This is a genomic window from Rhodoferax sp. (assembly GCF_034520025.1).
Taxonomy (GTDB): Bacteria; Pseudomonadota; Gammaproteobacteria; order Burkholderiales; family Burkholderiaceae_C; genus Allorhodoferax.
The window spans coordinates 1,635,925-1,693,595 of sequence record NZ_JAXHNZ010000001.1; the positions used below are offsets into that span (position 1 = coordinate 1,635,925).

46 protein-coding genes, 1 other RNA gene, 1 pseudogene and 1 riboswitch (2 of these 49 only partly in view) are annotated in these 57,671 nt (G+C 59.9%); of the genes and pseudogenes, 23 read left to right on the plus strand and 25 right to left on the minus strand.

Going from position 1 to position 57,671, the window contains the following annotated elements:
* Positions 1–1,275: the 5' portion of a M48 family metallopeptidase gene (locus tag U5L73_RS07915; protein WP_322561825.1), read on the minus strand. The gene continues 39 nt to the left of window position 1, outside the view; only the first 1,275 of its 1,314 coding nucleotides appear in the window; the start codon lies at positions 1,273–1,275; its stop codon lies beyond the left edge, outside the window.
* Between the two features lie 36 nt (positions 1,276–1,311).
* On the opposite strand from U5L73_RS07915, the gene orn reads away from it, so the two are divergent.
* Together orn and U5L73_RS07925 are read left to right on the plus strand one after the other, a co-directional pair.
* Positions 1,312–1,893: an oligoribonuclease gene (orn, locus tag U5L73_RS07920; RefSeq protein ID WP_322561826.1), complete on the plus strand. Its 582-nt coding sequence runs from the start codon at positions 1,312–1,314 to the stop codon at positions 1,891–1,893.
* A 233-nt stretch (positions 1,894–2,126) separates the two neighbouring features.
* Entirely contained in the window at positions 2,127–4,028 is a 1,902-nt protein-coding gene (locus U5L73_RS07925; protein ID WP_322561827.1) for a DEAD/DEAH box helicase, read from the plus strand.
* A 99-nt stretch (positions 4,029–4,127) separates the two neighbouring features.
* Here the strand turns inward: U5L73_RS07925 and U5L73_RS07930 are convergent, their stop codons facing one another.
* Together U5L73_RS07930 and U5L73_RS07935 are read right to left on the minus strand one after the other, a co-directional pair.
* Entirely contained in the window at positions 4,128–4,997 is an 870-nt protein-coding gene (locus U5L73_RS07930) for an NAD(P)-dependent oxidoreductase (protein WP_322561828.1), read from the minus strand.
* 106 nt (positions 4,998–5,103) lie between these two features.
* Positions 5,104–6,081, minus strand: a complete 978-nt coding sequence (locus U5L73_RS07935) for a GMP reductase (RefSeq protein WP_087496927.1) — start codon at positions 6,079–6,081, stop codon at positions 5,104–5,106.
* Between the two features lie 219 nt (positions 6,082–6,300).
* On the opposite strand from U5L73_RS07935, the gene U5L73_RS07940 reads away from it, so the two are divergent.
* Both U5L73_RS07940 and U5L73_RS07945 read left to right on the plus strand, forming a co-directional pair.
* Positions 6,301–8,748 carry a UvrD-helicase domain-containing protein gene (locus tag U5L73_RS07940; protein WP_322561829.1) on the plus strand — a complete coding sequence of 816 codons (2,448 nt, stop codon included), beginning with the start codon at positions 6,301–6,303 and terminating at the stop codon, positions 8,746–8,748.
* 16 nt (positions 8,749–8,764) lie between these two features.
* Complete coding sequence (locus U5L73_RS07945; protein WP_322561830.1) at positions 8,765–9,085, plus strand: antibiotic biosynthesis monooxygenase; 321 nt, start codon at positions 8,765–8,767, stop codon at positions 9,083–9,085.
* Between the two features lie 132 nt (positions 9,086–9,217).
* Here U5L73_RS07945 and U5L73_RS07950 read toward each other — a convergent pair whose 3' ends face one another.
* The gene (locus tag U5L73_RS07950) at positions 9,218–11,434 is read right to left on the minus strand and encodes a PhoX family phosphatase (protein WP_322561831.1); all 2,217 of its coding nucleotides are present in this window, start codon (positions 11,432–11,434) and stop codon (positions 9,218–9,220) included.
* Positions 11,435–11,563: 129 nt separating this feature from the next.
* On the opposite strand from U5L73_RS07950, the gene U5L73_RS07955 reads away from it, so the two are divergent.
* The gene (locus U5L73_RS07955; protein ID WP_322561832.1) at positions 11,564–12,019 is read left to right on the plus strand and encodes a hypothetical protein; all 456 of its coding nucleotides are present in this window, start codon (positions 11,564–11,566) and stop codon (positions 12,017–12,019) included.
* A 77-nt stretch (positions 12,020–12,096) separates the two neighbouring features.
* Here U5L73_RS07955 and U5L73_RS07960 read toward each other — a convergent pair whose 3' ends face one another.
* Together U5L73_RS07960 and U5L73_RS07965 are read right to left on the minus strand one after the other, a co-directional pair.
* Positions 12,097–12,888: a BPSS1780 family membrane protein gene (locus U5L73_RS07960; protein ID WP_322561833.1), complete on the minus strand. Its 792-nt coding sequence runs from the start codon at positions 12,886–12,888 to the stop codon at positions 12,097–12,099.
* The gene (locus tag U5L73_RS07965) at positions 12,885–13,880 is read right to left on the minus strand and encodes a homoserine kinase (RefSeq protein ID WP_322561834.1); all 996 of its coding nucleotides are present in this window, start codon (positions 13,878–13,880) and stop codon (positions 12,885–12,887) included. Before U5L73_RS07965 ends, U5L73_RS07960 begins: the two co-directional genes overlap by 4 nt.
* 72 nt (positions 13,881–13,952) lie before the next feature.
* Here U5L73_RS07965 and polA point away from each other — a divergent pair, with 72 nt between their 5' ends.
* From polA to U5L73_RS08015, 10 genes are all read left to right on the plus strand, one after another.
* The gene (polA, locus tag U5L73_RS07970) at positions 13,953–16,748 is read left to right on the plus strand and encodes a DNA polymerase I (protein ID WP_322561835.1); all 2,796 of its coding nucleotides are present in this window, start codon (positions 13,953–13,955) and stop codon (positions 16,746–16,748) included.
* Positions 16,749–16,858: 110 nt separating this feature from the next.
* Positions 16,859–18,649 (plus strand): methyl-accepting chemotaxis protein, encoded by a 1,791-nt coding sequence (locus U5L73_RS07975; RefSeq protein WP_322561836.1) that lies wholly within the window; start codon positions 16,859–16,861, stop codon positions 18,647–18,649.
* A gap of 99 nt (positions 18,650–18,748) precedes the next feature.
* On the plus strand, positions 18,749–19,657 hold the full coding sequence (locus U5L73_RS07980; protein WP_322561837.1) for a dienelactone hydrolase family protein: 909 nt from the start codon (positions 18,749–18,751) through the stop codon (positions 19,655–19,657).
* Positions 19,654–20,478, plus strand: coding sequence for a ZIP family metal transporter (locus U5L73_RS07985; RefSeq protein WP_322561838.1), 825 nt, complete (start codon positions 19,654–19,656; stop codon positions 20,476–20,478). Before U5L73_RS07980 ends, U5L73_RS07985 begins: the two co-directional genes overlap by 4 nt.
* 14 nt (positions 20,479–20,492) lie before the next feature.
* Positions 20,493–20,891, plus strand: coding sequence for a hypothetical protein (locus tag U5L73_RS07990; protein WP_322561839.1), 399 nt, complete (start codon positions 20,493–20,495; stop codon positions 20,889–20,891).
* A gap of 67 nt (positions 20,892–20,958) precedes the next feature.
* Positions 20,959–21,684 carry a CerR family C-terminal domain-containing protein gene (locus tag U5L73_RS07995; RefSeq protein ID WP_322561840.1) on the plus strand — a complete coding sequence of 242 codons (726 nt, stop codon included), beginning with the start codon at positions 20,959–20,961 and terminating at the stop codon, positions 21,682–21,684.
* Entirely contained in the window at positions 21,681–23,132 is a 1,452-nt protein-coding gene (locus U5L73_RS08000) for an efflux transporter outer membrane subunit (RefSeq protein WP_322561841.1), read from the plus strand. Before U5L73_RS07995 ends, U5L73_RS08000 begins: the two co-directional genes overlap by 4 nt.
* Before the next feature lie 51 nt (positions 23,133–23,183).
* On the plus strand, positions 23,184–24,377 hold the full coding sequence (locus tag U5L73_RS08005) for an efflux RND transporter periplasmic adaptor subunit (RefSeq protein ID WP_322561842.1): 1,194 nt from the start codon (positions 23,184–23,186) through the stop codon (positions 24,375–24,377).
* A 12-nt stretch (positions 24,378–24,389) separates the two neighbouring features.
* The gene (locus U5L73_RS08010; RefSeq protein WP_322561843.1) at positions 24,390–27,512 is read left to right on the plus strand and encodes an efflux RND transporter permease subunit; all 3,123 of its coding nucleotides are present in this window, start codon (positions 24,390–24,392) and stop codon (positions 27,510–27,512) included.
* 1 nt (position 27,513) lies between these two features.
* Positions 27,514–27,685, plus strand: a riboswitch (yybP-ykoY riboswitch).
* 7 nt (positions 27,686–27,692) lie between these two features.
* Positions 27,693–28,271, plus strand: coding sequence for a TMEM165/GDT1 family protein (locus U5L73_RS08015; RefSeq protein WP_322561844.1), 579 nt, complete (start codon positions 27,693–27,695; stop codon positions 28,269–28,271).
* 17 nt (positions 28,272–28,288) lie between these two features.
* Here U5L73_RS08015 and U5L73_RS08020 read toward each other — a convergent pair whose 3' ends face one another.
* From U5L73_RS08020 to U5L73_RS08035, 4 genes are all read right to left on the minus strand, one after another.
* The gene (locus tag U5L73_RS08020; protein ID WP_322561845.1) at positions 28,289–30,460 is read right to left on the minus strand and encodes an ATP-binding protein; all 2,172 of its coding nucleotides are present in this window, start codon (positions 30,458–30,460) and stop codon (positions 28,289–28,291) included.
* Between the two features lie 23 nt (positions 30,461–30,483).
* Complete coding sequence (locus U5L73_RS08025) at positions 30,484–31,353, minus strand: sulfurtransferase (protein WP_322561846.1); 870 nt, start codon at positions 31,351–31,353, stop codon at positions 30,484–30,486.
* Position 31,354: 1 nt separating this feature from the next.
* Positions 31,355–32,242 (minus strand): DMT family transporter, encoded by an 888-nt coding sequence (locus U5L73_RS08030; protein ID WP_322561847.1) that lies wholly within the window; start codon positions 32,240–32,242, stop codon positions 31,355–31,357.
* 83 nt (positions 32,243–32,325) lie between these two features.
* On the minus strand, positions 32,326–33,498 hold the full coding sequence (locus U5L73_RS08035) for an aromatic ring-hydroxylating dioxygenase subunit alpha (protein ID WP_322561848.1): 1,173 nt from the start codon (positions 33,496–33,498) through the stop codon (positions 32,326–32,328).
* Positions 33,499–33,696: 198 nt separating this feature from the next.
* Here U5L73_RS08035 and xseB point away from each other — a divergent pair, with 198 nt between their 5' ends.
* The 4 genes from xseB to U5L73_RS08055 all read left to right on the plus strand — a co-directional run bounded on the left by xseB (position 33,697) and on the right by U5L73_RS08055 (position 38,135).
* Positions 33,697–33,948, plus strand: a complete 252-nt coding sequence (gene xseB / locus U5L73_RS08040; protein ID WP_313876249.1) for an exodeoxyribonuclease VII small subunit — start codon at positions 33,697–33,699, stop codon at positions 33,946–33,948.
* Positions 33,945–34,892 (plus strand): farnesyl diphosphate synthase, encoded by a 948-nt coding sequence (locus tag U5L73_RS08045; protein WP_322561849.1) that lies wholly within the window; start codon positions 33,945–33,947, stop codon positions 34,890–34,892. Before xseB ends, U5L73_RS08045 begins: the two co-directional genes overlap by 4 nt.
* A gap of 63 nt (positions 34,893–34,955) precedes the next feature.
* Complete coding sequence (gene dxs, locus U5L73_RS08050; protein WP_322561850.1) at positions 34,956–36,851, plus strand: 1-deoxy-D-xylulose-5-phosphate synthase; 1,896 nt, start codon at positions 34,956–34,958, stop codon at positions 36,849–36,851.
* Positions 36,852–37,055: 204 nt separating this feature from the next.
* On the plus strand, positions 37,056–38,135 hold the full coding sequence (locus U5L73_RS08055; RefSeq protein WP_322561851.1) for a TRAP transporter substrate-binding protein: 1,080 nt from the start codon (positions 37,056–37,058) through the stop codon (positions 38,133–38,135).
* Between the two features lie 274 nt (positions 38,136–38,409).
* Here U5L73_RS08055 and U5L73_RS08060 read toward each other — a convergent pair whose 3' ends face one another.
* From U5L73_RS08060 to gyrA, 15 genes and pseudogenes are all read right to left on the minus strand, one after another.
* Entirely contained in the window at positions 38,410–40,230 is a 1,821-nt protein-coding gene (locus tag U5L73_RS08060) for a TRAP transporter large permease (protein WP_322561852.1), read from the minus strand.
* Positions 40,231–40,833 (minus strand): TRAP transporter small permease subunit, encoded by a 603-nt coding sequence (locus U5L73_RS08065; protein WP_322561853.1) that lies wholly within the window; start codon positions 40,831–40,833, stop codon positions 40,231–40,233.
* Between the two features lie 230 nt (positions 40,834–41,063).
* A complete protein-coding gene (gene crcB, locus U5L73_RS08070; protein ID WP_322561854.1) occupies positions 41,064–41,459 on the minus strand; it encodes a fluoride efflux transporter CrcB in 396 nt (131 codons plus the stop codon).
* Positions 41,459–41,767, minus strand: coding sequence for a ComEA family DNA-binding protein (locus U5L73_RS08075; RefSeq protein WP_322561855.1), 309 nt, complete (start codon positions 41,765–41,767; stop codon positions 41,459–41,461). Before U5L73_RS08075 ends, crcB begins: the two co-directional genes overlap by 1 nt.
* 20 nt (positions 41,768–41,787) lie before the next feature.
* Positions 41,788–42,810 (minus strand): ADP-glyceromanno-heptose 6-epimerase, encoded by a 1,023-nt coding sequence (rfaD, locus tag U5L73_RS08080; RefSeq protein WP_322561856.1) that lies wholly within the window; start codon positions 42,808–42,810, stop codon positions 41,788–41,790.
* Positions 42,807–43,730 carry a D-glycero-beta-D-manno-heptose-7-phosphate kinase gene (gene rfaE1 / locus U5L73_RS08085; protein ID WP_416221283.1) on the minus strand — a complete coding sequence of 308 codons (924 nt, stop codon included), beginning with the start codon at positions 43,728–43,730 and terminating at the stop codon, positions 42,807–42,809. The genes rfaD and rfaE1 overlap by 4 nt, the downstream gene beginning before the upstream one ends.
* Before the next feature lie 10 nt (positions 43,731–43,740).
* On the minus strand, positions 43,741–44,898 hold the full coding sequence (lapB, locus tag U5L73_RS08090) for a lipopolysaccharide assembly protein LapB (RefSeq protein WP_322561858.1): 1,158 nt from the start codon (positions 44,896–44,898) through the stop codon (positions 43,741–43,743).
* A complete protein-coding gene (locus U5L73_RS08095; RefSeq protein ID WP_322561859.1) occupies positions 44,888–45,202 on the minus strand; it encodes a LapA family protein in 315 nt (104 codons plus the stop codon). The genes lapB and U5L73_RS08095 overlap by 11 nt, the downstream gene beginning before the upstream one ends.
* Before the next feature lie 28 nt (positions 45,203–45,230).
* Entirely contained in the window at positions 45,231–45,542 is a 312-nt protein-coding gene (locus U5L73_RS08100) for an integration host factor subunit beta (RefSeq protein ID WP_322561860.1), read from the minus strand.
* Positions 45,543–45,624: 82 nt separating this feature from the next.
* Positions 45,625–47,325: pseudogene (gene rpsA / locus U5L73_RS08105) on the minus strand (30S ribosomal protein S1); the annotation flags it as partial.
* Positions 47,326–47,417: 92 nt separating this feature from the next.
* The gene (locus U5L73_RS08110) at positions 47,418–49,415 is read right to left on the minus strand and encodes a bifunctional 3-phosphoshikimate 1-carboxyvinyltransferase/cytidylate kinase (protein WP_322561861.1); all 1,998 of its coding nucleotides are present in this window, start codon (positions 49,413–49,415) and stop codon (positions 47,418–47,420) included.
* On the minus strand, positions 49,415–50,290 hold the full coding sequence (locus tag U5L73_RS08115) for a prephenate dehydrogenase (protein ID WP_322561862.1): 876 nt from the start codon (positions 50,288–50,290) through the stop codon (positions 49,415–49,417). Before U5L73_RS08115 ends, U5L73_RS08110 begins: the two co-directional genes overlap by 1 nt.
* Before the next feature lie 21 nt (positions 50,291–50,311).
* On the minus strand, positions 50,312–51,394 hold the full coding sequence (gene pheA, locus U5L73_RS08120; RefSeq protein WP_322561863.1) for a prephenate dehydratase: 1,083 nt from the start codon (positions 51,392–51,394) through the stop codon (positions 50,312–50,314).
* Positions 51,395–51,401: 7 nt separating this feature from the next.
* Positions 51,402–52,526 carry a 3-phosphoserine/phosphohydroxythreonine transaminase gene (gene serC, locus U5L73_RS08125; RefSeq protein WP_322561864.1) on the minus strand — a complete coding sequence of 375 codons (1,125 nt, stop codon included), beginning with the start codon at positions 52,524–52,526 and terminating at the stop codon, positions 51,402–51,404.
* Between the two features lie 69 nt (positions 52,527–52,595).
* Entirely contained in the window at positions 52,596–55,262 is a 2,667-nt protein-coding gene (gene gyrA / locus U5L73_RS08130) for a DNA gyrase subunit A (RefSeq protein WP_322561865.1), read from the minus strand.
* Positions 55,263–55,499: 237 nt separating this feature from the next.
* Here gyrA and ompA point away from each other — a divergent pair, with 237 nt between their 5' ends.
* The 4 genes from ompA to ssrA all read left to right on the plus strand — a co-directional run.
* On the plus strand, positions 55,500–56,150 hold the full coding sequence (gene ompA / locus U5L73_RS08135) for an outer membrane protein OmpA (protein ID WP_322561866.1): 651 nt from the start codon (positions 55,500–55,502) through the stop codon (positions 56,148–56,150).
* Between the two features lie 69 nt (positions 56,151–56,219).
* Positions 56,220–56,933 (plus strand): bifunctional 2-polyprenyl-6-hydroxyphenol methylase/3-demethylubiquinol 3-O-methyltransferase UbiG, encoded by a 714-nt coding sequence (ubiG, locus tag U5L73_RS08140; protein ID WP_322561867.1) that lies wholly within the window; start codon positions 56,220–56,222, stop codon positions 56,931–56,933.
* Positions 56,930–57,610 (plus strand): phosphoglycolate phosphatase, encoded by a 681-nt coding sequence (gene gph, locus U5L73_RS08145; protein ID WP_322561868.1) that lies wholly within the window; start codon positions 56,930–56,932, stop codon positions 57,608–57,610. Before ubiG ends, gph begins: the two co-directional genes overlap by 4 nt.
* Before the next feature lie 12 nt (positions 57,611–57,622).
* Positions 57,623–57,671: a transfer-messenger RNA gene (gene ssrA / locus U5L73_RS08150) on the plus strand (it continues 327 nt past the right edge of the window).

The window sequence follows — 57,671 nt, forward strand, 5'->3', positions numbered from 1 at the left end:
GGCCAAACGCTCAGGCGCCGGTGGGTGCGAATAATAGAACTTCACGTACACAGGGTCTGGGGTGAGTGTCGACGCATTGTCCTTGTAGAGTTTGAGCAGCGCTGACGACAGTGCCGCGCCATTGGCGTGGGCTACGGCGAAAGCGTCGGCTTCAAACTCGTGCTTTCGGGATAGCTGCGCGAACAGGGGGCCGGTAAAGCTGCCCGCCAAGGGCAACACCATCATGAACAGCAACAGTGACAAAGCCTCATTGCCGCCTGCCATATTCGGGCCTACCCCGAGCCCGGTGTAGAACCAGGCCTGCTGGCTCACCCAGCCCAGCAGCGCGAAAGCGGCCAAGCTCAAGGCGAACAAGGACGCCATGCGCTTGCGGATGTGCCCGTGCTTGAAGTGCCCTAGTTCGTGTGCCAATACGGCGTCGACTTCATCTGGGCTGAGTTGGGCGAGCAGGGTGTCATAAAAAACGACCCGCTTGGAGGCCCCGAAACCGGTGAAATAGGCATTGGCGTGGGCGCTTCGCTTGCTACCGTCCATCACGTAAAACCCCTTGGAGGTAAACCCGCAGCGCGTCATCAGCGCGGCGACGCGGTCCTTGAGCGCGGCATCTTCGAGAGGCTTGAACTGGTTGAACAAAGGTGCAATCCATGTGGGGTAGACCCACATCATCAGCAGGCTGAACCCCATCCACAAGCTCCAGGTCCACAGCCACCAGAGCGTCCCGGTCGTCGCCATGACCCACAACGCGCCAGCTGCCAGCGGCAAGCCAATCAAGGCGCTGAAAGCTAGACCTTTGAGACCATCGATCAGCCACAGGCGCGGTGTCATGCGGTTAAAGCCAAAGCGCTGCTCCAAAACAAAAGTGCGGTAGAGCGAGAAGGGCAGGTCCACGACCGAGCCAATCACCGAAAAGCACACGAGCAATGCCAGTTGCTGCGGTAGGCTGCTTTCCACTGGGGCGCCAAACCACCCCAACAGGGCCTGATTCAATGCATGTAGCCCTCCGAGCAGCGTCCAGCCCAAGATCACCGCGGTGCCCCACGCCAATTCGAGCAGGCCCAATCTGGCTTGCGCCATGGTGTAGTCCGCCGCTTTTTGATGATCAGCCAGTGCAATATGGCTCGCGAATGCCAGCGGCACGGTATCCCGGTGTTGCGCAACGTGGCGCACTTGCCGCGTAGCGAGCCAGAATTTGAGCACTACGCTGGCTACTAGCGTGAGGGCAAACAGGGTCGTCATCCAAAGGGACGGTGTGAATTCAAACGCGGTGTCTTCCATGGCCGGAGAGTTTAGGTCATCGGCGACAATCTCCCCATGGACGAATCAAACACCCCCATCCCCGCCACGCTCACCAAATCCGACAAAAACCTGGTCTGGTTGGACTGTGAAATGACGGGTCTTGAGCCTGAACGCGACCGATTGTTGGAAATCGCGGTGATCGTCACGGACCCCCACCTCGGCCAGCGGGTAGAGGGGCCCGTGTTTGTGATTCATCAAGCGGACGCGCTGCTCAATGGCATGGATGCCTGGAACAAAGGTACCCACGGCAAAAGCGGCTTGATCGACAAAGTCAAGGCATCTACCGTCACCGAGGCAGAGGCAGAAGCGGCATTGATTGCTTTCTTGAGCCCTTATGTGCCTGCGGGCGCATCACCCATGTGCGGCAACTCGATCGGCCAGGACCGCCGCTTTCTAGTGAAGTACATGCCCAAACTGGAAGCGTTCTTTCACTACCGCAATGTGGACGTCAGCACACTCAAAGAACTGGCCAAACGCTGGAAGCCCGGGGTTGCCGAGTCTTTCAAAAAGCAGCAGAAGCACACCGCTTTGGCCGATGTCACTGAGTCCATCGAGGAGCTAGCACACTACCGTGAGCATTTTCTCAAACTAAATTAGGTATAAACCCGAATTCATGCCATAATCGAGGGCTTCGCAGGTAACGCCATGATGGCGGCTTGTGAGATTTGTACATCTCCCTTCATTCACCGGGCACGCTTTTCAAGCGACATACGCCCCCAGCACTGAGAAACCCCTTGGCGGGTCAGAGCAGGTTCCGTTTGATGGTTGATGTTTTTTAACCATTGACGGAGCAGCCGCACAACCTGCGGCGCTTTCGTGTGAGAAAAAATATGACTGACGCTTTTGAAGTGACAGGCGAATTCGCGCCTGCCGAAAACCTTTCCGTTTCCGCAACACCTGTGGAAACTTCCATTGAATCTGAGACTGTTGAAGCTGCGGCACCCGAGGCCCCTAACGGCTTCGTAGAGTTGGGCCTGGCCCCAGCCTTGGTGCAAGCCTGTAAAGACCTAGGCTACACCCAGCCTACGACCGTTCAGCAAAAAACCATTCCCATGGCCATGGCGGGTATCGGTAGCGAAAAGGCAGGCAAGTTCGTAGACCTGATGGTTTCCAGCCAGACCGGCTCCGGCAAAACTGCCGCATTCTTGCTGCCTGTGTTGCACACCCTGCTGACCCAGCAAGCCGAAGCGGAAGAGGCTGAGCGCGCTGAGTTTGAGAAGGCTTGTGCCGATGCGGCCGCCAAGGGCGAGCCTGCTCCCAAGCGCCCCAAGCGCAAGGATCCGACCAATGTCCGCAACTTCAAGGCCCCGACCCCCGGCGCTCTGATCGTTTGCCCTACCCGCGAACTGGCCCAGCAAGTAGCACACGACGCCATCGACCTGGTGCAGCACTGCCGTGGTCTGCGCGTTGCCAACATCGTGGGTGGCATGCCTTACCAGTTGCAAATTGCCAAGCTGCAAAACGCCAACCTGGTGGTGGCCACTCCCGGCCGTCTGTTGGATCTGCAACGTTCCATGCAAATCAAACTGGACCAAGTCCAGTTCCTGGTGGTGGACGAAGCCGACCGCATGTTGGATCTGGGCTTCTCCGATGACCTGGCTGAAATCAACCAGCTCACCATTGACCGCAAGCAGACCTTGATGTTCAGCGCGACCTTCGCGCCCCGCATTCAGCAATTGGCTGCCCGTGTGATGCGCGAACCCCAGCGCGTGACGATCGACAGCCCCCAGGAAAAGCACGCCAACATCAAGCAAGTGTTGTTCTGGGCTGACAACGCCCAGCACAAACGCAAGCTGCTGGACCATTGGCTGCGTGACACCACCATCAACCAAGCGGTGGTGTTTGCCAGCACCCAGATCGAGTGCGATGGCTTGGCCAACGACCTGCAGCAAGACGGCTTCTCCGCTGTGGCCCTGCACGGTGCCCTGAGCCAAGGCCTGCGTAACCGCCGCCTGATGGCTTTGCGCCAAGGTCAGGTGCAGATTCTGGTGGCTACCGATGTGGCTGCTCGCGGTATCGACGTGCCCACCATCACCCACGTGTTCAACTTCGGTTTGCCCATGAAGGCTGAAGACTACACCCACCGCATCGGCCGTACCGGTCGTGCAGGCCGAGACGGTATTGCCGTGACTTTTGCTGAGTTCCGCGACCGTCGCAAGATTTTTGACATCGAGGCTTACAGCCGTCAGCCCATCAAGCCAGAGACTATCCCCGGCTTGGAACCCCAGCAGCGCGCTCCCGAGTCGCGCCCCAGCTTCGGTGGCCGTGGCCGCGGTGGTGACTTCCAGCCTCGCGAACGCAAGTTCGGTGGCCCGCGTGAAGGCGGTTTCGGTGGCGGTCAGCGTGATGGTGCTCCCCGCGAAGGTGGTTTTGGCCAGCCACGTGGCTTTGGCGGACGCCCTGAAGGCGGCGGCAACCGTGGTTTCGGTGAAAACTCCCGTGACTTCGGCGGCGCTTCCCGTGAAGGCTTCAGCTACGAGCGCAAGGGCGGTTTCAACGACCGCTTCGCCGGTCAGGGCGCGCCCCGTGGCGATGCTCCCCGCGGTGATGCACGTCCTCCGCGTGGTGACTTCCAACCCCGTGGCGATTTCGGCGCACCTCGCGGTGACTTTGGTGCCCCGCGTGGCGACTTCGCAGCCCGCAAGCCTGCTGGCTTTGCCAAGCCTGGTAACGGCGGCAAAGTTTTCGTGCCCCGCGATGCCAAGAAGCGTCCCGCACGCAACTTCGACTAATCTGCCATGCGGTAGATAATAAAAAGCCCCGCGGCGCGAGCCGGCGGGGCTTTTTTACGTCTGCAGTTGTCGTCCGCGCAGACCGAAGCCTGCTTTGCGTTAGGCCATCCCGTTGCGGCTGGCCAGCTCCACAAACAGCCCGGCGTGGTCCAAGTCCGAGAGGCCGTGCTCGATGCCTTCGGCATACAGCTTTTCAAACAAGGTCGTAATTGGCGCATCAAAGCCGACCTCAGAGGCCGTGGCCAAGGCGTTGCGCAGGTCCTTGATTTGCACCGTCATGCGGGCGCGGGGCGCAAAGTCGCGGTCCACCATGCGCTGGCCGTGGACCTGCAGGATGCGGCTGTCCGCAAAGCCACCGGTGATGGCTTCCTTCACCTTGCCCATATTCGCGCCGCCGCGTTCACAGAGCAGCAGGGCTTCTGCCACGATGCCGATGGTGGCGCCCACGATCATCTGGTTGGCCAGCTTGGTGAGTTGGCCGGAGCCAATCGGCCCCACATGGGTGGGGCGTCCGAAGATTTTGAGCACCGGCATGGCCCGCTCGAAGTTGGCGGCTTTGCCACCGGCCATGATGGCCAGCGTGCCTTGCTCGGCCCCCAGTGTGCCGCCGGAGACGGGGGCATCCAGGTAGTCCACCCCGCGTTCGCTGAGGCGGGCGGCATGGTCGCGGGCTTCTACGGGTTTGATGGACGACATGTCCACCAGCAGCGTGCCCTGCGGAATAGCGTCTGCCGCGCCCAATTCAAACAGCACATGGCTGACGATACCGCCGTGGTCCAGCATGGTGATAACCATGTCTGCGTCAGACACGGCATGTGCGGCTGTGGGGTGAACGATGGCGCCGAAGACGATGAGGCGTTCCGCTTTGGCGGGGGTACGGTTCCAGACGTGGACTGTGTGGCCGGCTTCACAAAGGCGGCGCCCCATGGGGAACCCCATGAGTCCGATGCCGAGAAGTGCTATTTTCATGGTGTCAGTGTGCTCCTGCACCTGAGAATAGCGCCGCCCCGCGAGGGGGGGAGAGGGTTTGTACCGTGAAGGCTGTCGAGGTGCTGACAGCCTTCACGGCAGGGGCTTACATCAGCAGGTGTTCGCCCGCGTTGTCGCCGCCGAGGGTCACGTAGTTCACCTTGCGGATGTCCATGAGCTTCTTGCCACCGGCATAGCTGATGGAGCTTTGTACGTCCTGCTCCATTTCAATCAGCGTGTCGGCCAGCTTGCCCTTGATCGGCTCCAGGATGCGCTTGCCTTCGACGTGCTTGTATTCGCCCTTGTTGAAGTCGCTGGCGGAGCCGTAGTACTCCTTGAACATGGCGCCATCGACTTCCACCGTTTTGCCGGGCGACTCTTCGTGACCAGCAAATAGCGAACCGATCATGACCATGCTCGCGCCGAAGCGGATGCTCTTGGCAATGTCGCCATGGCTGCGGATGCCGCCGTCGGCAATGATGGGCTTCGTCGCCACACGGGCACACCACTTGAGCGCGCTGAGCTGCCATCCGCCAGTGCCAAAACCAGTCTTGAGCTTGGTGATACACACCTTGCCCGGGCCTACACCCACCTTGGTCGCATCGGCGCCCCAGTTTTCCAGGTCGATCACCGCCTCGGGTGTGGCCACGTTGCCGGCGATCACAAAGCTGCCGGGAAGGTGCTTTTTCAGATAGATGATCATGTCGCGCACGCTGTCGGCATGGCCATGGGCAATGTCGATGGTGATGTACTCGGGTGTCAGGCCCAGGGCGACCAACTGGTCCACGGTGGCGTAGTCCGGCTTCTTCACACCCAGCGAGATGGAGGCAAACAGGTCCTTGGCATGCATCTCCTGCACAAACTTGACGTTGTCCAGGTCAAAGCGGTGCATTACGTAAAAGTAGCCATTACGCGCCAGCCATTCGCAGATGGATTCGTCCACTACGGTTTTCATGTTGGCGGGTACTACCGGCAGGCGGAATTTGCGGCTGCCCAGCTCGACGCCGGCATCGCATTCAGAACGGCTCTCCACCCGGCATTTGCGAGGCAGCAAGAGGATGTTGTCGTAGTCAAAAATTTCCATGGTCCAAGCTCCTATCCAAAGTTTCAATACAAAACACTGAGCGCTTGGACTGGCACCGGCCATAAAAAACCGGGTGCCAATCGCTTGGGCCCGGTGCTTGATTGTAGAAAGGTTGCGGCCGGCCCGGTATATGAATTTGCTTATGGCGGCCAAAACGTAGTGCGCAGGGGAATCGCCGGCCGTGCAGTTGGGGAGCCGTGGTCTTTCTACAATCGGTGTATGCATTCTTTCGCCGCCGCTGGCACCACTCCCCCCCTGTTACACAACCTGAACCCTGAGCAGCTGGCCGCTGTCACGCTGCCCGCCGAGCACGCGCTCATTCTAGCGGGGGCGGGGTCCGGCAAAACGCGGGTGCTGACCACGCGCATTGCTTGGCTGTTGCAAAACGGCTATGTCTCACCCGGCGGTATCTTGGCGGTCACCTTTACCAACAAGGCGGCCAAGGAGATGAAGACACGTCTTTCCGCCATATTGCCAGTGAATGTGAGCAGCATGTGGATAGGCACCTTCCACGGCCTGTGCAACCGGTTTTTGCGCGCGCATTACAAAAACGCTGGCCTGCCGCAGGCCTTTCAGATTCTGGATACGCAAGATCAGCTCTCCGCCCTCAAGCGACTGTGCAAGCAGTACAACATCGACACCGAGCGCTTTCCGCCCAAGCAGTTGGGCTGGTTTATCGGTAACTGCAAGGAAGAAGGCCTGCGCCCCAAGGACGTGGTGGCCAGCGACCCGGACACCCGCAAGAAGATTGAGGTCTACCAGCTCTACGAAGACCAGTGTCAGCGCGAAGGCGTGGTGGACTTTGGCGAGCTGATGCTGCGCTCTTATGAGCTGCTGCGCGACAACGCGCCCATCCGGCAGCACTACCAGCGGCGCTTCCGCCACATCTTGATCGACGAGTTTCAGGACACCAACAAGCTGCAATACGCCTGGATCAAGATGATTGCCGGCGTAGGGCAGGGCGGCAGTGATGGCGGTTCGGTGCTGGCGGTGGGCGATGACGACCAGAGCATTTACGCCTTCCGCGGCGCGCGCGTAGGCAACATGACCGACTTTGTGCGCGAGTTCGCGGTGCGCCAGCAGATCAAGCTGGAGCAAAACTACCGCAGCTACAGCAACATCCTGGACAGCGCCAACGCGCTCATCAGCAACAACAGCCGCCGCCTGGGCAAAAACCTGCGCACAGAGCAGGGTGCGGGCGAGCCGGTGCGGGTGTATGAGGCCCCCAGCGACTTTGCCGAGGCGCAATGGATGGTGGACGAGATGAAGCAACTCATCCGAGACGATGTGCCGCGCTCGGAGATTGCCGTGCTCTACCGCAGCAACGCGCAAAGCCGCGTGATTGAAACCGGGCTGTTTAATGCCGGCATTCCCTACCGTGTGTATGGCGGCCTGCGCTTCTTCGAGCGGGCGGAAATCAAGCACGCGCTGGCCTACCTGCGCCTTCTGGAGAATCCCAACGACGACACCAGCTTTCTGCGGGTGGTGAACTTCCCTGCGCGTGGCATCGGTGCGCGCAGCATCGAGCAGTTGCAGGACTTGGCCCGCGCCACGGGCTGCTCGCTGCACGACGCGGTGAGCACACTCACAGGCCGCCCTGGCGCCGTGATTGCAGGCTTTGTGGCCAAGCTCGACGTCATGCGCGAGCAGACCGCCGACCTGAACCTTAAAGACATCATCAAGCTCATGCTGGAGCACAGCGGCCTGCTCGAGCACTACCGCAACGAGCGCGAAGGCGAAGACCGCGTTGAGAACTTGGACGAATTGGTCAACGCCGCCGAAAGCTTTGTCATGCAAGAAGGCTTCGGCCGCGAGGCCCCCGGTATGGCTCCGCTGGTCAGCAGCCCCGAGGCCTTGCTCAGCCAGAGCCCGGCCAGTCAGGGCCTGTCGGGCGACCTGCTGGCCGCGCCTGTGGATGCTGTTCTGGAAGACACCGGCGAGACTCTGTCTCCCCTGCAGGCTTTCTTGACTCACGCGGCGTTGGAAGCAGGCGACAACATGGCCGCGGCTGGGCAGGACGCCATCCAGCTCATGACCGTGCACTCCAGCAAAGGTCTTGAGTTTGACTGCGTGTTCATCACCGGCATGGAGGAGGGCTTGTTCCCCCACGAAAACTCCATGAGCGACCACGACGGTCTGGAGGAAGAGCGCCGCCTTGCCTACGTGGCCATCACTCGTGCGCGCAAGCGCCTGTACCTTAGCCATTCGCAAACCCGCATGCTGCACGGGCAGACGCGCTTCAACCTCAAGAGCCGCTTTTTTGACGAGTTGCCCGAGGAATGCCTGAAGTACCTCACGCCCAAGCAGCAGGCCATGCCAGCAGGTGGGGGCATGGGCGGCGGCTTCGGCGGGGGTGGCTATGGCGGTGGTTCCGGCAACAACTGGGGTGGCGGAGGCTATGCTACAAATTCAGGAGCTGCTCACGCGTACTCCACGGGCGCTGGAAGCACATTTGGCTCGTATTCAGCCCCGCAAAAAGAGGTGGTGCGCAAAGAGGAGCCCACCGGTCTGCGCAAGGGGCAAAAAGTGTTTCATGCCAAGTTCGGCGAGGGCACGGTGCTCACGCTGGAGGGAGCGGGCGACGATGCGCGAGCGCAAATCAACTTCCCCCGCCACGGTACCAAATGGCTGGCGCTGAGTGTGGCCAAACTCACGCCGGTACCTTGACTTTCTGGAAAACTCGATGAGCCTGGACATTGCGGACACCCCACCAGCGCCGTACTACGCCGTCATCTTCACCAGCCTGCGCACCGCTGTCGATGAGGGCTATGGCGACATGGCTGAGAAGATGGTGGTGCTCGCCGCTCAACAGCCCGGTTTTCTGGGCATGGAGTCTGCGCGTGACGGGCTAGGCATCACTGTGTCGTACTGGAAGGATCTAGAGTCGATCCGCGCCTGGAAGGCACATGCCGAGCACCAAGTGGCCCAGCAACTGGGCCACGAAAAGTGGTACGCAGCCTTCGAGACTCGCATTGCCAAGGTCGAGCGAGATTACGCTCTCTAATTTGTACCAAATAGGGCTATAGCCCCTCGCTCTTATTGCGCTAGTAGCTATCAAAAAAATAGCGACCTGCATTGCTGCAGGCCGCTATGTAGTGTTCGTGCGGCTTTATGCCGCACGGGACGCCGGTGCTGCTTAGGTACCGATCACGCCGCCATCTTTCTTGGTGATCACGATAGTGGCAGAGCGGGGGCGCTTGCCTGCCCCGTAGCCGGCGTTGGCAGGCCACTGGCTGGTGTACTTAGCAGGGTTGTTCACATCGGCCATCTTCGAGCTTTCGCCCGGGTGCTGAATGTTGATGAACATGGCCTTGCCGTCTGGTGTTTCACACAAGCCTGTGATTTCGCAGTCCACCGGGCCGACCAAAAAGCGCTTGAGGATGTCGGGCGACTGGGACTTGCCCATGTAGGTGTCCACACGTTTTTCGCTACCGTCCGCACGCTTGTAGCTGAGCGACTTTTTGCTGCCATCGCCCAATTTGCCGGGAATGGCGGCGAGCATCATGCAGTTGGTCTTGTCGGTGTAGGCACCGTCATCGGTCTGGATCCAGCACAGGCCGGTTACATCGCTAAACACCAGGCCGTCCGGGGCCGACATGTCGTTCTCGTCGGTCAGGTTGGACAGGTTCACCTTGGACTTGTCGGCATCAGCTTCGGAGGCAAACAGGTAGATGTCCCACTTGAACGCGGTGTCGGCCGGGTTGGCCTGCGCCACACGGATGATGTGGCCGTGCACATTGCCCTTGTTCTCTTTGCTGCCTTTCATGTCGCTGTAAACGCGGGGGTTGGCCGCATCGGCACCCATGTCGCCGTCTACCGTGCGGTTGCTGTTGTTGGTCAGCGTCATGTAAAACTCGCCGGTGCGTGGGTTGATGCCACCCCACTCAGGGCGGTCCATCTTGGTTGCGCTAACAGCATCGGCAGCCAGGCGGGTGAAGATAGCCACGTCAGCGTCGGACTTGAATTCGAAGTCGGGGTTGGCGGCAACGATAGGATTGTTCATCGACAACTCAATCCAGGTTCCAGTGCCATCGTCCTTGAAGCTTGCGACAAACAAAGTGCCCTTGTCGAGGTATTTGTCGCCTACAGCGATGCGATTGCTGGCGTTAGCGTCAGCGGCGTCCCACTTGGCTGCGGACACAAACTTGTACATGTATTCGCCGCGGGAATCGTCACCCATGTAGGCCACGATAGGTTGGCCAGCCACAGCCCTGGCAAAGCTCACACTCTCGTGGGCAAAACGGCCCAGACCGGTACGCTTGCGCACGGGTTGGCTGCCATCGTAGGCGTCCATTTCCACCACAAAACCGAATGTGTTCATTTCGTTGCGGTAGTCGGCGCGAGCGTTGGTGGCCAATGCACCGTTGTTCCAGCGCACGTACTGTTCTGCGCTGCCTGCACTTTCCCAGCCGTGGCGGCTGGCAGCGCCCGCCTTGCGGCCATAACGCACCAAGCCTGCCACTTGTTTGTCCTTCTTGCCACGACGGTCATCGTCTTTGGCATCGCGGTGGAAGTAACCGAACCAGTTTTCTTCACCGGACACAAACGTACCCCATGGGGTCTTGCCGGTACCGCAGTTGTTCAGCGTCCCGCGGGCACGGGTGGCGTCGGGGCTGAATTTGGTGACCAGGTGCTCGCTGCCTTTGGCTGGGCCGCTAATCAGCACCTCGGTCATGGCAGTCACACGGCGGTTGTAGTTGGACGCCGCTTTGTAAGCCCATTGGCCGTTTTGCGCGGCCACTTCCACGACAGACAGCCCGTGGATCGCAAGTTCTTTGTCCACTTCAGAGGCAGGGCGGGGCAGGGTAGCCGTGCCACCGTTGGCATGGATGAAGAAAGAAGTGAGTTTTTCGTCCGTGGTGGCTTCGTGGTTGACGGCCAACAGGCCGCGGCTGATGCCGTTGGCAGATGGTTTGCCGTTGGCATCCAAGCCAAAGTACTCCATGCCGTCGTGGTGGTCACCGGCGCGGTTGTCCCAGTCGGTGTCGGTGCCGTCGTTCTTGAAAGCTGCAGTGCTGCCCTTGAGCGGGTCACCCAAGGCGTAAATCACTTGCACGTTGTACCCAGCAGGTACCACCACTTTGTCTGCCAGGCTCTTCGCTACAGCAGTGAAGCCCAGCGTGTTCAGGGGGGCAGACATGGCGGCGGCTGCGCCTGCACCGGTCGATGCTGTGGCGCAGCCGGTCAGCGCGCCAGCGCCGAAAAGCGAGGTGGCTGCTACGCCCATGCCGCCCAGCAGCAGGCCGCGGCGGTTCAGGCGGGCCGACATGATCTGGTCGATATGCGGGTTCGCGGTGGTGTTGGAGTCTTCGTTGTTGAAAATGTCGCTGGAGGAGCGGGTGTTGTCGGTCATGCTAGGTGCCTCAAGTTAAATTAGCTCCGTTAATGTGCGACGTTGATGTTTCAGCTTTGTGACACATCCACCTGTGCTCGGGTATTCCAAAATGGCTACATTGAAACTCCCCTTTCTGTTGGAGCACTCATGAAAAAGTTGTTGTTGGCAATGCTGTTGGTTAGCGGCTTCGCACAAGCCGCAGACACCCCTGTGATGAACGTACCCACAGTCAATCAGCGCATGAAAGCGGCGCGGGATGCTATTGCCAAATCGGATTGGCGGACCGCCAAGTTCGAAACCCAAAACGTGGTGTCAGAAGAGCCCGGTAACGCGGATGCTCATAACTTGCTGGCGTTTTCGTACCGCAAGCAGGACAAGCCATACCTTGCCAAGGCCTTTGAGCACTACAAGATCGCGCTCAAGCTCAATCCCCAGCACAAGGGCGCCCATGAGTACATCGGAGAGGCCTACTTGATGGACCGCAAACCCGCGCAGGCTGCGCAGCATTTGGCCGATCTTGAAAAGATCTGTGGCAATCGCTCATGCGAGGAGTACCAAGACTTGGAGAAAGCCATCGCGGCTTATCGCAAGGCCAACCCTTGAGCCTTAGGTCCGGCCGGGAGGCCTGGCCCCCTTGCCGTGTTGCCCCCTTGTGGGTGAGAGGGCGCTACAAATACGACTCAGGCCCCGGGTTCCGGCTCAGTCGTAGCGGGCGCCTCAAAGCAATCCCGGAACGTGAAGTAAAACGAAGTGAAAAACATGGTCGCCAAGGCGAGGCCAGCCGGGAACATGATTGCGTTGATAAGGGCGGGGCTACCTAGCAAACTCACCAAAATCGCCACGCCCATGGCGACCCCAAGAAACGCGGCCATCCAAACCAAGCCGAAGACCGTAAAAGCCCAGAAGTTTCGCAAGCAAGCAACGGCGCTGAAAAACAGGCTCTTCATGGGGGTGATGCCATGCCAATGCACCAACGCCGGCGCATGCCAAAACAGCAGGGACAAGGGCAGATACAGCACCATCGCCACCAAGGCGGCAGACTGAAAATCGCCTTGGAGCACAACCTCGGGAGACAGCTCACCGCCCAGCAGATACACGCGGGCAAATTGCCCGCCGTCCACCGTGGCAGAAATGCCCATGACCAATATAAAACCCACGGCATAGAGCACGCCCAGCACCACCATCGAGCGCAGCCGGTCTTTGCCGGAGCGAAAGCCAGCGATCAGCACTTGGGGCATCGGGAATTGCCCTTGCTCCGCGATCTGCGTAGCTGCCATGAGCCCCAGGGTAGCTGCCGGTAACAGGGCCAGCGCCAAAGGTGTTCCGATCACCGGCAACAGGCTCAAGAGCGATACCGCCGCCATGAACATAAAAAACAGGCCGGTGAACGCCAGTGGCTGGCGCAAAAAGGTGCGCGCCCCTTGCTTGAACCACAGGATACCTTGGCGGGGAGGGACGATCTGGAGTTTCATGCGGTGTGCGGCTCTGGATTCATTAAAGTGGACAGCGTGAGGGGTGCCGCAATACGTTGCTTCAGCACCCGCTCAAAGTGGGTCGGGTCGTGGGGTTTGAGCATCGAGGCCTCGCGCGGCAGGTACCAATCCCACAGGCGCGAGAGCCAGAAGCGCAGTGCGCCGGCCCGCAACATTGCGGGGAACAGTTCGCGCTCTTGGGGTGTCAAGGGGCGCACGCTTTCGTAGGCTTGGACAAAAGCGCGGCTGCGCTCCAGATCGGCGACTCCGGTGGGCAGGTCTATGCACCAGTCGTTGAGGCACACCGCCAAATCGAACAGCCAGGCATCGGTGCCGGCAAAGTAAAAGTCAAAGAAACCGCTGAGGCGGGGTTCGCCATTCACCTTGTCAAACATCACGTTGTCGCGGAACAAGTCTGCGTGGATAGCGCCACGCGGCAGGGCGGTGTAGGCGCTCTGTGCGGCTACATGGTTCTGGTAAGCCAGCTCACTCTGGATCAGCGCAGCTAGGGGCGCTTCAAGGTGTGGCAGCACCACTGGTACCGTCTCATTCCACCAGGCAAGCGCCCGCAGATTGGGCTGTTGCATGCCAAAGTCGCGGCCCGCGAGGTGCATGCGTGCGAGCATGGCGCCCACTTGCTGGCAGTGGTCAACACCCGGGGCAAGTTCACTTTTGCCTTTAAGGCGGTTCACCACGGCGGCAGGTTTGCCGTTCAGGCTGTGCAACACATCGCCATCGCGGTTGGCTGCAGGGTCCGGCACGGGGATGCCATGAAACGCCAGGTGCTTCATCAGCCGCAGATAAAACGGCAACTGCTGCGCCGTCAGCCGCTCGAACAGGGTCAGCACATAGGGCGCCTGGTCGGTGGTGACGAAATAGTTGGTGTTCTCAATGCCACCGGAGCAGCCCTCCATGGTTTGGAGAGTGCCCAATTGCAGGGAGGAAAGGAAAGTGCTGGCCTCGGCTAGCGAGACCTCTGTGTAAACCGCCATGGCGCAATTGTAGGGTGGCGGGGCACTCCGGCATGGGGGAGACCTTGCCCGGCGCGGGGCACAATAGCCTTCATGACAGAACCCAAGAAAACCCTGCTGCTGGTGGATGGCTCCAGCTATTTGTATCGCGCCTTTTTTGCCGGCGGGGACAACATGAGCGTGACCTTGCCGGACGGCACCGTCCAGAAGACCGGTGCGGTGCGCATCATGATCAACATGATGAATAGCCTGCGCAAGGAATACCCGGCCGACTATGTGGCCTGCGTTTTCGATGCCAAAGGCCCGACCTTCCGCGACGAGATTTACCCCGAGTACAAAGCCCACCGCGACCCGATGCCCGACGATCTGCGCAGCCAGATCGCGCCCATCCACGAAATCGTGCGCCTGCTGGGCTGGAAGGTGCTGGATGTGCCTGGCGTAGAAGCGGATGACGTGATCGGTACGCTGGCGGCCACCGCCGCCTCGCAAGGCATTGAAGTGATTGTGAGCAGCGGCGACAAAGACCTGGCGCAGCTGGTGAACGAGCACATCACCATCATCGACACCATGAACGGCAAGCGCCGCGACTTGGCCGGGGTGGAAGCCGAATTCGGCGTGCCTGCCCGCCTGATGTTGGACTACCAGACCCTGGTGGGCGACACCGTGGACAACGTGCCCGGCGTGGCCAAGGTCGGCCCCAAAACGGCGGTGAAATGGCTGCAGCAATACGGATCGCTGCAAGGCGTGGTGGACAACGCCACCCACATCGGCGGTGTGGTGGGCGAGAACCTGCGCAAGGCGCTGGACTGGTTGCCCACAGGCCGCACGCTGCTGACCATCAAGACCGACTGCGACCTCACGGGTTGGGTGGATGGTTTGCCTGCTATGGATTCCATAGCTGCTGGCGCACAGGATACGGGCGCTTTGCGTGCTTTTTATGAGAAATACGGCTTCAAGGGACTGGCGAAGTCGGTCGGCGGCGCTGAAGCTTCGGCTGCCGCTCCTGCGCCCTCTGTGCGCACATCAGAGCCGGGCTTGTTTGACGAGCCTGCCGGTGAAGCTGCTGCGCCTGCATCGCGCGTGAGCACGGTGGAATACGAAACCATCTTTTCCTATGAGGCTCTAGACGCCCTCATTGCCCGCATTCACGCGGCCCCGCTGACGGCCTTGGATACCGAGACCACCTCGCTGGATGAAATGCGCGCCGAGATCGTGGGTATCAGTTTCAGTACCGAGCCGGGCAAAGGCGCGTATGTACCTGTAGCCCACCGTTACCCCGGCGCGCCCGAGCAGTTGGACCGCGACACCGTGCTGGCCAAGCTCAAGCCCTGGCTGGAGAATCCGCAGGCCTTGAAGCTGGGCCAGCATGTCAAATATGACCGCCATGTGTTTGCCAACCACGGCATCGAAGTGCAGGGCTACGCCCACGACACCATGCTGCAGAGCTATGTCCTCGAAGCCGACAAGCCCCACGGCTTGGCGAGCCTCGCCGAACGCCACCTGGGGCGCAGCGGCATCAGCTTTGAAGACCTGTGCGGCAAGGGCGCAAACCAAATCAGCTTTGACCAGGTCGACATTGTCAAAGCTGCCGAATACGCCTGTGAAGACTCCGACCAGACGCTGGATGTGCACCTGGCGCTCTGGCCGCAGATCGAGGCCAACGACAAGCTGAAGTTCATTTACGAGCTGGAGATTGCCAGCAGCGAATCGCTCTACCGCATTGAGCGAAACGGCGTTCTGATTGACGCGCCCACGCTGGCGGCCCAAAGCCACGAGCTGGGCCAGCGCATCCTGCAGCTGGAAACCGAGGCTTACGAGATTGCCGGCCAACCGTTCAACCTGAGCAGCCCCAAGCAGCTAGGTGAAATCTTTTTCGACAAGCTGGGCATGCCGGTCGTGAAGAAAACCGCCACCGGTGCACGCAGTACCGACGAAGAGGTGCTGGAAAAACTGGCGGAGGACTACCCGCTCCCCGCCAAACTGCTGGAGCACCGCAGTCTCGCCAAGCTCAAAGGCACTTACACCGACAAGCTGGCCCAGCTGGCACTGCCCCGCACCGGGCGTGTGCACACCCACTACGCCCAAGCGGTGGCAGTGACCGGGCGATTGAGCAGCAACGACCCTAACCTGCAGAATATTCCCATCCGCACAGCGGAAGGACGCCGTGTGCGCGAAGCCTTTGTAGCAGCGCCCGGTTGTGTGATTGCCAGTGCCGATTACAGCCAGATTGAGTTGCGCATCATGGCGCACATCAGCGACGACCCGGCGCTCTTGCGCGCCTTCCATGACGGTCTGGATGTGCACCGCGCCACCGCCGCCGAAGTCTTTGGCGTCCCTGTGGATCAGGTGAGCAGCGAGCAGCGGCGCTACGCCAAGGTCATTAATTTCGGGCTGATCTACGGCATGAGCGCCTTCGGTTTGGCGCGTAACCTGGGCATCGACAACACCGCTGCCAAAAACTACATCCAGCGTTACTTTGAGCGCTACCCTGGGGTGAAAACCTATATGGAGTCCACCCGCGAATTGGCCAAGCGCCAAGGCCACGTTGAAACCGTCTTCGGCCGTCGCCTGCAGCTTGCCGGGATCAAAAACGCCAAAGGCGCGCAACTGGCGGGGCTGGAGCGTGCGGCTATCAACGCACCGATGCAGGGCACGGCGGCAGATTTGATCAAGTTGAGCATGGTCAAAGTGCAGCAGGTGTTGGACGCGCACAATAAAGCGACCCGGATCATCATGCAGGTGCATGATGAATTGGTATTCGAGGTGCCCGAAGCAGAGGTGGAATGGGTCCGCACTGAAATCCCCGCGCTCATGGCCGGGGTGGCGGCACTCAAAGTGCCTTTGTTGGCGGAAGTAGGGGTTGGTCCCAATTGGGACAAGGCGCATTAATGCCGAGGATACTAACAACGGGTATTCACTAATTTATTGTTGCAAATGTTAAATTTGCCGCGATAATTGAATTGTTTAATAAAATGGGGCGTCGTATGGGACGCAGTGGAATGAAAATTGCAACCAAGTTGTGGTCATTTATCGTGTTGATCATTGTGGCCATTTGCATGGTGGCGGTGATCGGTTTAATGCGCAGCAACTCCATCTTGAGTGACGGGCGGCAAAAGCAAGCGCTCGCTCAGGATTTGGTGCAACTTGCCACTGAGTGGAATGGGCTGACCAGTACCAATTCCGCGCGCAATACCGCCATTTTGATCAGTAGCGGCACGGCGGTCGCAGACACGTTCAAAGACGTGGTGACATCGACATTGGCCGAAATCACCGAGCTGCAGAAAAAAATTGAAAGCATGGCCCAGACCGACGAGGACAAGGCCCAGCTTAAAAAAGTAGCCGATGCCCGCAACATGGTTCTCTCCACACGCAATAAAGCACGTGACCTCAAAAAAGCCGGCCAAGACGCGGAGGCCTTGCAGGTGATGACCGGTGAGTACGAGCCTGCGCTGAAGGTATATCTTGCCGAGCAACGCAGCTTTGTCGAGTTGCAGAAGCAGGAAATGGCGATGCATCAAGCCGAGATCGTGGCTAAGCGGGCAACGAACACCACCGGTATCCTGGTGAGTTTGGCTGTGATTGTGGCGATCATTTTTGCGGGCACCACGTGGTTGGTGCGCTCCATTCGCGAACCCCTGACCATGGCCAACGATTTGGCAGCCCGTATTGCGCAGGGTGATCTGACGCACTCGGTCCATTCCGAGCGGACCGATGAGTTTGGTCAGTTGCTGCACTCGCTGGAAGCCATGAATGTGTCCCTAGGGCGCATGGTGTCCGAGATTCGCGGTGGCACCGACAGCATTGCGATTGCGAGTGCCGAAATCGCGACCGGTAACAACGACCTCGCCCAGCGCACCGAGCACACCTCCAGTAACTTGCAGGCTACGGCCTCCAGCATGGACGGTTTGACCCAAATCGTGCAGCAAAGCACCGACAACGCCCGCCAAGCCAGTGCGCTGGCAGCCAGTGCATCCACCGTGGCGCAGCGCGGCAGCGAAGTGGTGACCCAAGTGGTCAGCACCATGCAGGAAATTGATGCCAGCAGCAAGAAGATCGCCGACATCATCAGCGTGATTGATGGCATTGCCTTCCAGACCAACATTCTGGCGCTGAATGCAGCGGTAGAAGCCGCCCGCGCCGGTGAGCAGGGTCGCGGCTTTGCGGTGGTGGCGTCCGAAGTTCGTTCGCTGGCAGGCCGCAGTGCAGAGGCTGCGAAAGAGATCAAGGCCTTGATCGGAACCTCGGTGGACAAAGTCGAGTCGGGCACCCAATTGGTGACCGATGCAGGCGCCACTATGGAGGAAATCATGCAATCAGTGCGCCGGGTGGCGGATGTGATTGGTGAGATTACCTCGGCCGCCAATGAGCAAAGCACAGGCATTGCAGGCGTCAACTCTGCCATCGGCAATCTCGATCAAATGACGCAGCAAAACGCGGCATTGGTCGAGGAGAGCGCGGCCGCCGCCGAAAGCCTGCGCGAGCAAGCAGACCGCATGAAACAGGCCGTGGCCGTGTTCAAGGTGACAGGCAGCATGTCGGGCCCTTCGTTGGCACCGGTACCTGTGCGCTCCGGTAAACCCAGCACCGCTTTCAAAGGGCCAGAGCGTCGCACCGGCGATGCTGCCGGCCCCCAAGCCCGCACCACTGCATCGGCAAATGCCAGCCCGCGCAAGCCCGCACCTGCACCGAAACCCGCTGCTGCCCCGATGCCAAGCTTGCAAAAACCTGTCGTGACTGCCTCAAACCGCTCCACACCCGCAGGTGGAGACGACGATTGGGAAACGTTCTAATAGTGGGCTGCCCTGATTTCCTGTAGTCTGATTGGTGTGTCGCAAGGGTAGGTAATTGCCTACACTTGCGCTTGCGCTTCAAAAACTATGGAGACACCCATGCTGGAAAATTTAAAGAACGAATTGGACTCTTTGCGCCCCGGTCGCACCGCCGAAGCAGGCGCCACACGCCGCACCGCCATCATGGCGGCTCTCGGTGTCGGTTACGCGGCCACGGCGATGCCCATCATGGCGCAAACCGCAATCAGCACACCCGCTGACGGACTGGTCACCGGTTCCGAGATTTACGACGTGGCGGGAGAGAGCGTTCCCTTCTACTACGCCGCACCCGCCGACAAGACAGACTTGCCCATCGTGTTGGTGGTGCAAGAAATCTTTGGTGTGCATGAATACATTGCCGATACTTGCCGCCGTTTTGCCAAAGCTGGCTTCTTGGCTATCGCGCCAGACTTGTATGCCCGACAAGGCGATGCGTCGCAGTACACCGACATCGGCAAATTGCTGGCCGAAGTAGTTTCCAAAGTGCCGGACGAGCAAGTCATGGCTGATTTGGATGGCGCGCTGGCATGGGCCGCTGACAACGGTGGCAATACCAAAAAAGTGGCGGTTACCGGCTTCTGCTGGGGCGGTCGCATCACCTGGTTGTACGCAGCGCACAACAAGGACGTCAAGGCCGGTGTGGCCTGGTACGGTCGCTTGGTCGGTACCCCCTCTGAGTTGACTCCCAAGAATCCAATTGATCTGGCCGAGAGCCTGAACGCACCTGTTTTGGGCCTGTATGGCGCCAAAGACACGGGCATTCCTGTCACGACAGTCAATGACATGAAAAAGGCTTTGGCTGCTGCGGGCAAAAAGGGCAACAAAGCTGCCAAGGGTTCGCAGTTTGTGGTGTACCCCGAAGCCGGGCACGCCTTCCACGCGGACTACCGTCCGAGCTACCGTGCCAAAGAAGCTGCTGATGGCTTCAAGCGCACATTGGCTTGGTTCAAGGCAAAGGGCGTTGTTTGATTCTTCTGGCAATTGTGGCCGGCACACTGGTGGCCGGCATAGGGAGTGTGTGGTTGGCAGCGGCACTGAGCTTCGGTGCACTTGCTCGTTATACCCAGCATATGTTGAGTCTGGCGGCAGGGGCCTTGTTGGCCACTGCCTTCATGCATCTGCTCCCTGAAGCGTTCGAAAGCCAGGCTGGTGCCCATGACCTGTTCATGGTGCTGCTCATCGGTCTGGTTTTTTTCTTTCTCCTGGATAAAGCAGAGCTCTGGCACCACGGCCACGAGCATCACCATGGTCCTGCGGCGCATAGCCAAGAGGCTCATCACGACCACGATCATGGTCACCATGCACACCACCACGGCCACAGCCATGGGGCGGACAAACCGGTCGGCAGTTGGGCCATTCTTACCGGCGACAGCGTGCATTGTTTTGGGGATGGGGTGCTGATCGCGTCTGCCTTTGTGGCGGATTTGCGTTTGGGTGCCATCGCTGCCTTGGCGGTGCTTGCCCATGAGGTGCCCCACCATATGGGGGACCTGATGGTGCTGCGCAATGGCTCTACCAACAAGCAGGCTGCGCTGATCAAGGTGACGTTGGCGGGTGCGGTGACCGCGTTGGGCGGCATCGTCGGCTATTGGTTGGTCGACCAGCTGCAGGACTATTTGCCTTACTTTTTGGCGGTGGCGTCCAGCAGCTTCATTTATGTGGCGTTGGCGGACCTGATTCCCCAGCTGCAAAAGCGTTTGAGCGCACGCGAAACGGCTGCTCAAATTGCCTGGCTGGGTGTGGGTATCGGTCTGGTGGCCTTGGTCAGCAGTTTGGGCCACGGGCACTGAGCGGGTCGGCCTGCATGGAGCCGCAAACCACCTTCGAGATGGAGTTTGCGGACTCCGAAATCCGCCAAGCCATCTGGCATGGTAACGATCTGCTAATTGTGTTTTCTGCCGTGGCAGCGACCCGTCATACACCCGGTGACGCTTCGATCAGCGGCTTTTTGCAGGGCGTGGAGTTGGTGTTGCGCCAATGCACGCCTGTGCCCACCACCGCCTTGTTCGGTCGTATCCGAGGTGGGGCGTTGCGCCTGAAAGGGCAGCCCTCCATTCTCAGAATTTCCCTGCCATCCACGTGGGATCAGTCACTCGCTTTGGAGCTGGAGCCCGCACAGAATGGCTTTCTGGCACTACAGGCGCAAGGTATGGAGTGCCGCTTACAGGCGGGTGGCATCTTCCATGAGTCCTTGTTTTGCTGAGTCTGAAACCCTCTCTGTCACCATAGTTTAATCAAACGTTTGATTTATGTGCTTAGAATCGGCACCTATGTCGATTCCTTTGCCTGAGACTATTTCCCCTAAGCCGACTCGCAGTGATGGGGTAGAAGCGCGCAACCGCCTGCTGGATGCTGCGTTGCAATTATTTGCGGAGCAGGGTTTTGCCAAAACTTCCATTCGCGAGATTGCCCAGGCTGCGCAGACCAATGTGGCGTCCATCAGCTATTACTTTGGTGACAAGGCGGGTCTGTATCGCGCCGTGTTTTCTGACCCGCGCACCAATCCGCCTGTGCCTCCTGAGGCGCTAGAGGGTGCCAATGTCACGCTGGAGGAGGCGATACGCGGCTTGTTGTCCAGCTTTCTGGAGCCGCTCAAGCAGGGCCACATCGCGCAGCAGCGGTACATGAAACTCTGCTTTCGCGAAATGCTGGAGCCCACCGGCGCCTGGCAGCACGAAATTGACGCCAACATCGCGCCCGCCCACATGGCCCTGACCCGCGGGCTCTGCCGCCATGTCGGACTCGCTGAAGCCGATGACGATATCCACCGGCTCGCTTTCACCATTAGTGGTTTGGGCGTCATGCTCCATGTGGGCAATGACCTGTACACCCAGATCCGCCCTGGCCTAGTCAACACGCCGCAGGCGCTGGATGTGTATCTGCACCGTCTCGTCTCTTACGCCCTGGTGCTGGTCGACGCCGAAGCCCTTCGGCGCGGAGCCAAAGCTCCAGCTCCCGCCCATTCCCCTGACTCCACCTCACTTCAAGCCCCATGAACTCCATGCACTTAAGAAACCCCAAGCCTGCCTATGTGGCACTGGCGCTCACACTGATGTTGAGTGGATGTGCCATCGTCATGCCACCCGCCAAAGTGGACGCTACGCCCGCTTTGCAGTGGCAAGCCCCACTGCCGCACCAGGGCGCCGTCGGCTCGCTAGCCCGATGGTGGCAAAAGCAAGGCGACCCGCTGTTGGTAGAGCTGATCGGGGCGGCTCAAACCGTTAGCTCCAACGTGGCCCAGGCACTCGCGCGGGTGGAGTCTGCCCGCGCGCAGCGCACCACCGCCAACGCCGCCTTGTTGCCCAAGCTGGATGCGAGTGTGAGCGCCAACCGTGGGGTGAGCCAGCCCGATGTGCCGGTGGCCACCACCCAATCGGTGGGCCTGCAAGCGAGCTGGGAGCTGGACTTGGTGGGCGCCAACCGCGCGGTGAGCAATGCGGCCGACGCCCAGTTCCAGGGCACGCAGGCCCAGTGGCACGACGCCCGCGTGTCGGTGGCGGCCGAAGTGGCCACTACCTATTACAGCTACGCCACTTGCACCCAGTTGCTGGGTGTGGCGCGCAAAGACGCAGCCTCCCGCCAGGAGACCGCACGCCTGACCGAGCTCAATGCCAAAGCCGGTTTTGCCGCGCCCTCTGTGGCTGCCTTGGCTCGTGCCAGCGCTGCTGATGGCAGCAGCCGGGTGACGCAACAACAAACGGCATGCGACCTGGACGTGAAAGCACTGGTCGCCCTGACGGGCATGCCCGAGCAGGATCTTCGGAAAAAACTGGCTGCAGCGCCCGTGGAACTTGCGCAAGTAGCTCCTGTTTCCATAGCAAGCGTACCTGCCCAAACCCTGACCCAACGCCCCGATGTGTTTGCGGCTGAGCGCGATGTGATCGTCGCCAGCGCCCAGGTGGGCAGTGCCAAAGCCCAGCGCTACCCGCGCCTGACCCTGAGCGGTTCGGTGGGTGCCCTGCGCTACAGCAGCATGGGGCGCGAGACGAATCTGGACACCTGGTCCTTTGGCCCCTTGGCGGTCACGCTGCCTTTGTTTGACGGCGGCCAGCGCAAGGCCAATGTGGTGTCTGCCGAAGCGGCTTACGCGCAAAGCGTGTCGGTCTACCGTGGCAAGGTGCGCCAGGCTGTGCGCGAAGTAGAAGAAGCACTGGTCAACCTGCAAAGCACCGATGCCCGCAAGCTAGATGCCGCTGTGGCCACCGCCGGCTACGCCGAGTCGCTCGCAGCCACCCAGGCCCGCTACGGCCAGGGCTTGGCCAGTTTGGTGGAGCTGGAAGACGCACGCCGCAATGCGCTGGCAGCGGAATCGGCCCAGCTCTCGCTGGGACTGGAGCGCAACCGCGCCTGGGTGTCGCTCTATCGCGCTCTGGGTGGCGGCTTTGAGCCAGACCAGTTAAACGCGGATGCCGCCTCAAGCTCCGCCTATCAGCCACGTCCTTAACTTCCGCACAACGTCCCGACTTTTTGTTGTCACCTCTTTGAGAGCAAAGCCATGAACCAATTCAAATTTAAACCCCTGACCCTGGGCCTCGTGACCGCCAGCGTGCTGACCGTGGCCGGCCTTGGCCTGTTTGCCAGCCGCACCCAAGCAGCCGATGCCCCTAAGGCCGCTGCAGCGCCCAAAGCTGCGCTTACCGTGGCCACCGTGCAGGCCAAAAGCAGCCAGCTGCCTGTCAAGCTGTCCGCCAACGGCGGTGTCGCAGCCTGGCAGGAAGCCAGTGTGGGCTCGGAGGCCAGCGGTTTGCGGGTGGCCGAGCTGCATGCGGGTGTGGGCGATAGCGTGAAGCGCGGCCAGGTGCTCGCCACCTTTGCGTCTGAAAGCGTACAAGCCGATGTGGCCTTGGCCCGTGCCAGCCTGAATGAGGCGCAGGCTAATGCGGCCGAAGCGCTGGCCAACGGCGACCGCGCGCGCGCCGTGCAGGGCACTGGCGCTATTAGCGCCCAGCAGATCAACCAATACCTCACGCAAGAGGCCACCGCCAAAGCGCGCGTGGCATCCGCCCAAGCCCAGCTGGATGCCCAGCTGCTGCGCCTGAAGCAAACCCAATTGCTTGCGCCCGACAGCGGCATCATCTCCGCCCGCAGCGCCAGTGTGGGTGCGGTGGTGGGTGCGGGCACCGAAATGTTCAAGCTCATCCGCCAGGGGCGGCTGGAATGGCGCGGGGAGGTAACCTCGGCAGAGTTCGCCCGCATCAAGCCCGGCATGGCGGTGCTGGTCACCTCGCCTGGCGGTGTGCAGGCCAAGGGCAAGGTGCGCATGCTGGCGCCCACCGTAGATGCCTCGACCCGCAATGGCTTGGTCTATGTAGATTTGTTGGCTGCGTCGACTGCCGGCCAGTCGCTGGCTGGCGCTTTCAAACCCGGCATGTATGCCCGTGGCGAATTCGAGCTGGGCAGTACCGGCGCATTGACCGTGCCGCAAACTGCAGTCGTCGTGCGCGACGGCTTCAGCTACGTCTACCGCCTGGGCGCGGACAACCGGGTCAGCCAACTCAAGGTGCAGACCGGCCGGGTGGTGGGCGATCAGATCGAAATCCAAAGCGGTGTAAAGCCGGAGGACAAGCTGGTGGCGAGCGGTGGCAGCTTCCTGAGTGAAGGCGACACCGTGAAGGTGGTGGATGCCTCAGATTACAAGCCAAAAGCGGCTGCAGCGCCCGTAGCACCTGCGCAAGCAGCTACGAAATAAGGAGCAAAACCGATGAATGTCTCCTCGTGGTCGATCAAAAACCCCATACCGGCGGTCATGCTCTTTGTGATGCTGACCTTCGCCGGCATGCTGGCGTTCAACAGCATGAAGGTGCAGCAGTCCCCTGACCTGGAGCTGCCCAACATCACCATCGCGGCCAGCCTGCCGGGTGCGGCGCCGGCCCAGCTGGAAACCGAAGTGGCCCGCAAACTGGAGAACGCGATTGCGTCTATCCAGGGCCTGAAGAACATCTACACCAAGGTGCAGGATGGAGGTGTGACGATCACCGCCGAGTTCCGCCTCGAGAAGCCCACGCAAGAGGCGCTGGACGAAGTGCGCAGCGCCGTGCAAGGCGTGCGCAGCGAGCTGCCCAGCGATGTGCGCGATCCGGTAGTCAACAAGATCAATCTGTCGGGCGCGCCCATCATGGCGCTCACCATCCGTTCCGACAAAATGGACGACGAAGCCCTGAGTTGGTTTGTGGACAACACGGTCGCGCGTCGCTTGTTAGGCGTGAAAGGGGTGGGCTCGGTGTCCCGCGTAGGCAGCGTGACCCGTGAGGTGCAAGTCGCTTTGGACCCGATGAAGCTCCAAGCGCTGGGCGCAACGGCAGCCGACATTTCGCGCCAGCTCAAACAGGTGCAAACCGAAAGCGCAGGCGGCCGCGCCGACCTGGGCGGCAGCGAGCAGCCCATGCGTACGCTGGCCACCGTCAAGACGGCCGAAGAGCTGGCCAATCTGGAGCTGACGCTGTCCAACGGCCAGCGCGTGCGTCTCGATCAGGTTGCGACCGTCAAAGACACGATTGCCGAGCCCCGCGCTGCCGCGCTGCTCAATGGTGTGCCGGTGGTGGGGTTTGAAATTACCCGCAGCAAGGGTGCCAGCGAGGTGGAGGTCGGCGCTGCAGTGAATGCCGCGCTGGACGAACTCAAAGCCCAGCACCCCGATATTGAACTCACCCAGGCGTTTGACTTCGTAAAGCCCGTGGCCGAAGAGTTTGATGCCTCCATGACCATGCTGTACGAGGGCGCAGTGCTGGCTGTGATTGTGGTCTGGCTGTTTCTGCGCAACTGGCGCGCGACCTTCGTGTCCGCCGTGGCCTTGCCACTGTCGGTGATCCCGGCATTCATCGGTATGGCGTATCTGGGTTTTTCCATCAACACCGTGACATTGCTCGCACTTTCCTTGGTCATCGGGGTGCTGGTGGACGATGCGATTGTGGAAGTTGAAAACATCGAACGTCACCTCGACATGGGGAAAACGCCGTACCAAGCCGCGATGGAAGCGGCCGACGAAATCGGCCTAGCCGTGGTGGCGACCACCTTCACGCTGATTGCGGTGTTTTTGCCCACCGCGTTCATGAGCGGTATTCCCGGCAAGTTTTTCAAGCAGTTTGGATGGACAGCGGCGCTTGCCGTGTTTGCTTCGCTGGTGGTGGCCCGGGTGCTCACCCCCATGATGGCGGCCTACATCATGAAGCGTAGCCCGCGTCCGCACAAAGACCCGTTCTGGATGGGCGCCTACATGCGCGCCAGCCGTTGGGCGCTGAATCACCGTTGGATCACCATGGGCGCAGCGGCCGCGTTTTTTGTGGGCTCCATCATGTTGATTCCCTTGTTGCCCACCGGCTTCATTCCGCCGGACGACAACTCGCAAACGCAGGTTTACATCGAACTGCCGCCAGGCTCCACCTTGAAGCAAACGCGCGATGCGGCGGAGCACGCGCGCCAGTTGCTGGGCAAGGTCGATCACATCCAAAGTATTTACACCACCATTGGTGGCGGTGCGGCAGGCTCTGACCCGTTTGCGCCTGCGGGCACCACCGAAGTTCGCAAGGCCACGCTGACCGTGCTGTTGACTGAGCGCGGCAAGCGCCCGCGCAAGCAGGGTATTGAAAACGCAATCCGCGCAGCCATGGCCGAAGTGCCTGGCGTCCGCAGCAAAGTGGGCTTGGGCGGCAGTGGCGAGAAGTACCAGTTGGTACTGACCGGTGAAGACCCCCTTGCCTTGGCCGGTGCCGCTGCTGCGGTGGAGCGCGATTTACGCACTATTCCCGGTTTGGGCAGCATCACTTCCAGCGCGAGCTTGATTCGCTCCGAAATTGCAGTGCGTCCCGACTTTGCGAAGGCCGCTGACTTGGGCGTGACCAGTGCGTCTATTGGCGAAACTCTGCGCATTGCCACCGTGGGGGACTACGACACCTCGCTCGCCAAGCTCAACCTCAGCCAGCGGCAAGTGCCGATCGTGGTGAAGCTGGATGACTCCGCGCGCCAGGACCTGGAGCTGCTGGGCCGCCTCGCGGTGCCCGGCGTCAAAGGTCCTGTCATGTTGAGCCAGGTGGCGACGCTTGAAGTGGCCGGTGGCCCTGCGGTGATCGACCGCCTGAACCGCTCGCGCAACATCACCTTTGAAGTCGAGCTCTCCGGCGCACCACTGGGTGATGTGACCGAGGCGGTGCAAAAGCTGCCCTCCATCACCAATCTGCCCCCGGGCGTGAAGCAACTCGCCTTGGGCGATGCCGAGGTGATGGGCGAGCTGTTTGCCAGCTTCGGCCTGGCCATGCTGACCGGGGTGCTGTGCATCTACATCGTGCTCGTGCTCTTGTTCAAGGACTTTTTGCAGCCCTTCACCATCCTGGCGGCCTTGCCCCTGTCTTTGGGTGGCGCGTTCGTGGGCCTGTTGGCGGTCAACCAGAGCTTCTCCATGCCCTCACTCATCGGGCTCATCATGCTCATGGGTATTGCGACCAAGAACTCCATTCTTTTGGTGGAGTACGCCATCCTGGCGCGCCGGGGTAGCGACGGCAGCGACGGACACCCCGTAGCAGCGCCCATGAGCCGGTTTGATGCTCTCATTGATGCCTGCCACAAGCGTGCCCGGCCGATCGTGATGACCACCATTGCCATGGGCGCCGGCATGGTGCCGCTGGCGGTGGGTTGGGGCGCTGCAGACAGCAGCTTCCGCAGCCCGATGGCGGTGGCGGTGATTGGCGGCTTGATTACCTCCACGGTGCTGAGCTTGCTGGTGATTCCTTCGGTGTTCACCGTGGTGGACGACCTAGAGCATCTGCTGGGCCGAGTCAAGCGCTGGGTGTTGCGCGAGAAACCGGCGGTGGCGACAAAGCCGGTACAATAGACCCCCCGTCATTGGGGAGTAGCCTCTCCTGCATCGCAAGAGGCTTGCGTCAACACACTGGGTCCGCAGACCCTGGCGCCGGCAGTTCATTCTTGGCAAGACCTTTGACCACCGCACATCCGCCTTGGCCGGTGATGTGCCGTGGTCATTTGTCTTTTACCGGCCTTGGAACTCGCTCTCATGGAATCCCTTCTCGTTTCTACCGGTGTGGTCGCTCTGGCCGAAATCGGCGACAAAACCCAGCTTCTCGCCTTCATCTTTGCGGCCCGCTTCAAAAAGCCACTGCCTATCGTGCTGGGCATTCTGGCCGCCACCATCGTGAACCACGGCCTGGCCGGTGCTTTGGGCGCATGGATCACCTCCGCCATCAGCCCCGAGGTGTTGCGCTGGGTACTAGGCGCGTCTTTCCTGGGGATGGCGATCTGGACGCTGATTCCCGACAAAATTGAAGACGAAGAAACACAAATTGCCAGCCGTTTCGGCGTATTCGGCGCCACGCTGATCACCTTCTTTCTGGCAGAGATGGGCGATAAAACCCAGATCGCCACAGTCGCCATGGCGGCTCACTACGCGGCTCCGGTCATGGTGGTGATCGGCACCACCCTGGGCATGTTGATTGCCGATGTGCCGGCGGTGTTTGTAGGCGACAAGCTGGCCAACAAGATCCCGATGAAGTTGGTGCACTCGATTGCGGCAGCAATCTTTGCCGTGCTGGGCGTGGCGACTTTATTGGGCGCCGGTTCCAGCTTCGGGTTTTAAAACCCGGGTGCGCAGGGTTATCCGGCGTCTTCTTCAGGGGCAGGTTGGGGTGCGGTCAGGGGCAAGGTGATGGTGACGGTCGTACCTTGCCCGACCGTCGACTGCACCTCCAAGCTACCGCCCAAGGTGGCTTTCACCAGGTTTTCAACGATCGACATCCCCAAGCCCGTGCCCCCTTGGCCGATGCGGGTGCTGAAAAAAGGTTGGAACATTTTTTCCAGCGTCTCCGGCGGAATGCCGCGACCGTTGTCGCTGATTTGCAGGGTCACTGTGGTGGTGCCCGGCGTTGCCTTGATGTGTACTTCGCCATGTTGCATGCCATCAAAGGCGTGCAAATAGGCGTTGTTGATCAGATTGATGATGACCTGCCCGATGGGGCCAGGGTAGCTCTCCATCTCGATGCCGTCCGGGGCATCCAGATGCACCCTTTGGCTATGGCGCTTCAGGCTGGGTGCCAGGGTAGCCAGCACTTCTTGCAGGCCCATTCGCAAATCGAAGCTGCGGCGTTGTTCGCTGGCTTGGTCGGCGGCCACTTGGCGGAAGTTTTTCAGCAAGGCCACGGCGCGCTCCAGGTTGCGCATCAGCAGCGTGTTGCCGTCTTTGACGCCCGCCACGAAGGCGGTGAGCTCCGAGCGCCGCAAATTGCCGGCGGCCAGTTGTGCATCGAACTGCACCGCTTGCGCCATGAGCGTGCTGGCCGTCATCATGCTGTTGCCCATGGGCGTGGCCATTTCGTGCGACACGCTGGCGATCAAGGTGCCCAATGTTGCACGCGCTTCGCTGCGGGCTACTGCCTCTTGCATTTGAGCCTCCAAAGAAGCGTTCAGGGCGTGAATCCTGAGTTCGGCTTCTTTTTGCTGGGTGACCTCCAGGTTGATGCCCGCTATCTTGGTGACCACGCCACCGCTGTTGCGCTCCACAATATGGGCCAACGAATGAACCCACATCCATAGCCCATTTTTCTGCCGCATGCGGTAGCCGTAGTCAAAGCGGTCGTTTTGCAGCGCATTCAAGGTGGCAAAGGTGCTGGAAATCAGCGGCATGTCCTCCGGGTGCACCAGCGAATACCATGCCTCCAGCACGTTGTCGCCCAACTCTTCCCGGGTATAGCCGCTCACCATATGCCAGCGCTCGCTCACACTCAAGTATCGGCGTTCCAGGTCGTATTCCCAAATAGCGACGCCTGTGCTCTCGACTACTTCTTTGAGCCGTGACTGTTCGGCCAGGAGTTCGTCGCGCAACAGTTTCTCTTGCTCTGTTGCAGCTTCTGTTTCGCGGCGGCTCTGTTGGTTGCGGGCCAGCAAAAAGGTCAGTAAAGCCGTCAGTACCAAGCCGATCGTAAGGGCTACGTTTTCGCGGTGGAGAGTGGGTAGTTGGCCTGCGGTGTTCGGGTGGATCAACACCTGCCAGTTGCGGCCACCGAAAGTAATCTCCAGAAGGTGATCCGCTTTTTCGACCTGCGGCCCCTCTTGGTCATGCCCCATTTGGTGGTCAGGGTCACTGAGGTTGGAGTACAGCACCAACGGCGGTGCGTTTGCGGAAATGTCGCTGATCCGCAGTTCAGTGCCAGCAGACTGCGCAAGGAAGCGGGCGTGACGGCTGAGTTCGGCGGTGTCGATGAGCGCATTGATGAAGCCGATTTGGCGGTTGGTACCCGCTACTCCCGGCACCCGCTCGTACACTGGTGCCGTGAGTATCACGTTCGTGCGCGCCGTTTCTGATAGAGCGAAGGGTGCCGTTGCAATAGGAGAGCCGGCCACCCGTGCCTCCTTTTGAGCTTCCCCCAGTTGCACCGACGCATAGCCTGTCCACGAGGTGCGCTCCGGTGGGAAAGTGAAGCCGGCACGGTTGCCAAAATGTTCCCATTGCAGCGAAACCATCGACGAGTGAATGCCCTGTAATCTGCGAGAGTGGGCCTCAAATTCCAGGCGAGTCATGTCGGGCACCACCTCTGTGAGCAGTGCGGCGCCTCGCACCGCTTCGAGGGTTGCCGTCCCATCACGGTCCAGTGCGGCTACCACTGTTTCGGCAAGTGCATTGCGCCGCTCAAAATTTCGCAGCACGTCCGCTTCGCGAAGGTAGTCATACACCGTGGCTGTCATGAGCAGGCCCGCGCCTGCCAGTGCCACGCATAAGACCACGTCTTTGGTGATGCGTTTGGCAGACTGACTCAGTGGGCGCATGCTCATGGGCAATCAGTGTATGCGGGAGTTCAGCCTTGCGCTACAGGGAAATCCGGCCGGTTGCACCATTCGCTCCAGCTGCCGGCAAACAAGGCACTGCCCGGCAGGCCGGCAATTTCCATGGCGAGGATGTTGGGCACTGCACTCACACCGCTACCGCAATGGTGCACCACATGTTCCGGCTGGCGCTGGCCCAGCAAAGCTTCGAACTCGGCGCGCAACATAGCGGCTGGTTTGAAGAAGCCATCGGCACCTAAGTTATTGCTGAACACCCGATTCAAGGCGCCCGGAATGTGGCCGGCCACCGGATCAATCGGCTCTGTTTCACCCAGGAAGCGGGGCGCTCCACGCGCATCCAGCACATGCTGGGTGGGCTTGCCGAGGTGGGCCCATACGTGGTCGCTGCTGCGAAGAGTCACCAGCGGGTCGGTAACGGCAAAGGTAGACGGTGCGCGCGCCGGCTCTTCGCCGCTTGCCACGGCACTGCCTGCGGCTTGCCACGCCTGAAAGCCGCCGTCTAGCACTGCCACGTTCGCGTGGCCCAGCCATTTGAGCATCCACCAAAGACGGCCGCAGTAATTGGCGCCTTGGCGGTCATACACCACCACCTGGTCGGTATTTTGCAGGCCCACGCTACCCAACCATTGAGCGAACTGTTCGCGCGATGGGAGCGGGTGGCGTCCGCCCGACTGCGCACCGGTAACGGCCGGGCCGCCCTTGGCGCTCAAGTTGTTGTCCAGATGGGCGTAGAGGGCTCCTGCAATGTGGCTCTCGGCATATTGAGCGGGCCCCTTTTCGGGCTGCATCAGGTCGCAGCTGCAATCAAAAACGACCGCAGGCGTCGCGCTGGCTTGCAGGGCTTGGAGTTGGGCGACGGAGATCAGGGTGGTGTAGGCCATGTCAATGCTCTTCGGCTGGGGTGTGGGGCAACAAACGGGTTCTGAGGATGGTAGCCAAAATGCCGCTGGAGACGATGACCGCAATACCCAGCCAGCCTAGTGGGGGAATCTGGTCGCCGAACAAGACCAGACTGAAAAACACCCCAAACACGATGCCTGAGTACTGCATGCTGGCCACCACCAGCGTGGCGCCTTTGCGGTAGGCGCGGGTCATGCACCACTGTCCCAGAGAGGCCAAAATGCCTATCGGGATCACCCATGCAGCGTCTTGCCAAGCGACTTTGCTCCAAGGGGTGATTCCGGTCAAACCCATGCCGGCCGCACCCACTACGGCACTGCCAACCGAGAAATAGAACACGGTGCGCGCCTCGGGCTCTCCGGCCTTGCCCAGCGCGGTGACCTGCATATAAGCCAGGGCGGCGCCCAAACCGGACAACAGCCCGACGATGCCGGCAAACAACTGGTTCTGGTCGATGGTGGGGCGCAAGGTCAGCACCACGCCCACAAATCCCAAAAGTACAGTGCCAAGTAACGCGCCCTGCGGTTGCTCTTTGCCGTAGAGCAGCGCACCACCCACCACAAAGGCAGCCACCCACACCCCGCTCATGTAATTCAGCGTCATGGCAGTGGCCAGCGGCAAGTGCGCGATGGCGTAAAACCAGCTTCCCAGAGACACCACACCGATGGTGCTGCGCCACACGTGCATCATGGGCACGGAGGTGCGCAGGCTGGAGCCGCTGGCCCGCACCACAATGCCCATAAAAACAATGCTCACCAGGCCCCGGTAGAACACCAGCTCAAAGGTGCCGAAGCTGTTGGAGGCGTACTTGATGCCCACCGCCATCAGCGCGAACCAGAACGAGGCCAGAACCATCCAGAGAGCTTGCATACGATATCTGAAGTAAAAATAGCTGCTGGCCCAATCAGTAAAATTGGCGAGCAGCTATTGTTTTGATAGTAGATGAGTTGTGCCTAGCGATCGACGACGGTGCCCAGCTTGCCCCGGTACCACTCGTGGAAGTGCTGCATGCCGTCTTCCATGGGGCTTTGGTAGGGGCCGACTTCGTTGTCGCCGCGGTCAAACAAGGCGCGGCGTCCCGCGTCCATGCGTTCGCCGATTTCGTCGTCTTCGATGCAGGTTTCCATGTAAGCGGCCTGTTGGGCTTCTACAAACTCGCGCTCGAAGGCGGCAATCTCTTCGGGGTAGTAGAACTCAACCATATTCATGGTTTTGTTCACGCCCATGGGGAACAGAGTGGACACGGTCAGCACATGCGGGTACCACTCCACCATGATGTGGGGGTAGTAGGTCAGCCAGATGGCGCCGTACTGCGGGGGCACGTTGTTGCGGTAGCCCAGCAGGGCCTTGTGCCAGCGCTCGTAGGTGGGGCTGCCAGCCTTGCCGAGGCGGTTGGCCACACCCACGGTTTGCACCGAGTAGTTGTCCTTGAACTCCCAGCGCAGGTCGTCACAGGTCACAAACTGGCCCAAGCCGGGGTGGAAGGGGCCTACGTGGTAGTCCTCCAGGTACACCTCGATAAAGGTCTTCCAGTTGTAGTTGCACTCGTGCATCTCGACTTTGTCGAGCACGTAGCCTTCAAAGCTGAGGTCGGCACGCGGGCCCATGTTGGCCAGTTGCGCGGCTACGTCTACACCGCCACTGGCGCGGTGGTCTTCAAACAGCAGGCCGTTCCACTCTTGCAACGGGTAGTTGTTGAGGTTCAAGCACGGGTCGTGGGCAAAGTGGGGTGCACCGATCAGCGTGCCGCTTTGGCTGCCGTTCTGGCCGGCGTGGGCGCCGCTGTAGGTCCAGCGATGCAGCGGGCACACAATGTTGCCGCTTTGCACTTGGTTGCCGCTTTGGGTGAGCGAGCCACGCCCCTTGAGCATGATGGCTTGGCGGTGGCGGCAGACATTGGAGATGAGTTCAATACCACCGGCATTGCGCACCAACGCGCGCCCCCCGTTTTCTTGGGGCAGGGCGTAGTAGTCCCCCACGTTGGGGACGCTCAAAGAGTGCCCCACATAGCGGGGCCCTTGCTGAAAGATACTTTGCATTTCAAGCGCGTAAAGCGCCGGGTCAAAGTAGCTTGAAACTGGTAGTTGGCTGTTCGCCTGCTGCAGTTGAAGACTTAAATCAGACATGGGTGACCTGACCTAAAGACTCCCCACAGGGGGGTGCACCATAGTGCGCGGTGAATGGGAGCCGGCAAGCCCAGATGCGGGTGGCCGGAGGCGGGAGGGACGATTGTACCCATCCTCCGCGCTAGGCGGCCGTCTCTAGTTCCGTTGGCGGCAGTCCGATGCGCCTAAAATTGCACTTTGATTACAAGTACCTCTTTCATGCCCAAGGCCAGTACCCCCTCTCACGAAGCCCTGAAGCTGCCCCTTCCGGATACCTATGAAGCGTCCATGTTGGAGCTCGAAGCGTTGGTCGGCCGGCTCGAGTCCGGCGACCTGCCTTTGGACCAATTGCTCACGAGCTACCAGCGCGGTGCCGCGCTGCTACAGCACTGTCGTGACAAACTGCAAGCCGTGGAGGAGCAAATCAAGGTGCTCGACGACGGGGTATTGAAGCCTTGGAAGCCGCAATGAGCGCAGAGGCCAACAACTTGAGCGCTTTTGACCTAGACCTGTGGATGCGCGAGCGTCTGGACCGGGTAGAGCGCGCGCTGGACACCTGGATCACTGCAGAGGTGCCCCAGGGCGAAGACCACGGCGCGCCAGCCGCGCTGGTCGACGCCATGCGCTACGCGGTGCTCGATGGCGGCAAGCGCTTGCGCCCACTGCTTGTGCTGGCCGCTCACGAGGCGGTGGCGCCGCTGGGGCACCAGTGTGATGCGGGTGCCTTGCGCGCCGCCTGCGCGGTAGAGCTAATCCACGCTTATTCGCTGGTACACGATGACATGCCTTGCATGGACAACGACGTATTGCGCCGCGGCAAGCCCACGGTGCATGTGCAGTTTGGTGAAGCCAGTGCCTTGTTGGCTGGTGACGCCTTGCAGGCCTTGGCCTTTGAGTTTCTGACCCCGCAAGACGGATCGGTGCCCTTTGTGGTGCAGGCCCGTTTGTGCGGCTTGCTCTCCCGCGCGGCCGGAAGTGCGGGCATGGCAGGCGGGCAAGCCATCGATCTGGCGAGTGTGGGTTTGCCCCTTAACGAGAGCCAGTTGCGTGAAATGCATCAGCTCAAAACCGGTGCCCTGCTGCAGGGCAGTGTGGTGATGGGTGCGCAGTGCGCGCAGCCCCCGGCAGAAGTGCTGGCCGCACTGGAGGCCTATGGCGCTGCGATCGGCTTGGCGTTCCAGGTCGTCGATGACATTCTGGACGTGACGGCCGACTCGGCCACCTTGGGTAAAACGGCGGGCAAAGACGCAGACAACGACAAGCCCACCTATGTCTCCCTGATGGGGCTGGAAGCCAGCCGCCACTACGCCCGCTCCCTCCATGAGCAAGCGCTGCAGGCACTGCAAGCCAGTGGTTTGCACCACACCGCGGCGTTGCAGGCCTTGGCCGGTATGGTGGTGGACCGGGCTTATTAAATATGTAAAAAATGCCTCTGGCGCTCATGGAGTGTGCGCAAGTAGCTACTAAAAGAATAGCAAATGTCACCAAATAATCTCTCTGCAGCGCCCCTGTTGTCCACGATCAACGACCCTGCTGCCATGCGCCGTTTGCAGCGCCCGCAGCTGCAAGCCCTGGCCGACGAGCTGCGCCAGTTTCTGCTGCACAGCGTGGCCGGTACCGGCGGGCACTTGAGCTCCAATCTCGGCACGGTAGAGCTCACTGTGGCCCTGCACTACGTGTTCAACACCCCGAATGACCGGATCGTGTGGGATGTGGGCCACCAGACCTATCCGCACAAAATCTTGACCGGCCGGCGTGACCGGATGCAGAGCCTGCGCCAGTTCGGCGGGCTTTCGGGTTTCCCGCGGCGCGAAGAAAGTGAATACGACACTTTCGGTACCGCCCACTCCAGCACTTCGATTTCTGCAGCGCTGGGTATGGCCCTGGCCTCCCGCATCAAGGGCGAAGACCGTTACTCGGTTGCTGTGATCGGCGATGGAGCCATGACGGCCGGTATGGCCTTTGAGGCGATGAACAATGCGGGCGTCGAAGACTGCCGCCTGCTCGTGATCTTGAATGACAACGATATGAGCATCAGCCCGCCCGTGGGGGCGCTCAATCGCTACCTCGCTCAGCTGATGAGCGGCCAGTTTTATGCAGCAGCCAAAAATGTGGGTAAGAGCGTGCTCAAGGGCGCGCCCCCCTTGTTTGAGCTGGCCAAGCGGCTGGAAGAACACGCCAAAGGCATGGTGGTGCCGGCGACCTTGTTTGAGAAGTTCGGGTTCAACTACATCGGCCCGATCGATGGCCACGACCTCGACTCCCTGATCCCGACGTTGGAAAACATCAAGCACCTTAAGGGGCCCCAGTTCCTGCATGTGGTGACCAAAAAAGGCCAAGGCTACAAGCTGGCCGAGGCGGATCCGGTCGCTTACCACGGCCCCGGCAAGTTTGATCCGGCGGTGGGGCTGGTCAAGCCTGCCACACAGGGCAAAACCACCTTCACCCAGGTTTTCGGCCAGTGGCTGTGCGATACCGCAGCGGCCGATGAGCGCTTGGTGGGCATTACCCCCGCCATGCGCGAAGGCTCTGGCATGGTCGAGTTTGAAAAGCGCTTTCCTGCGCGCTATTTCGATGTCGGCATAGCCGAGCAGCACGCAGTGACCTTTGCCGGCGGGCTGGCAACCGAAGGGCTCAAGCCGGTGGTGGCGATTTACTCCACCTTTTTGCAGCGCGCTTATGACCAGCTGATCCACGACGTGGCCCTTCAAAACCTGCCGGTGGTGTTTGCACTGGACCGCGCAGGCTTGGTGGGTGCCGATGGGGCAACCCACGCCGGCGCGTATGACATTCCGTTTTTGCGCTGCGTTCCCAATATGAGTATTGCCTGCCCGGCCGACGAGAACGAATGCCGCCAGCTGCTCAGCACCGCGTTTGCCCAAAACCACCCGGTAGCCGTGCGCTACCCGCGCGGCAGTGGTGCCGGTGTGCCGGTGTCGCCGTCTTTGGAAGGCTTGCCTTTCGGCAAAGGCGAAATTCGCAAGCAAGGAAGCGAGATCGCGATTCTGGCCTTCGGCACCTTGCTCCACCCGGCCTTGGCTGCCGCGGAGGCCTTGGGCTTGACCGCGGTCAATATGCGCTGGGTTAAGCCCTTGGATGTCGACTTGTTGCTGCAAATCGCGGCCACCCACAGTGCCCTGGTCACGGTGGAAGAGGGCGCCACCATGGGGGGCGCAGGCTCTGCCGTGATGGAAGCCCTGCACGCCGCCGGCGTGACCTTGCCGGTGCTGCAACTGGGACTTGCCGACGAGTTCATCGAGCACGGTGACCCTGCCCACCTGTTGCGTTTGCAAGGCTTGGATGCGGCGGGTATTCAGGCGTCTATCCGCCAGCGTTTTGGCTCTTTGCTGACCCATTTGGTGGCCATCAAGTAAGCCGGGAGTCATCCTCGGACGCCCGGGATACTGCCAGGCTTGCAAGAAGCTGAAGACCCCGTGTGCCGAGGGCACTTGTCGAGGGAAAACCCCCACGATTGACGGCATCCGCCTTCCTACAATCGCGCTTGACTATCAGAGTCCTTGTGGGGCGATACCATTGCCCCACAAGCTGGTTACAACACAATTACCGGAGTAAAGCGAATGGATCGTCGTTCAATTATCAAAAACGCAGGTATCGCCGGCGTCTTGGCTGCAGGTGCAGCCCCCGCAGTGCATGCGCAGGCCGCTATCCGTTGGCGCCTCGCATCCAGTTTCCCCAAGGCGCTGGACACTATTTTTGGCGCAGCCGATGTGTTCGCTAAAAAAGTGGGCGAAATGTCGGGCGGCAAGTTCACCATCACCACCCACGCTAGCGGCGAGTTGATGCCAGCCTTCGGCGTAGTCGATGGCGTGCAAAACGGCACCGTGGAAATGGCCCACACCGCCCCTTACTACTTCTTCGGCAAGGATGAGACCTTCGCCTTGGGTTGCGCGATTCCTTTCGGCCTGAACAGCCGTCAAATGACCGCATGGATGTACGAAGGCAACGGCGGCAAGCTGATGCGCGAGTTTTACGCCAAGTACAACATCGTCAACTTCCCTGGCGGCAACACCGGCGCGCAAATGGGCGGCTGGTACCGTAAACAAATCAAGTCTGCAGCAGACATCAAAGGCTTGAAGTTCCGCGTAGGCGGCTTCGCCGGCAAAGTGATTGAACGCATGGGCGGTGTGCCACAAAATATCCCTGGCGGCGAAATCTACACCGCTCTGGAAAAAGGCACGATTGATGCGGCAGAGTGGGTCGGTCCTTACGATGACCAGAAGCTGGGCTTCGGCAAAGTGGCTCCGTTCTACTACTACCCCGGCTGGTGGGAAGGCGGTCCTCAGTTGGACTTCTTCATCAACGACAAAGCCTTTGCCGCCCTGTCGCCTGAAAACAAGGCTATCGTCGAAACAGCGGCAGCCTATGCCCACGTGGAAATGCAAGCCAAGTACGATGCCCGCAATCCTAAGGCTCTGAAAGAGCTGGTGGGTGCCAAAGTCAAGGTCATGCCTTTCCCGAAAGACGTGTTGGACTTGGCGTTCAAAGAGTCCATGGCTCTGTACGCAGAAATCAGCGCCAAGAACCCCAACTGGAAAAAGGTCTACGACGACTACGCAGCCTTCCGCAAGGACCAGAACCTATGGTTCCGCTTCACTGAAGCGCGTTTCGACACCTTCATGCAGGCACGAAAGCTGTAATCCAGCTCGCGCTTGACCTGCTCAAGAAGCCCCGCTCTGCGGGGCTTTTTTATTTGCTGAGGGCGACTGTTGCTACCAAAAATCACTGAGGTCCAACTTGCCGCATGCGGTGCGCAGCTTGCAGTGACTGGTGCCGCAGCTTGAAGTACCGGAGGGCAGGTGGCAAGGCCCCGCTTGAAGGCCCCTTGGCAGCAGTGCCTGATTGGCGCTCATGAAAAAGGCCGGAGCAGCGTGCGCTGCTCCGGCCTAGGATCTGGTGCTTGAAGGAGGCGCGTTACGGCTTCTTCGCAGCGTCCTTGGCAGCATCTTCGAGTGCCTTCATTGGATCTTCCTCTGCAGCAGCATCAGCGGCAGGTGCGACCGGTGCATCTTTGGCACCAGTGTCCATACCGGCCAAGGGGTCGGCTGCTTCTTCCGCTTTCGGTGCGTCGAGCTGCTCCATGATCTGGTCGGCACTCAGTGACTCGACCTTCTCGATCCCGCCGGTTACCAATACTGGGAAGGCGATCACCGCCACCAACATGATCAATTGCAAGATGATGAAGGCGATCGAGCCTTTGTAGATCTCGGTGGTTTTGACCGACGGAATCAGTTTACCGGTCACACGGTCTTTGTAGTCAAACTTGGCGGCCACGCTGCGCAAGTAGAACAACGCAAATCCGAACGGTGGCGTCAAGAACGAGGTCTGCAGGTTCATCGCGATGATCACACCAAACCAGATCATGGCCTGGTCGGGTGTCATGCCGGGAACCAAGCCGGGCAAGATTTTCTCGGCCACCGGTGCCAGCAAGGGAATCACGATGAAGGCGATTTCAAAGAAGTCGATGAAGCAGCCCAAGATGAACACCAGAATGTTTACCACCACCAGGAAGCCCCAAGCGCCGCCTGGAATCTTGTCAAACAAGTGTTCGACCCAGATGTGGCCGTCGGCCGCGTTGAAGGTGAAACTGAAAACGGTGGAGCCGATCAGAATGAACAACACGAACGATGCGAGTTTGGCGGTGTTTTCCAGCGCTTGTTTCAACAACGGTGTGTCCAGGCGCTTCTTGCCGAAGGCCAGAATCAATGCGCCTAAAGCACCCATCGCGCCACCTTCGGTGGGAGTTGCAATGCCCAAGAAAATGGTGCCCAGCACCAGGAAGATCAAGATCAGCGGTGGCATCAGTACAAAGGTGACTTGCTCCGCCAGTTTGGACAGCAGGCCCAATTTGGTGACACGGTTGATGATGGCCAATGCCAAGCCGGTCAGAGAAGCGAGGGTCAGCGACAAGATAACGATCTCATCACTTGCCGAAGGAGTTGCACGCTCCAGCCATTTGGTCAGCAGACCATTGTGTGCCTGTGCCCATGCGTAGCCCACACCTGCGCAGACCAGCACCAAGGCCAGCAAGGACTTGTGACCAGAGGCGCCGTTGTCTTCTTTGTACAGCAGTGCCTCAGGAGGCAATGCGGGCACCATGGCGGGCTTGAAGATGGCGACTGCAACAATGAAGGCGATGTACAAGCCCACCAACAGCAAGCCTGGAATCAAAGCGCCGGAGTACATATCGCCCACGGAGCGGCCCAACTGGTCGGCTAGCACGATCAGCACCAGTGATGGTGGAATCGCTTGAGCCAAAGTGCCCGAGGCGGTAATGGTACCGGTCGCGATCGTACGGCTATAGCCGTAGCGCAACATCACGGGCAGCGAAATCAAGCCCATGGAAATCACCGCAGCAGCCACCACACCGGTAGTAGCAGCTAACAAGGCGCCCACCAGAATCACGGCAATCGCCACGCCACCGCGCACGGGGCCGAACACCTGGCCTACGGTTTCCAGCAGGTCTTCTGCCATGCCGGAGCGTTCCAGAATAATCCCCATGAAGGTGAAGAACGGAATCGCCAGCAAGGTGTCGTTCTGCATGATGCCGAAGATGCGCAGCGGCAGGGCCTGGAACAAAGCGGCCGGGAAAATGCCGGCTTCAATGCCCACAAAGCCCAGTGCCAAGCCGGTAGCGGCCAGGCCGAAGGCCACAGGAAAGCCGGTCAACAGAACGATGAACAGCGTGATAAACATCAGGGGCACAAACTGTTGTGCCAAGAGCGTGGTTTGCATTTATTTGTCTCCAGCCAACAGCTTGGCGGTTTGGGCTTCGAGCTCTTCGAGCTTCTTCTGGTCGTCAGATTTGGAGTCTTCGCTGCTCAACACATCCGGGCCATTGCCGTTGAGGAAGGCAAGGCGCTTGATCAATTCAGACACACCTTGCAGCATCAGCAACGCAAAGCCCAGGGGGATCAGTGCATATGCGGGCCAACGAATGAGACCACCCGCGTTTTGCGACATTTCTCCGCTAGCCAAGGCTTGTGTGAAAAACGGCCAGCCCAAAGAAATGGTGATGATGCACAGCGGAAACAGCACCAATAGAATGCCGCCGACATCGATCCAGTTGCGGGTGCGATCGCTCAGCTTGTTGGCAATAAAGTCGATGCGGACGTGGGAGTTTTTCAACAAGCCGTACCCTGCGCCCAACATGAAAACGGCCGCAAACAGATACCACTGGATTTCCAGCAAACCGTTGGAACTGCTGTTGAAGATTTTGCGGACCAGTGCGTTGCCGGCACTGATCAAGGTGGTGGCAAGAATCAGCCACATGGTGAGTTTGCCGACCCAGGTGCTGACCATATCGATCAGCCTGGACAGTGAGAGCAGGGGTGCCATGGTGTCTCCATCTGTAGTTATCCCAATGCCACGCACAGCAAAGCGCGGGCCTATTTCAAGAACCTACGGAGTCTAAGCCTTACCCCCCCTTTTGCGGCTGAACAAACCCTGACAGACAGGCTAGGGGTAAACGATGGGGTGGCGGTGCCGGCGAGGCACTTGGCAGGGCTGGCGGTGCGCGTGTTCCAGCCCCGTATTTTTTAATCAAAAGCAGCTGTAGCGCCCGAAAATCATGCGCGGGTAGCTATAAAAAATGTAGCAGTCCGCAGGCCGGCCAGTGTCAAGGTCAATGAGCCCAGCAGGTGAATCGCAGCCGTGCCTAAGGCGAGCAAGTAGCGCTGTTGGCCGAGCATGGCGACTACCTCCGCAGAGAAGCTGGAGAAGGTGGTGAGTGCGCCCAAAAAACCGGTGACCAGCGCCAGGCGCCAGGCCGGGTCCAGCTGCGGCATGGCCTGAAAGACGGCCACACAAATGCCGATTAAATAGCCGCCGATCAGGTTAGCGGCCAGGGTGCCCCAGGGTAGCACCGTGCCCGCCGTGGCAACCGGGTTCAGCCAGAGGCCGAGTTGCCAGCGCGCTAGGGCACCGGTGCAGGCACCCAGACAGATAGCGACTACAGACAACATCATTTTTCTGGTGCAGTAAAAGTGACGCCGTTGACTGTCAGCCCTTGGCTGGACAGTTTGGTCGCCGTTGGTGCCTTGATGCCTTTGACCCGGGCCATGAAGTCGCTCCAGTCTTGAAAGGCGCCGCTCTCACGGGCTTTCAGAATACGGGCGGTGCTGCTGGGGCCGAGGCCGCGCAGGCCATCGAGTTGGGCTTCTGTGGCCTGGTTCAGTTCCAGTGCGTGGGCTGCGGTCATCCCCATCAGCAAAACGGCCAAAAAGCTGAGCGCTCCGCGCTGAAGGCGAGTGCGTGCGGGCAAGTGGCTCATGGGCAGCTCCAATGCGGTTGTCAGGCTTTGCGGCTGGCGAGCCAGTCCACATAACGGCTTACGCCGGTTTGCACATCGGCAAACTGGTGGTCGCAGCCGGTCGCGCGCAGGGCTGTCAGATCAGCCTGGGTGTAGCACTGGTACTTGCCGCGCAGTGCATCCGGGAAAGGCACATATTCCACCAGCCCTTGGGCGGCCACATCTTCCAGTGGCAGCGGTGCTTCGCCTTTCAGGCGTCGCATGGCATTGACTACCGAGCTGGCTACGTCATTGAACGGTTGCGCACGGCCGGAGCCGAGGTTGAAAATGCCGCTTTGGGCCGGATGGTCAAAGAACCAGAGGTTGACCGCCACCACATCGTCAATGAATACAAAGTCACGCATCTGCCCGCCTTGCGGGTAGCCACCATATTCGCCGAAGAGCTTGACCTTGCCTTCCGCGTTGAACTGGTTGAATTGGTGGAAGGCCACACTGGCCATGCGGCCCTTGTGCTGCTCGCGCGGGCCGTAGACGTTGAAATAACGGAAGCCCACGACTTGGTTGGTGCGGCCGGCTTTGGTGCGCTCAAAATTTGCACCACACTCGCGGCGCATGCGTTGGTCGAACAGCAGCTTGGAGTAGCCATACACATTGAGCGGCGCCTCGAAGGCAGGGTCTTCGCGGAAGGTGTCAGATCCACCATAGGTGGCAGCGCTTGATGCATACAACAGCCGGGCGCCACGCTTTTGGCAGGCTTGGAACAGGTGCCACGACAGTGTGTAGTTGTTGGCCATCGTGTACTTGCCGTCTTGTTCCATGGTGTCGCTGCAGGCGCCTTCATGGAACACTGCTTCGACCTGGCCGTAGTGACCGGCAGCGAACTCGTCGTAGAACGTGTCCATGTCGACATAGTCGGCGATCTTGAGGTCGACCAAGTTACGGAATTTGTCGCCTTGCTTGAGGTCGTCGACCGCAATGATGTCGGTCATGCCGCGGGCATTGAGCCCGGCAATGATGTTGCTGCCAATGAAACCGGCCGCGCCGGTGACCACGATACGTGTCATACAAAAAGCTCCTCATAAGACACCGTTGCGGTGCCGAATTTACCCACCACAATGCCGCCCGCCCGGTTGGCAAGGGGCACGGCGTCGCGCAGGTGCATGCCTGCGCCCACCAGGGTGGCCATGGTGGCGATCACGGTATCGCCTGCGCCGGTGACATCAAACACTTCCCGCGCTTGGGCGCTGACATGCAGATGGCCGTCGGCATCAAACAGGGTCATGCCTTCTTCGCTGCGAGTGAGCAGCACAGCATCGAGTTGCAGTTGCTGGCGCAAGGCGTGCACTTTGGTGTGCAGCTCGTCTTCGGTGGCCCACACGCCGATCACTTGTTGCAACTCTGCGCGGTTGGGCGTGATCACCGTCGCCTGCTGGTAGCGCGAATAGTCGCTGCCCTTGGGGTCGATAAAAATCGGCTTGCCTGCCGCACGGGCACCGGCAATCATGTCGCTCACGTGGGCGAGGCCGCCCTTGCCGTAGTCGGAGAACAAAATCGCATCGTGCTCGGCCAACAGCCGGGTGAAGGTGGCGGTCTGGGTCGCAAGCACTTCGTTCTTCGGGGTGTTTTCAAAATCGAGCCGAATCAGTTGTTGCTGGCGCCCGATGACCCGCAGCTTGACCGTGGTCTTGAGGTCGGAGTCCCGCCCGAAGTGGGTGCGGATACCGGTTTTGGCGACTAGGGACTCCAACTTGTGGCTGGCTTCGTCATTGCCCACAACGGTCAACAGCGAGGCCTGTGCACCCAGGGTGGCGGCATTGAAAGCCACGTTGGCGGCACCGCCACAGCGCTCTTCTTCATGGGTGATGCGCACCACGGGTACCGGAGCCTCGGGGGAAATACGATCCACCGCGCCGTACCAATAGCGGTCCAACATTACATCGCCAACGACCAGCACGCGCGAGGCGGAGAGTTTGTTTTTTGTCATGCTCATAGGGTTAAAGCTCTTCGACCCGCCGTGCCGGGTAGCTGTCCCAAGCTTGGCAGCCCGGGCATTGCCAGAAGTGCACCTTGGCTTCGAAGCCACAGGCGGCGCAGCGGTAGCGGGTCAGGGGTTTGACGGCGTGGTCCAGCGCCCGTTGCACCTGGGGGTGAAAGGCTTCGCGCTCCAGCTTTTCACCGGCAATCCATTTGGTGGCTGCGACCAGTGAAGGCTCTTTTTCGAGGTGGCGGGCATACCAGTCGCGTGCGGTGGGGGTGAGTTCGCTGCTGCTTGCTTCCAGCGTCACGATGGCGTCCAGCACATCGAGCGATGGCACATCGAGATAGGTGCTTTTGAGCAGGGCCAACGTGGCTTCGCCTTCGCCGGCTGCCAAAGCGCTTTGCGCCAGCAGCGGTGCAATTAAAGGGACGGCCGATGGCGCAGCATGCAAAGCCCCTGTGAGCGTTTTGCAAGCCTTGGCCGCTTGGCCTGTGCGTGTCCACAGCGCTGCCAAATCCATCCGCGGGCGGGGAACCTGCGGGGCGCTCGCAATGGCTTGCTCCAGCAGCGCGCGGGCGGATGACTCATCGCCTTGGGCGAGCAAGGTGGCCGCCTGTTCGCACAGATAGTGCGCCAAGCGACCGGTGAAGCTGCCTTGGCCGGACGCTTCGAGTTTGCGTGCGATGCCCGCTGCGTGCTCCCAGTCTCGCGAGCGTTCGTAATTGGCCAAGAGCGCCAGCCGGGCTTGCGCCTCAAAACGGGTGCCTTCGAGTTTGAGCAGGGCTTCTTCGGCGCGATCCAGCAGGCCGGCTTTCAGGTAGTCGAGTGCCAAGGCGTGTTGGGCCCGGTGCTGGTCGTCTTGGCTCAGGTCTCCACGGGATAGCAGGTGCTGGTGCACACGCACAGCACGCTCATACTCGCCCCGGCGGCGAAACAAGTTGCCCAGGGCAAAGTGCAGTTCTGAGGTGTCGGGGTCGCTTTGGACAGCCTCAATGAACGCGTCAATCGCCTGGTCTTGCTGTTCGTTGAGCAGGAAGTTCAAGCCCTTGAAATAGGCTTTGGGGGCTTGCCGGTTTTCGATGCGCAATTGGCGCAAGTCCAAACGGGAAGCGAGCCAGCCCAGCACGAAGGCAATAAGCAGGCCGATCAGCAGTAGCGAAATATCAAAGTCCATGCGGGGGCACTAAAGGTAGTGCATTGGATTCGGCGGCGAGCGTGGCGCGAGCGGAGTCTGCATCAGAGCGGGCCCGGCGGGCTGCTTTGCGATGCCGCCACCAGCGGGGCACCATGCCCAATACACCGATCAACAACCCGGCTGCAAAGGCACACAGCACGATGAGCACCATAGGCGCGGTCCATCGCGTACCGAAGAAAAAATACACGGTCACATCGCCTTGGTTATTCAGGGCGAAAGCGAACAGGGTAAAAAAAATGGCCGCTTTAAGTAGCCACTTAAAGAGCCATGCGATCTGTTTCATTGATCTCCTCGTTGTCGAGGGATTCTACTCAGGGTTTTGCCCTGGATTCCAGCTCTGCAGTACGGGTATCCACCGCTTCGCGAAGCGCTTTGCCTGGCTTGAAGTGAGGGACTCGTTTTTCAGGAATGGCAACGCTCTCGCCACTGCGCGGATTGCGGCCCATGCGGGGCGGGCGGCGATTGATGGAGAAGCTGCCAAATCCGCGGATTTCGATGCGGTGACCTCGAACCAAAGCGTCGTTCATCGCATCCAGAATGGCTTTGACGGCGAATTCAGCATCGCGGTGCGTCAATTGCCGGAAGCGGTCGGCCAGTTCTTCAACAAGGTCAGAGCGGGTCATAGCGGTTTACACAGAATATACGAAGAAAGAACGACCGGTGCAGTGAAGCAACCGGTCGTTCAATCAGGTCAGCAACAACAGATTAGTTGTTGTTGTCCAGCTTGGCGCGCAACAAAGCGCCCAGGCTGGTGGTACCAGCGGAGCCGGTGTTCTGGTTCAGGGATTGCATGGCTTCGTTCTGGTCAGCCATGTCCTTGGCCTTGATGGACAACTGGATGTTGCGGGTCTTGCGATCCACGTTCACCACCACAGCAGTCACTTCGTCGCCTTCTTTCAGCACATTGCGAGCGTCTTCAACGCGGTCGCGGCTGATTTCGGAAGCGCGCAGGTAGCCCAGGATGTCGTCGCCCAGATCGATTTCAGCGCCCTTGGCGTCCACGGTCTTGACCTTACCGGTGACGGTCTGGCCCTTGTCGTTCACGGACACGAAAGTGGTGAAAGGATCGGAATCCAACTGCTTGATGCCCAAGGAGATACGCTCGCGGTCCACGTCCACGGCCAACACGATAGCTTCAACTTCTTGGCCCTTCTTGAATTCGCGCACGGCGGTTTCGCCGGATTCGTTCCAAGACAGGTCAGACAGGTGCACCAGGCCGTCGATACCGGCAGCCAGACCCACGAACACGCCGAAGTCGGTGATCGACTTGATCGGGCCCTTCACGCGGTCTCCGCGCTTGGTGTTCTGAGCAAATTCTTGCCATGGGTTGGCCTTGCACTGCTTCATGCCCAAGGAGATACGACGCTTGTCTTCGTCGATTTCCAGAACCATGACTTCGACTTCGTCACCCAAGGCAACGATCTTGGAAGGAGCCACGTTCTTGTTGGTCCAGTCCATTTCGGACACGTGCACCAAACCTTCGATTCCGGGTTCGAGTTCCACAAACGCGCCGTAGTCGGCGATGTTGGTGATCTTGCCGAACATGCGGGTACCTTGTGGGTAGCGACGGTTCACGCCCATCCATGGGTCGTCGCCCATTTGCTTCAGACCCAAAGACACGCGGTTCTTTTCGGTGTCGAACTTCAGGATCTTGGCAGTGATTTCTTGACCGGCTGTCACCACTTCGGATGGGTGACGGACGCGGCGCCATGCCATGTCAGTGATGTGCAACAGGCCGTCGATACCGCCCAGGTCCACGAACGCACCGTATTCGGTGATGTTCTTGACCACGCCTTGCACCACAGAACCTTCTTTGAGGGTGTGCATCAGCTTGGCGCGCTCTTCGCCCATGGAAGCTTCCACTACAGCGCGGCGGCTCAGCACCACGTTGTTGCGCTTGCGGTCCAGCTTGATAACCTTGAATTCCAAGGTCTTATTTTCGTACGGAGACAGGTCCTTAGTAGGACGTGTGTCGACCAAGGAGCCGGGCAAGAATGCGCGGATGCCGTTGACCAGAACGGTCAAGCCGCCCTTGACCTTGCCGGAAGTGGTGCCGGTCACGAATTCGCCGGATTCCAGGGCCTTTTCCAGGCTCATCCAGGAAGCCAGACGCTTGGCCTTGTCACGGGACAGGATGGTGTCGCCGTAGCCGTTTTCGACGGAGTCGATAGCCACCGACACGAAGTCGCCCACTTGGACTTCGATTTCGCCCTTGTCGCTCTTGAATTCTTCGATTGGCACGTAGGCTTCAGACTTGAGGCCGGCGTTGACAACGACGAAGCTATGCTCGATGCGGACGACTTCAGCGGTGATCACTTCACCAGTGCGCATTTCCGAGCGTTGTAGCGATTCTTCAAATAGGGCTGCGAAAGATTCAGACATGTGTTTTGCGGTTTGCACCGCGGGGTTAAGTTGTTGAACCCCGTCGCTCTTGGTGTGAACCGGTGCGCTGGCGCGCGATGAAAGCGATGGGGGCCAGTTTGCTTTTCAGGCCGGGGCTAGAAAGGCTGTTTGCTCTGCCACCAGTCCAGCACAGTTTGAACAGACGTATCGACTGTCAAATCCGAGTTATCAAGCAACAAGGCATCTTGTGCCGGCTTCAAAGGGGCGACGGTGCGGGAGGAGTCCCGTGCGTCGCGAGCCTCTAGGTCAGCGCGAAGACTGTCGAGTGTAGCGGGAATCCCCTTTGAAATCAACTGTTTAAGCCTGCGCTCCGCACGGCATGCGGCGCTGGCGGTGAGGTAGACCTTCAAAGCGGCTTCCGGAAAAATCACGGTGCCCATGTCACGGCCATCTGCCACCAAGCCGGGTAGCTGCCGGAAATTGCGCTGCAAGTCGATGAGCGCCAACCGGACCAATGGGAACGCAGAGACCTTGGAGGCGTTCATGCCGGCTTCTTCGGTGCGGATCAGCTCACTGACATCCTCGTTACCGAGCCAGATATGGCTGCCTTCGAAATGAATCGGCAATGTGTTGAGTAGGGCCACAATCGCGGCTTCGTTGGCGAGGTCTAGGGCAATACCCGCGCGGGTGGCGGCCAGCCCAGTGATTCGGTAGAGTGAGCCGGAGTCCAAAAAGTGATAACCCAGCTTCTCAGCCAGCACCGCCGCCAAGGTGCCTTTTCCGGACGCTGTGGGGCCGTCGACACAAATCACCGGAATGGAGGATGTGGTGGAGGACGCGACCGAGAACAGGGTTTCAAAATAATCAGGGAAAGTTTTGGCGACGCATTTCGGGTCTTCGATCCGCAGTTGCAGGCCGGCTGGATTGAACGCTGCCAGTGAAAAACACATGGCGACGCGGTGGTCGTCATAGGTGTGGATGCTGGCGGGCTTCCAGTCTTTCAAGCTTGCCGGTGGGGTGACTTGAATAAAGTCAGCACCTTCGACCACGCTGGCGCCGAGCTTGCGCAGCTCTGTGGCCATGGCTGCGATGCGGTCGGTCTCCTTGACACGCCAGCTGGCAATGTTGCGCAGGGTGGTGGTGCCGTCGGCATAGAGCGCCATCACCGCGAGGGTCATGGCGGCATCGGGGATGTGGTTGCAGTCCAGGTCGATGGCTCTCAGGGGCCAGGCGCCACGCTGGATATGCAGCCAATTCGGGCCGCTGTCGATTTTTGCGCCCATCGCTTGGGCGGCTTCCATAAAGCGGATGTCGCCCTGAATGGAGTCGGCTCCGACGCCTTGCACCTTTATGCCATTTTGGTCATTGGCCGCCGTGGATATTGCGCCTAGTGCTATGAAATAGCTAGCACTAGAGGCGTCTGCCTCGACATGGATGTCTCCGGGGGAGCGCAGCTTGGCGCCTGCCGGAATAGTGAAGCGCTGCCACTCGTCACGTTGAACCTGCACGCCAAAGCGCGCCAGCAGGTTCAAGGTGATCTCGATATAGGGGCGGGAAATCAGCTCGCCCACCACTTCAATCACGATGTCTTTGGTGGCCACCAAGGGGAGGGCCATCAAGAGGGCGGTCAAAAACTGGCTAGACACATCTCCGCGTACCCGGATCGGGGCGTCAAGCTTCAGGGTGGGCTTGCCTAGCTTGAGTGGTGGGAAACCGTCATTGCCCAGATAGTCAATCGCGCAGCCCAGTTGGCGCAGTGCATCCACCAGATCGCCGATAGGCCGCTCGTGCATGCGTGGCACACCGCTGAGCTCAAAGTCGCCGCCGACCACTGCCAGAGCAGCGGTCAATGGCCGCATGGCGGTACCGGCATTGCCTAAAAACAGTTCGGCGGAGCCAATGGGGAGCTTGCCTGCCAGTCCGGTGATGCGCACGGCGGTGCCCGACTCTTCCACCAGACACCCTAGGGTGCGCAGAGCGATCAGCATGACGCGGGTATCGTCAGAGTCCAGCAGGTCGTAAATTGTGGTGCTGCCCTCGCTCATGGCAGCGAGCAACAACACGCGATTGGAGATACTTTTCGAGCCGGGGAGGGTGACCGCGCCGGCGGCATGGACCAAGGGGGGCAGGTCGAGGAAAACGGTAGAGAACATTATTTGTTGAGCTTGGTGGCCATGGTCCAGTTGGCGCGTGTGTTGCTGGCTTGTTCAATCAGCCCCTCGAGGGCATCGGCATTGCCGCTCGAGATCATCAGCTCCATGGCCTGGAGTGTGCGTTGGAAGATTTTGCTTTGTTCGAGCAGCTCTTCGCGGTTGGAGATCATGATGTCGCGCCAGATTTTGGGATCGCTGGCCGCAATGCGGGTGAAGTCGCGGAAACCGGGCCCGGCCAAGGATAAATAGTCTTTGCCCTGCGGCTGCCCTTGGATGCCGTTCATCAAGGCAAATGCAATCAGGTGGGGCAAGTGGCTCACGGCGGCAAACGCAGCGTCGTGCTGCTCGGGCGACATCTTCAAAACCCTGCAGCCCAGTGCAGACCAGACATCGACCGCCTTTTGCAGTTGCGTCGTCAATGTGCGTTCGATGGGGGTCAGGATGATTTGCTTGCCAGCGTACAGGTCGGGGTCGGCATGCTCCACACCGGAGAGCTCTTTGCCGGCAATTGGGTGGGCTGGCACGAACGAGCCGATGTGCTCGCGCAAGCCTCGGCGGCCGGCATCGATCACATCACGCTTGGTGGAGCCCACATCCATGATCAGCATGTTGGGAGTGACGAGGTGCTTGATTGCTTTGAAGGTCGACTCAGTCGCCGACACTGGTACTGCAATCAGCACAATGTCGGCACCGGACACGGCCAGCAGTGCGGAAGGGGCTTCAATGTCGATCACGCCCAACTGGCGGGCACGTTCAGTGGTGAAGGGGGACTTGCTGTAGCCCACCACCCGCTTAACGAGTCCGGCCCGCTTCAACGCCAGAGCGAACGAGCCGCCCATCAAGCCGCAACCAATCAGACCGAGTTGTTCAAACATAAATGGTGTCCTGCAGTCAGCTCAGTCTGCCAAGGGGTAGGTGCCCAGCACCTTGTAAAAAGCGCAAAGTCCAGCAAGGTCTGTCAGTGCCGCAGTCACATGGGGCTGCGATGGGTGACCCTGTAAATCGATGTAGAAGTAATACTCCCACTGGCCACTGCGGGCCGGGCGGGACTCAAAGCGGGTCATGGAAACACCATGCTGCTTGAGCGGCACCAACATGTCGTGCACTGCGCCCGGCTTGTTGGGCACCGAAACTACCAAGCTGGTGCAGTCTTTGCCGGAGGCCTGCGGCGCGGGCAACACGCTGGGCAGGCACACCACCACAAAGCGCGTGCGGTTGAAGGCCTCGTCTTGAATGGCGTGTGCGGCGGTGTGCAGGCCGAACTCGGAGCCTGCCCGATCACTCGCGATGCCCGCCCAAGCGGGGTTGGTGGCAGCCAAGCGAGCACCTTCGGCATTGCTCGACACCGCCCGGCGTTCCGCATGGGGCAAGTGGGTGCTGAGCCACTGTTGGCATTGCGCCAAAGCTTGCGGATGGGCCAATACCACTTCAATGTCGTCCAGCGAGGCGGACGTGCGCAGCAGGTGGTGGCGCACCAGTAGGCTGATTTCACCTACGATATGCAGAGGGGAGTTCAGCAGCAGATCCAGTGAGCGGGTCACGACGCCTTCCGTGCTGTTTTCAACGGGCACCACGCCAAACTCGGCAGAGCCCGCGGTGGCGGCGTGGAACACCTCGTCAAAGTTGGCGCAGGGTACGTGGGTAATGCTGGAGCCGAAAAAGCGCAAGGCGGCTTCTTCACTGAACGTGCCTTTGGGGCCCAAGTAGGCCACCCGCTGCGGTGCTTCCAGCGCCCGGCAGGCCGACATGATTTCACGCCAAATCACTGCTACGCTGCTGTTTTTGAGCGCGCCGTCGTTGGCGGATTGCAGGGTCTGAATAACCTGGGCTTCACGCTCAGGGCGGAACACCGCAGAGCCTTCCACCTTTTTGATTTCGCCTACTTCGTTGGCCAAGGCCGCACGGCGATTCAGGAGGGAGAGGAGCTCAATGTCCAGGGCGTCGATTAAGACGCGGAGTTCAGGGAGTGTTCGTGCCATAGGTGCCTCAGCCGTGGGTCCGCTCAAACTCGCGCATGTATGCCACCAGTGCTTGCACGCCCTCCAGGGGAATGGCGTTGTAAATGCTGGCACGCATGCCACCGACCGACTTGTGTCCCTTTAGTTGCAAAAGGCCGGCCTCTTTGGCACCTGCCAAGAAGGCCTCGTTGAGGCTTTCATTACGCAAAAAGAAAGGCACGTTCATGCGGGAGCGGGCATTGCGCGCCACGCCGTTCATGTAAAAGCCGGTCGCGTCAATTGCGCCATACAGCAACTCGGCTTTGGCGATATTGCGGGCTTCCATGGCGGCCACGCCCCCTTGGCGCTTGAGCCATTTAAATACCAACCCGGCGATGTAGATCGAATAGGTGGGCGGGGTGTTGTACATCGAGCCGTTGTCGGCCACAGTTTTGTAGTCAAACGCGCTGGGGCAAATCGACAAGGCATGGCCCAGCAAGTCTTCGCGCACCACCACGAGGGTGAGGCCGGCGGGGCCGAGGTTTTTTTGGGCCCCCCCAAACGCCAGGCCCACGCGGCTCCAGTCCACCGGACGCGACGCGACATGGGAAGAGAAGTCAATCACCAGTTCGGCTTTGGAGCCGAGTGCCTTCAGATCAGGCAGGCTCTGGAATTCGATGCCGTGGATGGTTTCGTTGCTGCAAATGTGCACATAGCTTGCGTCATCGCGCAGGTCCCAGCTGGCCGCAGGGGGGATGGCGGTGAACCCATCTGCCTTGCTGCTGGCCGCAATGTGGTTGCTGCAGTACTTGCCAGCTTCCTTGAACGATTTTTCGCTCCAACTGCCTGTCAACACAAAGTCGGCAGCGCCTTGGCCATTGCCGGCGCGCAGCCCGCTCAAGTTCAGCGGCACGATGGCGTTTTCGGCCAATCCACCGCCTTGCATGAACAGGATCTTGAAGTGGGCCGGCACCGCCAGCAGCTCGCGCAAATCCGCTTCAGCAGCTTCGTAGATGCTCTGGAACTCTTTGCCGCGGTGGCTCATTTCCATGACGCCCATGCCGCTCAAACGCCCCTGAGCATCGGGCCAATTCAGCATTTCGGCGGCGGCTTGTTCCAGCACTTCAGCCGGCATGGCGGCCGGTCCGGCCGAGAAGTTGTAAGGGCGTTGCATCAGTGGCTTATCAATCAAATCGGGCTCTAGCGCTCATGGAAAGTGCGTGGGTAGCTATCAAAATAATAGCTACTCGGCGGCGGGTGCGTCTCCGTCTGTACCGTCCGCTGCATCTTCCGCGCCCTCTGCTACGTCAGGAGCATCCGATGGGTTGGCGTCGTTTTCGACGATGCGTTGCAGGCCACTCATTTTGGAGCCTTCGTCCAGTCCGATCAGGGTCACGCCCTGGGTCGCACGACCCATTTCGCGGATCTCGCTGACCCGGGTGCGCACCAGCACACCCTTGTCGGTGATCAGCATGATTTCATCGTCGGCGTGTACCAAAGTGGCCGCTACGACCTTGCCGTTGCGCTCGGATTGCTGGATTGCAATCATGCCCTTGGTGCCTCGGCCGTGACGGGTGTATTCGGTGATGTTGGTGCGCTTGCCGTAGCCGTTTTCGGTGGCAGTGAGCACACTTTGTTGCTCGTCTTCAGCCACCAGCATGGCGATCACGCTCTGGCCTTCATCGAGCATCATGCCGCGCACACCGCGGGCGTTCCGCCCCATGGGGCGCACATCGTTTTCGTCAAAGCGCACCGCCTTGCCGCCGTCGCTGAACAACATCACGTCGTGCTTGCCGTCCGTCAGTGCGGCGCCAATCAGGAAGTCGCCTTCGTCGAGGTCCACGGCAATGATGCCGGCCTTGCGCGGGTTGCTGAATTCGTCGAGCGCCGTCTTCTTGACGGTGCCCATACTGGTGGACATGAACACATATTGATCGGCTGGGAAGGTGCGTTTCTCGCCGGTGAGTGCCAGCACCACCGTGATTTTTTCGCCTTCTTGCAAGGGAAACATGTTCACGATGGGGCGGCCGCGGGAACCACGCGAGCCCTGTGGCACTTCCCAAACCTTGAGCCAGTACAAACGGCCGCGGTTCGAGAAGCACAGGATGTAGTCGTGGGTGTTGGCCACAAAGAGCTGGTCCACCCAGTCATCTTCTTTGGTGGCGGTGGCTTGCTTGCCGCGGCCGCCGCGCTTCTGGGCGCGGTATTCGTGCAGGGGCTGGCTCTTGATGTAGCCGCTGTGGCTCATCGTGACTACCATGTCGGTGGGCGTGATCAAGTCTTCCGTAGACAGGTCGAACGATGAGTGTTCCACCAAGCTGCGGCGCGCGCCGATCTTGGTCTGGCCGAATTCGTGTTTTACGTGGCCCAGCTCTTCGCCGATGATCACCGCCACGCGGGCTGGCTTGGCCAAGATGTCCAGCAGGTCTTCGATCTCTGCCATCACGTCTTTGTACTCGGCGACGATTTTGTCCTGCTCCAAGCCGGTCAGGCGTTGTAGGCGCATTTGCAGGATTTCTTGCGCTTGCGTTTCAGACAGGCGGTACAGGCCGTCGTTGCCCATGCCGAATTCTTTTTCCAAACCGTCGGGGCGGTAGTCATCCGCATTCACTACGCCACCGTCGGCACGGGTGCGGGTGAGCATTTCGCGCACCAGCTTGCTGTCCCATGGGCGATTCATCAGTTCCAGCTTCGCCACAGGGGGGGTGGGCGATTCACGGATGATGCGGATGAAGTCGTCGATGTTGGCCAGCGCCACCGCCAGACCTTCCAGAACATGGCCGCGTTCGCGGGCCTTGCGCAGATTGAACACGGTGCGGCGGGTCACCACTTCTCGGCGGTGGTCCAAGAAGACTTCGATCAGGTCCTTCAAGTTGCACAGCTTGGGCTGGCCGTTCACCAACGCCACCATGTTGATGCCGAAGGTGTCTTGCAGCTGGGTTTGCTTGTAGAGGTTGTTCAACACCACTTCAGGAACTTCGCCGCGCTTGAGCTCGATGACCAAGCGCATGCCGGATTTGTCGGACTCATCCTGGATGTGGCTGATGCCCTCGATCTTCTTCTCGTGCACCAGCTCTGCCATGCGCTCTTGCAAGGTCTTTTTGTTGACCTGGTAGGGCAGCTCGTCCACGATGATGGCTTGGCGCTGGCCTTTGTCGATGTCTTCGAAGTGGCAGCGCGCGCGCATCACCACGCGGCCGCGACCGGTGCGGTAACCGTCTTTCACGCCCTGAATGCCGTAAATGATGCCCGCGGTCGGGAAGTCTGGCGCCGGAATGATGTCCATCAGCTCGTCAATGGAGGCTTCCGGATTCTTCAGCAAGTGCAGGCACGCATCCACCACCTCGTTCAGGTTGTGGGGCGGGATGTTGGTGGCCATACCCACCGCAATACCGCCCGAGCCGTTGACCAACAGGTTAGGGATGCGGGTAGGCATCACCAGAGGCTCCGATTCGGAGCCGTCGTAGTTGGGGCCGAAGTCGACCGTTTCTTTATCTAGGTCGGCCAGCAACTCGTGGGCGATTTTCGCCAAACGGATTTCGGTGTATCGCATGGCCGCAGCGCTGTCGCCGTCGACGGAGCCGAAGTTACCTTGGCCGTCCACCAGCATGTGCCGCATCGAAAAGTCCTGCGCCATGCGAACGATGGTGTCGTACACCGACTGGTCGCCGTGCGGGTGGTACTTACCGATGACGTCGCCCACAATACGTGCCGACTTTTTGTAAGCACGGTTCCAATCGTTGTTGAGCTCATGCATTGCATAGAGCACACGGCGGTGCACGGGCTTTAAGCCGTCTCGTGCATCGGGCAGCGCCCGACCCACGATCACGCTCATGGCGTAGTCGAGGTAGCTTCGGCGCATTTCCTCTTCAAGACTGATGGGCAGTGTTTCTTTGGCGAACTGGGTCATAGTTGGTGTCTGTCTATCAATGTCGAGGACAACCTTGGATTCTACGGCCGCACGGGTGTAGCACGATTGCAACAGCTTTAGTCAACGTTTGTGAATACCGGAACTAGTTGGCAAGGGCATTTATTTGGTTCCCCACGGTATGGCACAATCACAGCAACGTCTTCGGCGCTAAAGGCCTTGGGGCGTCACCAATCAATCGCAGCTCGCTGCAGTTACTGCCTAAATAAGGAAGGTTCCATGAAACAATTGAATAAAGTTGCAGCCCTGATCGCTACTGCTGTGTTGGCGTCTGCCGCTGGAGCACAAGAAATTCACAACTGGCGCAGCGCCGCTGGCGACGTTTGGAAGAACGTTGACGGCCAGTGCTGGCGCGATGCCAGCTGGACTCCAGCAACCGCTGCAGCTGGTTGCGACGGCGCAATCGCTGCTCCGGCTCCTGCCGCAGCACCTGCACCCGCAGCAGCTCCCGCTCCTGTTGCCGCTCCTAAGCCCGCAGCAGCTCCTGCACCCGCAGCAGCTCCAGCCGCCGCTGCAAGCAAAGTGACTTACGCTGCAGACGCATTCTTTGACTTCGACAAGGCTGTGTTGAAGGCTGAAGGCAAAGCGAAGTTGGATGACCTCGTGTCCAAAGTCAAGGCTATCAACTTGGAAGTCATCATTGCTGTGGGTCACACCGACGCGACCGGTGCTGACGGCTACAACCAGAAGTTGTCTGTTGCACGTTCTGAAGCTGTAAAGGCTTACTTGGTGTCCAAGGGCATCGAAAAGAACCGCGTTTACACAGAAGGCAAGGGCGAGAAGCAACCTGTTGCTGACAACAAGACCAAAGAAGGCCGTTCCAAGAACCGCCGCGTAGAAATCGAAGTGGTTGGCACTCGCGCCAAGTAATCTGTTCTTCAGAACGACTAGAAAAAACCCGCTCCGGCGGGTTTTTTCTTGCCCCTACATAATCACGTCATGACATCCACCATCAACGCCGACCCCGCCGAACTGGCTAAATTCTCCGAGCTCGCCCACCGTTGGTGGGATTTGGAGAGCGAGTTCAAGCCATTGCACCAGATTAATCCACTGCGTTTGGCATGGATTCAAACTTTTGTGCCCCTAACGTACAAGACCATGGTGGATGTGGGATGCGGTGGCGGGATTTTGGCCGACTCCGCAGCACGGCAAGGCGCCAAAGTGCTGGGTATTGATTTGTCCACCAAGGCATTGAAGGTCGCTCAGCTTCATGCTATGGAAGCTGAGACGCCCAATGTCAGCTACCGAGAAGCAAGCGCAGAAGCGCTGGCTGCCGAAGTGCCTGGCAGCATGGATGTAGTCACTTGCATGGAAATGCTGGAGCATGTTCCTGATCCGGCTTCTGTGGTCGAGGCCTGCGCCCGTATGGTCAAACCGGGAGGGTGGGTGTTCTTTTCGACCTTGAATCGCAATCCCATGTCGTTCATTCAGGCCATCGTCGGGGCTGAATACGTGTTGAACTTGCTACCAAAAGGAACCCACGAGTACGCCAAAATGATTCGCCCGAGTGAGCTGGCGCACTATTGCCGCGAGGCTGGCCTGGAGCTTCAAGCGACCAAGGGCCTGAGTTACAACCCTTTGACCCGTCGCTACTCCATGAGCAACAACACGCAAGTGAATTATTTGTTTGCTACCCGGAAACCTGCCGCATGAACTTGAAAACACCGGTGGGTGAAGTAAAAGCAGTGCTTTTCGACTTGGACGGCACGTTGATCGACAGTGCGCCGGACTTGGGAGCTGCAGCCGACAAAATGCGAACTGACCGCGGTTTGCCCTCCTTGCCAGATGCTGCTTACCGACCCATGGCGGGTGCGGGTGCGCGCGGAATGTTGAGCGTAGCCTTCGACATGACCCCGGACTCCCCCGAGTTCGAGGTAATGCGAGAGGAGTTTTTCCTGAACTATGAACGCTGCATGACCGAGCGTACCTATGTGTTCGACGGCGTTGAAGATATGTTGCGCCAATTGGAAACCCGTGGAGTGTTGTGGGGGGTAGTCACCAACAAATCCAAGCGTTTTACCGAACCCTTGGCAGCCCAAATGCCATTGTTCGCGAATGCGGCCGTTGTTATCAGCGGAGATACCACGCCCTATGCGAAGCCGCACCCCGAGCCCCTCTTGGAGGCGGCGCGCCGCTTGTCGCTTGAGCCGTCACAATGCGTCTATGTGGGTGACGACGAGCGTGACATCGTCGCTGCGCGGGCCGCGGGTATGTTTTCGGTGGCCGCGTGTTACGGATATTTGGGTGCCAAGGCGGATACAGCGGAGTGGGGTGCGGACCTGGAAATTAAATCTCCATCCCGGCTCTTGCAAAGTCTGACGAGCGCCTAAAATAGGGCCTGAGGGGCTGCACTGGTTTCGACGTGGATTGGAATCGCTGTGGTGCATGTCG

Excerpts from the sequence above, each read along its gene's own strand:
- orn (WP_322561826.1), top strand. The coding sequence starts at position 1,312 with ATGGACGAATCAAACACCCCCATCCCCGCCACGCTCACCAAATCCGAC.
- U5L73_RS07925 (WP_322561827.1), top strand. The coding sequence starts at position 2,127 with ATGACTGACGCTTTTGAAGTGACAGGCGAATTCGCGCCTGCCGAAAAC.
- U5L73_RS07930 (WP_322561828.1), bottom strand. The coding sequence starts at position 4,997 with ATGAAAATAGCACTTCTCGGCATCGGACTCATGGGGTTCCCCATGGGG.
- U5L73_RS07935 (WP_087496927.1), bottom strand. The coding sequence starts at position 6,081 with ATGGAAATTTTTGACTACGACAACATCCTCTTGCTGCCTCGCAAATGC.
- U5L73_RS07940 (WP_322561829.1), top strand. The coding sequence starts at position 6,301 with ATGCATTCTTTCGCCGCCGCTGGCACCACTCCCCCCCTGTTACACAAC.
- U5L73_RS07945 (WP_322561830.1), top strand. The coding sequence starts at position 8,765 with ATGAGCCTGGACATTGCGGACACCCCACCAGCGCCGTACTACGCCGTC.
- U5L73_RS07950 (WP_322561831.1), bottom strand. The coding sequence starts at position 11,434 with ATGACCGACAACACCCGCTCCTCCAGCGACATTTTCAACAACGAAGAC.
- U5L73_RS07955 (WP_322561832.1), top strand. The coding sequence starts at position 11,564 with ATGAAAAAGTTGTTGTTGGCAATGCTGTTGGTTAGCGGCTTCGCACAA.
- U5L73_RS07960 (WP_322561833.1), bottom strand. The coding sequence starts at position 12,888 with ATGAAACTCCAGATCGTCCCTCCCCGCCAAGGTATCCTGTGGTTCAAG.
- U5L73_RS07965 (WP_322561834.1), bottom strand. The coding sequence starts at position 13,880 with ATGGCGGTTTACACAGAGGTCTCGCTAGCCGAGGCCAGCACTTTCCTT.
- polA (WP_322561835.1), top strand. The coding sequence starts at position 13,953 with ATGACAGAACCCAAGAAAACCCTGCTGCTGGTGGATGGCTCCAGCTAT.
- U5L73_RS07975 (WP_322561836.1), top strand. The coding sequence starts at position 16,859 with ATGAAAATTGCAACCAAGTTGTGGTCATTTATCGTGTTGATCATTGTG.
- U5L73_RS07980 (WP_322561837.1), top strand. The coding sequence starts at position 18,749 with ATGCTGGAAAATTTAAAGAACGAATTGGACTCTTTGCGCCCCGGTCGC.
- U5L73_RS07990 (WP_322561839.1), top strand. The coding sequence starts at position 20,493 with ATGGAGCCGCAAACCACCTTCGAGATGGAGTTTGCGGACTCCGAAATC.
- U5L73_RS07995 (WP_322561840.1), top strand. The coding sequence starts at position 20,959 with ATGTCGATTCCTTTGCCTGAGACTATTTCCCCTAAGCCGACTCGCAGT.
- U5L73_RS08000 (WP_322561841.1), top strand. The coding sequence starts at position 21,681 with ATGAACTCCATGCACTTAAGAAACCCCAAGCCTGCCTATGTGGCACTG.
- U5L73_RS08005 (WP_322561842.1), top strand. The coding sequence starts at position 23,184 with ATGAACCAATTCAAATTTAAACCCCTGACCCTGGGCCTCGTGACCGCC.
- U5L73_RS08010 (WP_322561843.1), top strand. The coding sequence starts at position 24,390 with ATGAATGTCTCCTCGTGGTCGATCAAAAACCCCATACCGGCGGTCATG.
- U5L73_RS08015 (WP_322561844.1), top strand. The coding sequence starts at position 27,693 with ATGGAATCCCTTCTCGTTTCTACCGGTGTGGTCGCTCTGGCCGAAATC.
- U5L73_RS08020 (WP_322561845.1), bottom strand. The coding sequence starts at position 30,460 with ATGAGCATGCGCCCACTGAGTCAGTCTGCCAAACGCATCACCAAAGAC.
- U5L73_RS08025 (WP_322561846.1), bottom strand. The coding sequence starts at position 31,353 with ATGGCCTACACCACCCTGATCTCCGTCGCCCAACTCCAAGCCCTGCAA.
- U5L73_RS08030 (WP_322561847.1), bottom strand. The coding sequence starts at position 32,242 with ATGCAAGCTCTCTGGATGGTTCTGGCCTCGTTCTGGTTCGCGCTGATG.
- U5L73_RS08035 (WP_322561848.1), bottom strand. The coding sequence starts at position 33,498 with ATGTCTGATTTAAGTCTTCAACTGCAGCAGGCGAACAGCCAACTACCA.
- xseB (WP_313876249.1), top strand. The coding sequence starts at position 33,697 with ATGCCCAAGGCCAGTACCCCCTCTCACGAAGCCCTGAAGCTGCCCCTT.
- U5L73_RS08045 (WP_322561849.1), top strand. The coding sequence starts at position 33,945 with ATGAGCGCAGAGGCCAACAACTTGAGCGCTTTTGACCTAGACCTGTGG.
- dxs (WP_322561850.1), top strand. The coding sequence starts at position 34,956 with ATGTCACCAAATAATCTCTCTGCAGCGCCCCTGTTGTCCACGATCAAC.
- U5L73_RS08055 (WP_322561851.1), top strand. The coding sequence starts at position 37,056 with ATGGATCGTCGTTCAATTATCAAAAACGCAGGTATCGCCGGCGTCTTG.
- U5L73_RS08060 (WP_322561852.1), bottom strand. The coding sequence starts at position 40,230 with ATGCAAACCACGCTCTTGGCACAACAGTTTGTGCCCCTGATGTTTATC.
- U5L73_RS08065 (WP_322561853.1), bottom strand. The coding sequence starts at position 40,833 with ATGGCACCCCTGCTCTCACTGTCCAGGCTGATCGATATGGTCAGCACC.
- crcB (WP_322561854.1), bottom strand. The coding sequence starts at position 41,459 with ATGTTGTCTGTAGTCGCTATCTGTCTGGGTGCCTGCACCGGTGCCCTA.
- U5L73_RS08075 (WP_322561855.1), bottom strand. The coding sequence starts at position 41,767 with ATGAGCCACTTGCCCGCACGCACTCGCCTTCAGCGCGGAGCGCTCAGC.
- rfaD (WP_322561856.1), bottom strand. The coding sequence starts at position 42,810 with ATGACACGTATCGTGGTCACCGGCGCGGCCGGTTTCATTGGCAGCAAC.
- rfaE1 (WP_416221283.1), bottom strand. The coding sequence starts at position 43,730 with ATGACAAAAAACAAACTCTCCGCCTCGCGCGTGCTGGTCGTTGGCGAT.
- lapB (WP_322561858.1), bottom strand. The coding sequence starts at position 44,898 with ATGGACTTTGATATTTCGCTACTGCTGATCGGCCTGCTTATTGCCTTC.
- U5L73_RS08095 (WP_322561859.1), bottom strand. The coding sequence starts at position 45,202 with ATGAAACAGATCGCATGGCTCTTTAAGTGGCTACTTAAAGCGGCCATT.
- U5L73_RS08100 (WP_322561860.1), bottom strand. The coding sequence starts at position 45,542 with ATGACCCGCTCTGACCTTGTTGAAGAACTGGCCGACCGCTTCCGGCAA.
- U5L73_RS08110 (WP_322561861.1), bottom strand. The coding sequence starts at position 49,415 with ATGTTCTCTACCGTTTTCCTCGACCTGCCCCCCTTGGTCCATGCCGCC.
- U5L73_RS08115 (WP_322561862.1), bottom strand. The coding sequence starts at position 50,290 with ATGTTTGAACAACTCGGTCTGATTGGTTGCGGCTTGATGGGCGGCTCG.
- pheA (WP_322561863.1), bottom strand. The coding sequence starts at position 51,394 with ATGGCACGAACACTCCCTGAACTCCGCGTCTTAATCGACGCCCTGGAC.
- serC (WP_322561864.1), bottom strand. The coding sequence starts at position 52,526 with ATGCAACGCCCTTACAACTTCTCGGCCGGACCGGCCGCCATGCCGGCT.
- gyrA (WP_322561865.1), bottom strand. The coding sequence starts at position 55,262 with ATGACCCAGTTCGCCAAAGAAACACTGCCCATCAGTCTTGAAGAGGAA.
- ompA (WP_322561866.1), top strand. The coding sequence starts at position 55,500 with ATGAAACAATTGAATAAAGTTGCAGCCCTGATCGCTACTGCTGTGTTG.
- ubiG (WP_322561867.1), top strand. The coding sequence starts at position 56,220 with ATGACATCCACCATCAACGCCGACCCCGCCGAACTGGCTAAATTCTCC.
- gph (WP_322561868.1), top strand. The coding sequence starts at position 56,930 with ATGAACTTGAAAACACCGGTGGGTGAAGTAAAAGCAGTGCTTTTCGAC.